The sequence below is a fragment of the Streptomyces vulcanius genome (assembly GCF_042653945.1).
GTDB lineage: Bacteria > Actinomycetota > Actinomycetes > Streptomycetales > Streptomycetaceae > Streptomyces > Streptomyces mangrovi.
In genome coordinates this window covers 1-57671 of record NZ_JBHSFK010000052.1, presented here as the reverse complement: position 1 = coordinate 57671, position 57671 = coordinate 1, and the positions used below count along the sequence as shown (strand labels likewise).

General features: G+C 69.6%; 46 protein-coding genes and 7 pseudogenes (1 of these 53 running past the window's edge). 21 read left to right on the top strand and 32 right to left on the bottom strand.

What is annotated here, in order from left to right; all coding sequences use genetic code 11:
- The 24 genes and pseudogenes from ACFPIH_RS48590 to ACFPIH_RS48475 all read right to left on the bottom strand — a co-directional run.
- Positions 1-189, bottom strand: the beginning of a protein-coding gene (locus ACFPIH_RS48590; protein WP_381185386.1) for a S26 family signal peptidase. The gene continues 312 nt to the left of window position 1, outside the view; the window shows 189 of its 501 coding nt (coding positions 1-189); the start codon lies at positions 187-189; its stop codon lies beyond the left edge, outside the window.
- On the bottom strand, positions 186-2108 hold the full coding sequence (locus ACFPIH_RS48585; RefSeq protein WP_381185383.1) for an ABC transporter ATP-binding protein: 1923 nt from the start codon (positions 2106-2108) through the stop codon (positions 186-188). The genes ACFPIH_RS48590 and ACFPIH_RS48585 overlap by 4 nt, the downstream gene beginning before the upstream one ends.
- Entirely contained in the window at positions 2105-2653 is a 549-nt protein-coding gene (locus tag ACFPIH_RS48580) for a TlpA disulfide reductase family protein (protein ID WP_381185453.1), read from the bottom strand. The genes ACFPIH_RS48585 and ACFPIH_RS48580 overlap by 4 nt, the downstream gene beginning before the upstream one ends.
- Positions 2535-3239 carry a MauE/DoxX family redox-associated membrane protein gene (locus ACFPIH_RS48575; protein WP_381185380.1) on the bottom strand — a complete coding sequence of 235 codons (705 nt, stop codon included), beginning with the start codon at positions 3237-3239 and terminating at the stop codon, positions 2535-2537. The genes ACFPIH_RS48580 and ACFPIH_RS48575 overlap by 119 nt, the downstream gene beginning before the upstream one ends.
- Before the next feature lie 122 nt (positions 3240-3361).
- The gene (locus ACFPIH_RS48570) at positions 3362-3571 is read right to left on the bottom strand and encodes a hypothetical protein (protein WP_381185377.1); all 210 of its coding nucleotides are present in this window, start codon (positions 3569-3571) and stop codon (positions 3362-3364) included.
- Between the two features lie 183 nt (positions 3572-3754).
- Positions 3755-4660 carry a helix-turn-helix domain-containing protein gene (locus tag ACFPIH_RS48565; RefSeq protein ID WP_381185374.1) on the bottom strand — a complete coding sequence of 302 codons (906 nt, stop codon included), beginning with the start codon at positions 4658-4660 and terminating at the stop codon, positions 3755-3757.
- Positions 4661-5419: 759 nt separating this feature from the next.
- Positions 5420-5883, bottom strand: a pseudogene (locus ACFPIH_RS48560) (helix-turn-helix domain-containing protein); the annotation flags it as partial.
- A 90-nt stretch (positions 5884-5973) separates the two neighbouring features.
- A complete protein-coding gene (locus tag ACFPIH_RS48555; RefSeq protein WP_381185372.1) occupies positions 5974-8094 on the bottom strand; it encodes a PQQ-dependent sugar dehydrogenase in 2121 nt (706 codons plus the stop codon).
- 153 nt (positions 8095-8247) lie between these two features.
- Positions 8248-9411, bottom strand: a complete 1164-nt coding sequence (locus ACFPIH_RS48550; RefSeq protein ID WP_381185370.1) for a sugar phosphate isomerase/epimerase family protein — start codon at positions 9409-9411, stop codon at positions 8248-8250.
- Positions 9412-9460: 49 nt separating this feature from the next.
- Entirely contained in the window at positions 9461-10843 is a 1383-nt protein-coding gene (locus tag ACFPIH_RS48545; RefSeq protein WP_381185367.1) for an alkaline phosphatase family protein, read from the bottom strand.
- Positions 10840-12009 (bottom strand): metabolite traffic protein EboE, encoded by a 1170-nt coding sequence (gene eboE, locus ACFPIH_RS48540; RefSeq protein WP_381185365.1) that lies wholly within the window; start codon positions 12007-12009, stop codon positions 10840-10842. The genes ACFPIH_RS48545 and eboE overlap by 4 nt, the downstream gene beginning before the upstream one ends.
- Before the next feature lie 3 nt (positions 12010-12012).
- A complete protein-coding gene (locus tag ACFPIH_RS48535) occupies positions 12013-12861 on the bottom strand; it encodes a TatD family hydrolase (protein WP_381185362.1) in 849 nt (282 codons plus the stop codon).
- Entirely contained in the window at positions 12861-13499 is a 639-nt protein-coding gene (locus ACFPIH_RS48530; RefSeq protein WP_381185361.1) for an EboA domain-containing protein, read from the bottom strand. Before ACFPIH_RS48530 ends, ACFPIH_RS48535 begins: the two co-directional genes overlap by 1 nt.
- Positions 13496-14371 carry a sugar phosphate isomerase/epimerase family protein gene (locus ACFPIH_RS48525; protein ID WP_381185359.1) on the bottom strand — a complete coding sequence of 292 codons (876 nt, stop codon included), beginning with the start codon at positions 14369-14371 and terminating at the stop codon, positions 13496-13498. The genes ACFPIH_RS48530 and ACFPIH_RS48525 overlap by 4 nt, the downstream gene beginning before the upstream one ends.
- Complete coding sequence (locus ACFPIH_RS48520) at positions 14368-15522, bottom strand: UbiA family prenyltransferase (RefSeq protein ID WP_417801386.1); 1155 nt, start codon at positions 15520-15522, stop codon at positions 14368-14370. The genes ACFPIH_RS48525 and ACFPIH_RS48520 overlap by 4 nt, the downstream gene beginning before the upstream one ends.
- An 83-nt stretch (positions 15523-15605) precedes the next feature.
- Positions 15606-16757, bottom strand: coding sequence for an inositol-3-phosphate synthase (locus tag ACFPIH_RS48515; protein ID WP_381185356.1), 1152 nt, complete (start codon positions 16755-16757; stop codon positions 15606-15608).
- Between the two features lie 614 nt (positions 16758-17371).
- The gene (locus ACFPIH_RS48510; RefSeq protein WP_381185354.1) at positions 17372-18379 is read right to left on the bottom strand and encodes a sugar phosphate isomerase/epimerase family protein; all 1008 of its coding nucleotides are present in this window, start codon (positions 18377-18379) and stop codon (positions 17372-17374) included.
- Between the two features lie 31 nt (positions 18380-18410).
- Positions 18411-19622 carry a Gfo/Idh/MocA family protein gene (locus ACFPIH_RS48505; RefSeq protein ID WP_381185352.1) on the bottom strand — a complete coding sequence of 404 codons (1212 nt, stop codon included), beginning with the start codon at positions 19620-19622 and terminating at the stop codon, positions 18411-18413.
- A 68-nt stretch (positions 19623-19690) separates the two neighbouring features.
- Positions 19691-20740, bottom strand: coding sequence for a substrate-binding domain-containing protein (locus tag ACFPIH_RS48500; protein ID WP_381185349.1), 1050 nt, complete (start codon positions 20738-20740; stop codon positions 19691-19693).
- A 95-nt stretch (positions 20741-20835) separates the two neighbouring features.
- Positions 20836-21867, bottom strand: a complete 1032-nt coding sequence (locus ACFPIH_RS48495; RefSeq protein ID WP_381185346.1) for an ABC transporter permease — start codon at positions 21865-21867, stop codon at positions 20836-20838.
- Positions 21864-23387: a sugar ABC transporter ATP-binding protein gene (locus ACFPIH_RS48490; protein WP_381185344.1), complete on the bottom strand. Its 1524-nt coding sequence runs from the start codon at positions 23385-23387 to the stop codon at positions 21864-21866. The genes ACFPIH_RS48495 and ACFPIH_RS48490 overlap by 4 nt, the downstream gene beginning before the upstream one ends.
- A 349-nt stretch (positions 23388-23736) precedes the next feature.
- Positions 23737-24918 (bottom strand): ROK family transcriptional regulator, encoded by a 1182-nt coding sequence (locus ACFPIH_RS48485; RefSeq protein WP_381185448.1) that lies wholly within the window; start codon positions 24916-24918, stop codon positions 23737-23739.
- A gap of 1153 nt (positions 24919-26071) precedes the next feature.
- Positions 26072-26230, bottom strand: a complete 159-nt coding sequence (locus tag ACFPIH_RS48480) for a class I SAM-dependent methyltransferase (RefSeq protein ID WP_381185445.1) — start codon at positions 26228-26230, stop codon at positions 26072-26074.
- A gap of 1042 nt (positions 26231-27272) precedes the next feature.
- Entirely contained in the window at positions 27273-28832 is a 1560-nt protein-coding gene (locus ACFPIH_RS48475; RefSeq protein WP_381185341.1) for a flavin-containing monooxygenase, read from the bottom strand.
- A gap of 624 nt (positions 28833-29456) precedes the next feature.
- Between ACFPIH_RS48475 and ACFPIH_RS48470 the strand changes: the two are divergent.
- From ACFPIH_RS48470 to ACFPIH_RS48460, 3 genes and pseudogenes are all read left to right on the top strand, one after another.
- Positions 29457-30214 (top strand): annotated as a pseudogene (locus ACFPIH_RS48470) (ZIP family metal transporter).
- Between the two features lie 115 nt (positions 30215-30329).
- Positions 30330-31470 (top strand): annotated as a pseudogene (locus ACFPIH_RS48465) (aromatic acid exporter family protein).
- A 32-nt stretch (positions 31471-31502) separates the two neighbouring features.
- Positions 31503-32372, top strand: coding sequence for a phosphotransferase family protein (locus tag ACFPIH_RS48460; protein ID WP_381185338.1), 870 nt, complete (start codon positions 31503-31505; stop codon positions 32370-32372).
- A 39-nt stretch (positions 32373-32411) separates the two neighbouring features.
- On the opposite strand, the gene ACFPIH_RS48455 is transcribed toward ACFPIH_RS48460, so the two are convergent.
- Positions 32412-33368: a nucleoside hydrolase gene (locus ACFPIH_RS48455; protein WP_381185335.1), complete on the bottom strand. Its 957-nt coding sequence runs from the start codon at positions 33366-33368 to the stop codon at positions 32412-32414.
- Positions 33369-33460: 92 nt separating this feature from the next.
- Here ACFPIH_RS48455 and ACFPIH_RS48450 point away from each other — a divergent pair, with 92 nt between their 5' ends.
- The 10 genes from ACFPIH_RS48450 to ACFPIH_RS48405 all read left to right on the top strand — a co-directional run bounded on the left by ACFPIH_RS48450 (position 33461) and on the right by ACFPIH_RS48405 (position 43876).
- Positions 33461-34381: a carbohydrate kinase family protein gene (locus ACFPIH_RS48450; RefSeq protein WP_381185332.1), complete on the top strand. Its 921-nt coding sequence runs from the start codon at positions 33461-33463 to the stop codon at positions 34379-34381.
- Positions 34382-34888: 507 nt separating this feature from the next.
- Complete coding sequence (locus tag ACFPIH_RS48445; protein ID WP_381185330.1) at positions 34889-35116, top strand: hypothetical protein; 228 nt, start codon at positions 34889-34891, stop codon at positions 35114-35116.
- A gap of 115 nt (positions 35117-35231) precedes the next feature.
- The gene (locus ACFPIH_RS48440; protein ID WP_381185327.1) at positions 35232-36590 is read left to right on the top strand and encodes an ABC transporter substrate-binding protein; all 1359 of its coding nucleotides are present in this window, start codon (positions 35232-35234) and stop codon (positions 36588-36590) included.
- A gap of 79 nt (positions 36591-36669) precedes the next feature.
- Positions 36670-37599: a carbohydrate ABC transporter permease gene (locus ACFPIH_RS48435; protein ID WP_381185324.1), complete on the top strand. Its 930-nt coding sequence runs from the start codon at positions 36670-36672 to the stop codon at positions 37597-37599.
- An 11-nt stretch (positions 37600-37610) separates the two neighbouring features.
- Positions 37611-38480, top strand: coding sequence for a carbohydrate ABC transporter permease (locus ACFPIH_RS48430; protein WP_381185321.1), 870 nt, complete (start codon positions 37611-37613; stop codon positions 38478-38480).
- A gap of 1 nt (position 38481) precedes the next feature.
- On the top strand, positions 38482-40632 hold the full coding sequence (locus ACFPIH_RS48425; RefSeq protein WP_381185319.1) for an ADP-ribosylglycohydrolase family protein: 2151 nt from the start codon (positions 38482-38484) through the stop codon (positions 40630-40632).
- 17 nt (positions 40633-40649) lie between these two features.
- Positions 40650-41102: a secondary thiamine-phosphate synthase enzyme YjbQ gene (locus ACFPIH_RS48420; protein WP_381185316.1), complete on the top strand. Its 453-nt coding sequence runs from the start codon at positions 40650-40652 to the stop codon at positions 41100-41102.
- Complete coding sequence (locus ACFPIH_RS48415; protein WP_381185313.1) at positions 41099-41995, top strand: PfkB family carbohydrate kinase; 897 nt, start codon at positions 41099-41101, stop codon at positions 41993-41995. Before ACFPIH_RS48420 ends, ACFPIH_RS48415 begins: the two co-directional genes overlap by 4 nt.
- Before the next feature lie 4 nt (positions 41996-41999).
- Entirely contained in the window at positions 42000-42974 is a 975-nt protein-coding gene (locus ACFPIH_RS48410; RefSeq protein WP_381185311.1) for an SIS domain-containing protein, read from the top strand.
- Between the two features lie 122 nt (positions 42975-43096).
- A complete protein-coding gene (locus ACFPIH_RS48405) occupies positions 43097-43876 on the top strand; it encodes a GntR family transcriptional regulator (protein ID WP_381185307.1) in 780 nt (259 codons plus the stop codon).
- Between the two features lie 13 nt (positions 43877-43889).
- On the opposite strand, the pseudogene ACFPIH_RS48400 reads toward ACFPIH_RS48405, so the two are convergent.
- Positions 43890-44128, bottom strand: a pseudogene (locus ACFPIH_RS48400) (NF041680 family putative transposase); the annotation flags it as partial.
- A gap of 195 nt (positions 44129-44323) precedes the next feature.
- Between ACFPIH_RS48400 and ACFPIH_RS48395 the strand changes: the two are divergent.
- On the top strand, positions 44324-44800 hold the full coding sequence (locus ACFPIH_RS48395) for a hypothetical protein (protein ID WP_381185304.1): 477 nt from the start codon (positions 44324-44326) through the stop codon (positions 44798-44800).
- Complete coding sequence (locus ACFPIH_RS48390; protein WP_381185302.1) at positions 44797-44922, top strand: hypothetical protein; 126 nt, start codon at positions 44797-44799, stop codon at positions 44920-44922. Before ACFPIH_RS48395 ends, ACFPIH_RS48390 begins: the two co-directional genes overlap by 4 nt.
- A gap of 406 nt (positions 44923-45328) precedes the next feature.
- Here the strand turns inward: ACFPIH_RS48390 and ACFPIH_RS48385 are convergent, their stop codons facing one another.
- Positions 45329-46483 carry a substrate-binding domain-containing protein gene (locus ACFPIH_RS48385; protein ID WP_381185299.1) on the bottom strand — a complete coding sequence of 385 codons (1155 nt, stop codon included), beginning with the start codon at positions 46481-46483 and terminating at the stop codon, positions 45329-45331.
- Between the two features lie 525 nt (positions 46484-47008).
- On the opposite strand from ACFPIH_RS48385, the gene ACFPIH_RS48380 reads away from it, so the two are divergent.
- From ACFPIH_RS48380 to ACFPIH_RS48365, 4 genes are read left to right on the top strand one after another with little or no spacing between them, the layout of a single operon-like run.
- Positions 47009-49546, top strand: a complete 2538-nt coding sequence (locus ACFPIH_RS48380) for an ATP-binding protein (RefSeq protein WP_381185296.1) — start codon at positions 47009-47011, stop codon at positions 49544-49546.
- A complete protein-coding gene (locus tag ACFPIH_RS48375) occupies positions 49527-50003 on the top strand; it encodes a roadblock/LC7 domain-containing protein (RefSeq protein ID WP_381185295.1) in 477 nt (158 codons plus the stop codon). The genes ACFPIH_RS48380 and ACFPIH_RS48375 overlap by 20 nt, the downstream gene beginning before the upstream one ends.
- Positions 50004-50052: 49 nt before the next feature.
- Complete coding sequence (locus ACFPIH_RS48370; RefSeq protein ID WP_381185292.1) at positions 50053-50499, top strand: DUF742 domain-containing protein; 447 nt, start codon at positions 50053-50055, stop codon at positions 50497-50499.
- A complete protein-coding gene (locus ACFPIH_RS48365) occupies positions 50447-51097 on the top strand; it encodes a GTP-binding protein (RefSeq protein WP_381185289.1) in 651 nt (216 codons plus the stop codon). Before ACFPIH_RS48370 ends, ACFPIH_RS48365 begins: the two co-directional genes overlap by 53 nt.
- 285 nt (positions 51098-51382) lie before the next feature.
- Here ACFPIH_RS48365 and ACFPIH_RS48360 read toward each other — a convergent pair whose 3' ends face one another.
- The 4 genes and pseudogenes from ACFPIH_RS48360 to ACFPIH_RS48345 all read right to left on the bottom strand — a co-directional run bounded on the left by ACFPIH_RS48360 (position 51383) and on the right by ACFPIH_RS48345 (position 53702).
- The gene (locus ACFPIH_RS48360; protein ID WP_381185286.1) at positions 51383-51724 is read right to left on the bottom strand and encodes a hypothetical protein; all 342 of its coding nucleotides are present in this window, start codon (positions 51722-51724) and stop codon (positions 51383-51385) included.
- A 33-nt stretch (positions 51725-51757) separates the two neighbouring features.
- Positions 51758-51889, bottom strand: a pseudogene (locus ACFPIH_RS48355) (IS5/IS1182 family transposase); the annotation flags it as partial.
- Between the two features lie 27 nt (positions 51890-51916).
- Entirely contained in the window at positions 51917-52648 is a 732-nt protein-coding gene (locus tag ACFPIH_RS48350; RefSeq protein ID WP_381185283.1) for a serine integrase family protein, read from the bottom strand.
- A 400-nt stretch (positions 52649-53048) separates the two neighbouring features.
- Positions 53049-53702 (bottom strand): TetR/AcrR family transcriptional regulator, encoded by a 654-nt coding sequence (locus ACFPIH_RS48345; protein WP_381185280.1) that lies wholly within the window; start codon positions 53700-53702, stop codon positions 53049-53051.
- A 149-nt stretch (positions 53703-53851) separates the two neighbouring features.
- Here ACFPIH_RS48345 and ACFPIH_RS48340 point away from each other — a divergent pair, with 149 nt between their 5' ends.
- Entirely contained in the window at positions 53852-54610 is a 759-nt protein-coding gene (locus tag ACFPIH_RS48340; RefSeq protein WP_381185277.1) for an SDR family NAD(P)-dependent oxidoreductase, read from the top strand.
- Between the two features lie 47 nt (positions 54611-54657).
- Here ACFPIH_RS48340 and ACFPIH_RS48335 read toward each other — a convergent pair.
- Positions 54658-56063, bottom strand: a pseudogene (locus tag ACFPIH_RS48335) (transposase); the annotation flags it as partial.
- Between the two features lie 162 nt (positions 56064-56225).
- On the opposite strand from ACFPIH_RS48335, the pseudogene ACFPIH_RS48330 reads away from it, so the two are divergent.
- A pseudogene (locus ACFPIH_RS48330) lies at positions 56226-57465 on the top strand (IS110 family RNA-guided transposase).
- Positions 57466-57671: the final 206 nt, after the last annotated feature.

The following is a 57671-nucleotide window of genomic DNA, read 5'->3' as shown; positions in this document are numbered from 1 at the left end:
TCTCCAGCCGCTGGTGCCGAACGGGGACTCGACGACCACCACCCTGCCGACCTTGAGCCGCGTGCCCCGGATGGCCAGCACCTGGTCACGGTCCCGGTAGGCCGGTTCCATGCTGACTCCGTCCACGGTGACGGCCACCAGACGGCGGGTGAGCGCGGCGGTGACGACCGCGGCGTGGTCCGCGATCATCGTCCGGCCGCCGCTTCCACTGGGTCCGCCGGGCCGACGGTGCCCGGGCCATGCCGGTCGTCCGTGTACCCGTCGGCCTGGAGGGCGAACAGGCGCGCGTACTCGCCCCCAGACCCGAGCAGTTCGCGGTGGCTGCCTTCCTCCTTCACCTGGCCGTCGCCGAGTACGGCGATCCGGTGCGCGTCGCGCACGGCGCTGAGCCGGTGTGAGATCAACAAGCTGGTGCGGTCTGCCCGGTGGCGGCGGATCGAGAGGTGGATCTCGTGCTCCGCCTCGGCGTCCAGTCCCGCGGAGGGTTCGTCGAGGATCATCAGGTCGCGTCCTTCGCGGATGAAGGCCCGGGCCAGGGCCAGGCGTTGGTGCTGGCCGCCCGAGAGCAGCGTTCCTGGCCGGTGTTCCTCTGCGGGAGCGTCGTGGTGGAAGGTGCGCGAGAGCATCGTGTCGTATCCCTGGGGCAGTTGGGCGAGCTTCTCGTGCATGCCCGCCTTGGCCGCCGCGGCCTCGATCCGGTCGCGTTCCTCCAGCAGCCGCAGGTCACCGAGTCCGATGTTCTCGGCAGCGGTCATGTCGTAGTGCTGGAAGTCCTGGAAGAGCGTGCTCATCCGTGCGCGCAGCTCCACCGGATCGGCGTCGCGCAGGTCGACTCCGTCCCACAGCACGGCGCCGTGCGTGGGATCGTAGAAGCGGCACAGCAGCTTGACGAGCGTGGACTTGCCGGCACCGTTCAGGCCGACCAGGGCCAGGGAACCGCCGTGCGGGATGAACAGGTTCAGGCCGCGCAGCACCCAGTCATGGTCCGGGGCGTAGCGGAACCAGACGTCGCTCAGTTCGATTCCGTGTCGCAGGGGTGTCAGCGGCACCGGCTCAGCGGCCACGGGAAGGTCGGGTTCGGCCTCGACGACCTCCAGGTAGTGGTCGAACATGAGCAGCGCGCGCTGGGACGCCGCGAGCTGGATCAACAGGCTGCCGAGCGAGCCCTGCACACCATCGACCGCCGCCACGAACATCGTGACCCCGCCGACCGTGAGGTCGCCGGTGTGGGCCGCGAACACCGCCCACACCAGACCGGCTCCGGAGACGAGGCAGGACAGCACTTCCAGGACGCTCTGCACTTTGGTCTGGCGTGCGTCCACGGACTGGGTGACGGCGTTGGCCGCCCGCCGCTCGGCCAGCACCCGCGACCGCAGGAAGTCACCGATCGCGAAGAGCCGGATCTCCTTCGCCGCGGTGGGTGCGGCGATCAACCGGGCGTAGAAGTCCTCCCTGCGCTCGATCCTGCCCACTTCGAGCACGGCACGGGCCTGGTGTCGGGACAGGGCGAGCTGGGCCAGGAGCGACGGCACGCCCGCCGCGAGAACGACGAGCGCCATCACCGGGTTGAGCGCCACCAGGGACACCATGAACCCCGTGACGGTCAGCAGGGAGCGGCCCGCGGACAGCGTCGCGTCCGCGAGCTGGCCCGCGACCGTCCTGCCCACGTCCTGGGCCACCCGCAGGCGGTCCAGGAAGGCCGGATCCTCCAGCCGTCCCAGGCCGGGGTGGCGGCCCACCGCGGTGAAGAGCCGGTCCTGGGCCAGCAGCCCCACCTCACGGTCCACCACCCCCCGCAGATAGCGGGCGGCCAGCGGGCCGATGCCCACGATGATGGCCGCCAGCACGTAACCGAGTGCGGGGATGAGCAGCGTCCGCAGATCCGCGTCGTGCGTCAGTCCGTCGATCAGGAGCTTCGTCATCCACGCGATCAGCACCGGTACCAGGCCGGACGTGAGGGTGAGCGTCGCGTAACCGGCCGAGGCCCAGGGCGCCGCAGTGGCACACAGGACGACGGCGGCGGTGACGCGACGGCGCGCGGAGCGTGTATGCCCGGTCCCGGTCCCGATCTCCGAGGAAGCCGGTACGCGTCGGCGGAGCGATCTCACCGGGCCGGCACCGGTACGTCGAGGTCGATGTTGTCGGCGGTGACGATGGGGCGGCCGTGCTCGGGGCTGGGCGAGACGACCAGCACGGCAGGGAATCCCTGGAGGTCGAAGGCCTTGCTCATCTCCCCCTTCTCGGTGGTGGACTCGCGTACCACCCGGGCCACCGGACGCAGCCGCTCCAGCATGTCGGCGGCCTCCTCCGGCTCGCCCACGACGACGGCGAGCACCTTGTCCCGGCCGTCGGGGAACGAAGGGGCGAAGTCGACGAACTTCGGCAGCTTCTCCTGGCACGGGCGGCAGCTCGGCGAGAAGAAGGCGACGAGGGTGTCGCCGTGCCGCAGACTCGCGTCGTCCACCGGCTCGGCGTCCAGGGTGAGGGTGGTGAACTCGCCGATCTCGTCGCCCATGCCGACCGAGACGGGCGGGCTAGAGCTGCCGTCGCGGTTGAGGATCTCGGCCTGGTCCCGCAGGCGCTTGATGATGCCGAGGCTCAGCACGAGGTTGAGGATGCACAACGCCCCGACGAAGACGAGGGCGGCGATCACGAGGGGCACGGTGTTTCTCCTGTCGGATGGTGGTGGGCATGGTGGCGGGCGACGCGGCGGTGCCCGTACCCGGCAAAAAGAGCTCCACGAGTTCGTCGAGCACGGTCACGAGTGCGCCGCACACGAGCCCGATCACGATCGTCAGGGCGACTGCGCCGGTGGTGCCGCCGGAGCCCGGACCGACCAGGGCCGCGACACCGGCCGGGACGGCCAGTGCCAGGTTGCGTACCGCCTGCCAGGCGCTGACGGGTGTCGCGGAAGCCCCGAAGCAGCGGCAGGCCGTGGCCTGACCCCGCCATACGGCGAACGCGATACCGACAGCGAAGGCGAGCAGCAGACCCGTCGCGAGCCAGGCGCCGTACCGGAACGCCCCGGGCAGTGGCGCGATCAGCAGCCCGCATACGGCGAACTCCAGGGCCACCACAGCGGGAGCCAGCAGCCTGCGCGCCCCGGGCACGGGGGCCAGTGCCTCGACCGCCGCGGCGAAGTCGGCGAAGGACTGGCGGCCACGGACCTTGCTCACCGCGGATACCAGGAAGACCAGACCGATCAGACACCTGATCCAGGTCGAGAGATAAGGCTCCACGATCCCCCAGAGTTGCTAGGTCGAGTGGGCTGGCGCATCCGTCCTGCGCAGGGGGCCTTCGCCCCCGCCCGGACGCTGTGGAGCGGGGCCCGGCGCCGACGCCCCGGGCCCCACGAGCACGGTCAGCAGTAGCAGTTCAGGTAACCGCCGTCGGTGCCACAGCACGGAGCGTTGTAGCGGCACCAGGTGTTCACGTTCTGGTAATGGTTGGCCACGTTGCACTGCCAGCACGCGTTCCAGCAGCCCTGCGGCCCGACCTGCGCCGAAGCGGAAATCTTGGGCACAAATCGCTCGAGCAGGGCCTGCCCTGCGGATTCCAGCATGCGAAGCATGTCGCTCTCCTCTCTAGGTCAATCGGCCCGACGTTCGTCGGATGAGCGACCTTGGCATTCGGTCGGTCGGCCGGTATTGAAGGAAATCGACATTGGATATTTTCGACATGCACGGCAGGTACGGGACGCAACGCTGCAGCGGATTCCCGTCCATCCGGGGCGAGTGAGACCGCTGCGCGGGATTCAGCCTTCTTGCAGAATGCTGGTAATGCGACTGGCCATCCGATCGGCACCCCCTCCCCCACTCTGATATTCGGCGAGAAAACGTAGCGGCGGGCGTCCGGTCAGCGTGGTGAACTCCCTTGTCAGATGCGCCTGATCGCAGAACCCGCAGCTGGACGCGGCCTCACCGGGACTGCGGCCGGCCGTGAGCAGCGCCGCCGCGTGCTGCAAACGCAGCACGCGGGCCAGCCGTTTGGGAGTCAGCCCGAGCTGTTCCGCGAACCCGCGCTCGAGCTGGCGCTGGCTCCAGACGAGACTTTCGGCCAAGGCGGTGATCTTCAGGCGGCCGTGGGAACGTTCCAGCCGCTGCCAGGCCTCGACCACCCGAGCGGCCGCACGGGGGCCGTCCTCGCGGCAGCGCAGCAGGAACTGGTCGACCACGGCGAATCGGGAGGACCACCCCGAGGCCCGTGCGAGCTGCTCCGCCAAGTGATCGACCCGGACACCGAGCAGCTCGGAGAGCTCCACCCCGGGCTCGGGCAGGTCCCCGAGGGCCACACCGAACAGCTCGAAGGCCGCCCACGGCGCGAGCATCACCTCGACGCCACGGATCCCTCCGTGGTGCTCGCCCAGCGCTGGGCGCGTAGTGGGCGGGCTCAGCAGGGATACGACCGTGCGGGTCCGATGCGCCGCACCCACCGGTGAGATCCGCAGGGCTTCACCGAAGCCGAGGACCAGGGTCGCCAGCCCGCACGGGATCTCCAGACGTCTGCGGACCGGCCCTGGCGCGAACCGGAATCCCCGGTAGCAGAGCACCCCCGGCCCCAGCGACGCATGCGGCTGCCCCAGGGCCAGCTCCCACTGCTCCTCGGGGCATCGCAGCCGCCGCCCTGCCGGGACGTGCCTGGTCAGCAGGGAGTCGGACACCTGAGCACCCACCGTCGGCATGGACACTGCGCGGTGGCCTGGAGGTATGTGGCCTCGCCGTCGCCCCGCAGCGCCCGCACGGGGTCGTCGGACACAGCGGCGATCGCGGCAGTCGAGGCGGCGAGGGATAAATGGGGTAATGCACGCATGGCAGCTCTCCGATGGGCGTGGGGGATGGTGTGATGCACGAGCGGAGTCGAGTGCCGGCGGTCCGGTCCTCGCACGCGTCCGCTCGCCCTCGACCGAGGCATAACGGCGGGCGATTTTCGGTCAGGTGCCGAATTCGTACGCCTCAAGAACAAGCGGACAGCGCTTTGTTGTGCGGGAAGGCCCGGGTGAAGTGGGCCAGCCCGTCATTCAGTACGCGACGCTCGGCCGGGCCGTAGGGAGGGATGGGCAATCGGCTCAAATTCCCCTGCCAGGGAATCCGTGGCGGTCACCCATAGCCGTGCGCACTTCATGCGGTGTGCCGGGATTCCGTGTGCGGGTCTCGTGGCCGGACGGCATCGCTCGATTCAGCCATGTTCCCTCCCCGTAACGGAGACTGCTCCGCGGGGCCAAGAATCACACAGCGCCTCTAGCCACCGCCAGACCACGTAATGCCATTGGCTTGGTCTGTTCGCTCGGTCCGCCGTCGGCTTTAGCCCGACGGGTTTCACTGACCGGCTCTCCGCCGCCGGACCCTGCCGCGCCGCGGCCCAGATCTCCCTGCGCGGCGACGTACCTCTTCACCCTGAAGGCTCAACTGGGGCCAGACCTAGGCTCCGTAGCCAGCGCGCGCCTGGTCGGCAGTGTCCAGCTCGCCCGGACATGTGACAGCAGGTGCTCATGCGTCTCGCCAGCGGCCCAGATCTTGGTCCCGGTCGGCAGCCGTTGCAGTCTGCGAGCGAGCGCGGCCAGTACCGCGGTACGGCGGGGGTCGCCTTTCGCGATCAGCTTGGGCCGCCGCCACTTGGCCACCTGGCGCACCGGCCGATACAGCATGCGCCGACTCAGGCGTGGCCGCCCCAGGTACTGGTGCAGCCGGGGCGCCGTCCACGGCCCTGGCCTCCGGAGCAGGCCGCGATCCGGGCCTCGAGGCGCGGACCGTCCAGGCGGGGCCGCCCGCTGCGGGGACGATCACCCAAGGCGGACACGCCGTGGGTGTTGAACCGGACGATCCAGCGCCGGACCGCGGCTGGGTCGTACTCCGTGAGTGCAGCGATCTGCGCAGGCGACAGGCCGAACTCCAGGCCGAGTCGCGGGAGTTGGCCACCCGCGACAGCGGGGCGCCACCAGGGGGTGGCGCCCCGTCGCGGTGTCGGCGCCTCCGGTCAGTCGGCCGGTGTCAGCGCGACCTCGGCGCTACCCGAGAGGGAGGGCAAGCCGGCCGGGGGCGAGTCCTGGTAGGTGGCGTTGAAGACCGCCTTCAGGTTGTCCGAACCGGAGTGACCGCCGTCCACGAACGTCTCGAACGATCCGGAGCAGCCGTTGCTCGACGACAGCGGGTGGCCGTGCGAGTCGTGGCCGAGGATGAACGAGACGGTGACCCTCGAGCAGTCCACCGGCTGGTCGTCGGTGACGGTGACCTGCCAGGTGACCGTGTCACCCCAGTGGAACGCCGTGCCGCCGTGCGGAGCCGGGTCGGTGGTGAGCGAGACGACCGGCGCCCTGTTGCCGACGACGACGGGAACGGACGCGGAGGCCGACCGGCCGGTGCTGTCGGTCACCTTCAGCGTGGCGTCGTAGACGCCGTTCTTGGTGAACGTGTGCTTCGGGTTCGCCTCCCTGGAGTCCACGGTGCCGTCGGCGTCGAAGTCCCAGGCGTAGCGGAGGGCGTCATCGTCGGCGTCCATCGTGCCGGCGCTGGAGAACCGGACCGTCAGCGGGCTGGTGCCGTTGACCACGTCCGCGGCGACCTTGGGCTCCGGGGTGCGGTTGCCCCGCGTGAAGTCGATGCGGGAGAGCTGGGCCTCGGGCAGTTCCGCGAAGTAGCCGGTACCGTACTCCAGGACGTACAGCGCGCCGTCGGGGCCGAATTCGGCGTCGATCGGGCCGTCCGTCGTGATCGAGGGGATCGCGTCCTCGATCTTCTGGACCTCGTTCTTCTTGCCGAGGGTGATGGCCTTCATCTGGTCGCGGGTCCACTCGTAGAAGAGCGGCTTGCCGTCGAAGTACTGGGGCCAGCGGTTCTGGGCCTTGTTGTGCTTGTCGTAGCGGTAGGCCGGGCCGCCCATGGGGCCGATGCCGCCCGTGCCGAGCTCGGGGAACTCCGCGGAGGCTCCGTAGCCGTAGACGATCTCCGCGTCGGTGACCGGGGGCAGCACGCTCCGGCCGGTGTTGTGGCGCGAGTCGTTGACGGGCTTGGCGCAGTTGAAGGCGCCGCTGGAGGTCTGGGTGGCGAAGTCGTAGTCCTGGTAGGGCAAGTCCTGGGTCACGCAGAACGGCCAGCCGTAGTTGGCGGGGCGGTCGATGACCATCCAGCGTCCCTGGCCGGCGGGGCCGCGGCCGGGGTTGGCGTTCTGGGCGTCGGGCGAGTAGTCGCCGACGTAGACCTCGCCGGTCTTGTCGTCCACTCCGAAGCGGAAGGGGTTGCGCAGGCCCATGGCGTAGATCTCGGGGCGGGTCTTCCCGGTGCCCGGCGCGAAGAGGTTGCCCTTCGGTATGGAATAGCCGCCGTCGCGCTTGGCCTTGATGCGCAGGACCTTGCCGCGCAGGTCGTTGGTGTTGCCCGCGGTGCGCCGCGCGTCGTAGGCCGGGTTGCGGTCGGGTCGGTCGTCGAGCGGGGCGTAGCCGTCGGAGGAGAACGGATTGGAGTCGTCGCCGGTCGACAGGAACAGGTTGCCCTTGCGGTCGAAGTCGATCTTGCCGCCGACGTGGCAGCACAGTCCACGGTCGGCCGGCACGTCGAGGATCTTCTGCTCGGTGGTGTAGTCGAGCCTGTCGCCCACGAGCCTGAACCGCGACAGCCGTGTGACGCCCTTGTACTTGGCGAAGTCCTCGGCCGTACCGAACTGCGGTGCGTCCCCTTCGTTGACGCCCGCGGTGGCCGGGTCGTCCATGGGGGTGTCGAGGCGGGGCGAGTAGTAGAGGTAGACCCAGTGGTTCTTGGCGAAGCCCGGATCGACGGCGATGCCCTGCACGCCTTCCTCGTCGTGCTGGTAGAGCCCGGCGGGGCTCTTCTTCATGTCGGCGGCGAGGAAGTTCACGCCGCTCTTGGGGTCGTGGATCCGGACCTCTCCGGTGCGCGCCGTGTGCAGCACCCGCCGGTCGGGCAGGACGGCGAGGGCCATGGGCTCGCCCGGACGGTCGTTGAGGGTGACCTTCTGAAAGTTCGACGAAGTCGGCGGTACGGGATCTGACTTGGCGGCTTGGGCTGCGGAGAGAGGCAGGAGCCCGACGGCTCCGGCCAACGCGGCCGCCCCCACGAGGGTGACGATCCGTCTGTTGCGCATTCAGAACTCCTTTGGTCTGGCCGGCGGGTGAAAAGCCAGGCGAAATGCGTGAGTGGGAAGCTAGGGTTCGTCCTGGTATCTCATGTCTTTTCGGGCACACTCGGTGCCCGCCCGGCGTCAAAGCGCCGGGCGGGTACCGCGGATGACGTTTCGTCAGTCGCAGGCGCGCAGGGCCGCGAGGTTGCCGTAGCCGACCCGGGCGAACTCCAGGGACTGACCGGGAACACTCGCGCTCGGTGCGTTGTCCTGCTCGACCATCGGGTTGTGGTAGTTCTTCGCACCCACCCGGGTGAAGAACTTCGGGTAGTCGATGTCACCCGTGCCGAACGGCACCATGTCGTAGCCCAGGCCGCTCTGGGGATTGACCACGCCGTCCTTCGCGTGGAAGAGCGGGAAGCGGTTGGTGTTGCGGACCACGAGCGCAGCCGGGTCGAAGACGCGCTCACGCTGCGAGCCGTCGTGGGCGGTGTACGTGTGGAACTTGTACTGGGCCACGTGCGCCCAGAAGACGTCAAGCTCCAGATAGACGCTCTTGCGGTCCGTCGCCTTCAGGAAGTACTCCAGCTTCCGGATACCGGAGCTGCGGGTCGGCCGGCCCTGGGCGTCGAGCGGGCCGCCGTCCAGCAGGAAGTCGTAGGCGCTGTCGTGGTTGTGGGTGTAGAGCTTGATGCCCGCCCTACGGGCCACGGCGCCCAGGGTGTTCCACTTCTCCGCGGCGACGTCCCAGTCGGCCCGATAGGGGGTGTTGGTGGGGTCGGCGCCGGTACCCATGTGCTCCATGCCCAGGACGTTGGCGATCTCCAACCACCGCTTGAAGGTGTCCAGGTCGGACGGGGTCAGCGGCCAGGACGGCGGGATGAAGCCGTGGCTGCCCTGCGCCCGCAGACCGTACGCGTCGAGCCAGGAGCGCAGCAGCTTCGCGCCCTGGACGGTGCCCAGATCGGCGCCGCCGGGGGCGTTGGCGTGCTGGGCGTACCCGGCGAACTCCACCTGGCGGTAGCCGAAGCGCGACAGCTGCTTGAATACCCCGCGGAAGCCGGAGGGCAGGTCGGAGGCCAGCGGGTCGCGGCCGATCGCGTCACGGACGGTGTAGAGGATGATGCCGCGCTTGTGCGGCGGGACCAGAGCGGAACGACCCCGGTCGTGGCCGGCGGCCTCGGGTCTGTTCTGCGCCAGGGCGGGTGTGGCGCCGAAGACCGGGGCGGCGATCGCCGCGGCGGTGGCGGCGGTGCAGGTGCTGAGGAAGCGGCGGCGGCTGACGCCGAGGGTGCGGCGCAGGGCGTCGCCGGTGACGGCTTCGTCGTTGAACGCGGTCACAGTGGTTCTCTCTTTCGTTGTCACGGTGATGCGGGTGCCTGACGGCTGCTCAGGAGAGGCCGGCGAGCCGCAGGAGAAGGGACTTCACTTCGGTGGCCGCTACGCGGCCGGATACTGCGCGGGGGGTGGAGACCAGGACGAGCGGACCTTCTTCGTCGCTCGCGGGGCGGCGGCCGTGGCTGCCGCGTATGGGCGAGGGGTCAAGGGGTACGACGGCGAGCCGGTAGCGCATGCCGAGCTTCTTGCGGGCCACCGCCTTGACCGCCTTCAACCGCACGTAGGGATCCTCGGGATCCATGAACAGCTCGGCGGGGTCGTAGCCGGGTTTGCGGTGGATCTCGACGAGCCGGGCGAAGTCGGGGGCGCGGGCGTCGTCGAGCCAGTAGTAGTACGTGAACCAGGCGTCCGGTGCGGCTACCGCGACCAGTTCCCCGGAACGCGGGTGATCGAGTCCGTTCGCCTTCTTGCCGTCGTCGTCGAGGATCTCGTCGATACCCGGCAGGTCCTTCAGTGCCTCGCGGGTGGCTGCCAGGTCCTCGGTCCGGCGGACGTAGACGTGCGCGAGCTGGTGGTCGGCGACGGCGAAGGCGCGGGACGCCATCGGGTCGAGGTACTCCATGCCGTCCTGGGCGTGGACTTCGAGAAGCCCGGCCCGCCGCAGGGCGCGGTTGATGTCGACGGGACGGCTGACGCGGGTGATGCCGTACTCGGACAGGGCGACGACCGTACGGCCCTCGACTCGGGCGTCGTCGAGCAACGGGCCGACGACGGCGTCGAGTTCGGCGGCGGCGCGACGGGAGCGGGCATCGTCGGGGCCGAAGCGCTGCAGGTCATAGTCGAGGTGAGGAAGGTAGCAGAGCGTCAGGTCGGGGTGGCGGGTGCTCATGATGTGGCGGGTCGCGTCGATGATCCACTGGCTGGAGACGATGTCCGCGCCGGGGCCCCAGAAGTGGAAGAGGGGGAAGGTGCCGAGTTTGTCGGTGAGTTCGTCGTGCAGGGCCGGGGGCCGGGTGTAGCAGTCGGGTTCCTTGCGGCCGTCGGCGTAGTAGACCGGACGGGGGGTGACGGTGATGTCGGTGTCGGCACCCATGGCGTACCACCAGCAGATGTTGGCCACGGTGTAGCCGGGATACACGCGGCGGGCGGCGTCCCAGAGCTTGTCGCCGGCGACGAGACCGTTGTGCTGACGCCACAGGAGTACGTCACCGAGCTCGCGGAAGTACCAGCCGTTGCCGACGATGCCGTGCTCGGCCGGGTGGGTTCCGGTGAGGAACGTGGACTGCGCGGTGCAGGTGACCGCCGGGAGCACGGTGGACAGGTTCGCCCGCGAGCCGGAGACCGCCAGCGCCTTGAGGCGGGGCATGTGGTCCAGGAGACGGGGGGTGAGACCGACCACGTCGAGGACCAGGAGCGGAGTGGGGCGGATGCTCATGGCAACTCCTTCAGGCCGAGATCCGTCAACAGGGCACGGGCCAGGGCGAGTTCGGCGGCGATGCCGTCGACGAGCTGGTTCCTGGTGCGGGGGCGCAGCTCCGGCGGGAGGGCCTGCCAGGTGTAGGTCTCGACTTCGAGGTGACGGGTGCGCGGCTTAACGCCTCCCACCAGCAGGGTCAGGGCCTCCTGGAGCACGTCCAGCGTGGAGGTGAGCGGAGCGGCGGGCGGGGCGTGCAGGGGGACGTGGAAGTGAGCGCGCCAAGGTGCGTCGTCGGGCAGGGCATCACGGGCCAGTGCCTCCCCGAGGTCGTCGGTGCCCCGCAGTCCGCCCGGCGTGAGGGTGCGGGTCTGGTGCAGGAAGCGCGGTTCGGCGAAGGCCGCGAGGGCTTCGCGGACCTCCGGCCGACCGGGCTCCTCGGCGTGCAGAGCCGCCGACAGCTGCGCCTTGGGAATGCCGACGCCGGCCGCCTCCAGCGCGGTCATCGCCATCGCCGGGTCCTCGAAGGAAGTGGCGAGGTGGCAGGTGTCGACGCACACACCGATACGGTCGCCGCCCAGGGCGGTGAGCGGACCGATCGCGTCCCCGGTTGTCTCCACCGTGCAGCCGGGCTCGGGTTCGAGGGCGATACGGATCGACTTGCCGGTCAGCTCCTCCAGCGCATCGAGCCGCCCCGACAAAGTGGCCAGCGCCGCACCGGCGGTGACGGCGGCGCGCTCGTCGAAGTCGGTGCGCCAGGCAAGCGGAAGGGTGGAGATCGTTCCCTCGACGACGTCGTCCGGCAGGAGCACCGCCAGGAGCCGGGCCAGGTCGGTGGTGTGCGCAAGACGCTCGGCGTCGGCCCAGTCAGGCTGATAGACGCGGTACTTGACCTCCTCAGCACCGAACCCTTCGTAGGGAAACCCGTTCAGAGTCACGACTTCGAGACCGCGCCGGTCCAGCTCGCTCCGTAGTCCCCGCAGCGCCACCGGGTCGGTGATCAGCGCGCGTGCGGCGTCCTTGGCAAGCCACAGGCCGATGCCGAGGCGGTCGCGTCCCAGGCTTCTGCGGACCGGCTCGCAGTGGTCACGGAGCTGGGCGAGAATTCCGTCGAGGGTTTCGGCGGGGTGGACGTTGGTGCAGTAGGCGAGGTGGACGGTGGAGCCGTCGGGATGGCGGAAGCGCATGCCCTACTCGCCCCCGCGCAGGATGGAGTTGCCCTCGTGCAGGCCCTCCGCCTCGGGGACTTCGAGCCGAAGACGGCCGCTGAGGCCATAGAAGGCGACCGGGTTGCGCCACAGCACCTGGTCGACATCGTCCTCGCCGAAGCCGGCCGCGAGCATGGCGTCGGCGACCTTGCGGGTTTTCAGCGGGTCGCTCTTTCCCCAGTCGGCCGCCGAGTTGACGAGGACCTTCTCCGTTCCGTACGTCCTCAGAATCCCGACCATGCGGTCCTCGTCCATCTTGGTGTCCGGGTAGACGGAGAAGCCGAGCCAGCAGCCGCTGTCCTTCGCGCGTTTGACGGTCATCTCGTTGAGGTGGTCGAACAGCACCCGCTCCATCGGCAGGCTCGACTCGTGGACGACGTCCACGGTGCGGTGCAGACCGGCGAGCTTGTCGCGGTGGGGCGTGTGGACCAGGGCGGGCAGGCCATGGTCGGCGGCGAGCTGGAGCTGGGCGGCCAGCGTGATGTCCTCGGCCGGTGTCATGGAGTCGTAGCCGATCTCGCCGACGGCGACGACGCCGTCCTTGACGAGGTAGCGGGGCAGGGCGTCCAGAACCGGCGTGCAGCGTGGGTCGTTGGCCTCTTTGGGGTTGAGCGCGATGGTGCAGTGATGGGCGATGCCGTACTGGGCGGCGCGGAAGGGCTCCCAGCCGAGGAGGGCGTCGAAGTAGTCGAAGAAGCTGGCGGGACAGGTGCGGGGCTGCCCCAGCCAGAAGGACGGTTCGACGACGGCGCGCACACCGGCGGCGTACATCGCCTCGTAGTCGTCGGTGGTGCGGGACGTCATATGGATGTGCGGGTCGAAGATACGCATCAAAGCTCCTTGGGCGCTTCGCCCGTCAGGGTCAGCACGCGACCGAGGTCGTCGGGGACGTCGCGGCCGGCGGCTGTTCGCTCGGCGGCGTAGTCGGTGAGCATGCGTGCCAGTTCGCCGTCGCCGGCCGCCCGCTGCGCCAGGCTCGCGACCGCGTCGAGGGAGACGCCGGCGAAAAGGCACTTCAGGACGGCGTGACGCCAGGCGTGCGGATCGAGGTGGGCGGCGGCGTACGGGCCGACGGCGGCGGCGACGAGCCTGGTGTCGTTGCTGCGCAGAGCGTCCTCGACGAGGTGGACGGCGTGCGGTCCTGCGACCAGGGCCGGCAGTGCAGGGAGCACGGCGCGGCGTTCGGCGGCACTGCCGTGCTGGTAGAGCCGGGTCAGCGTGTCGAGTCCTGCCCGGGCCTCGACCAGCAGCAGCGTACGGACGGCGTCCGCGTTGCCGTGGCCGCAATGCCGCCCGGCGGTGGCGAACCGCAGCTCCCAGGTGTGGGCGAGGTACGGGGAGGTGACCGCCGGCGGTGTCTGTGCCGCGGACGCGGCGTCGGTCAGCGCTTCGTCGAACCAGGCGCGCGCGGTGTCGTCGGACAGCGCCGCGGTGATGTTGTCGCGGGTCCAGGGAGGCGTTTGCGTCATGCTGCCGACGCTCCCTTCGTAGTGGCTGCCACGGTCCGGAGGAACTCGACGGAGGACCGGGCCAGTTCGGGCCCTGCGTGGGAGTGGCGGGGCAGCTCGACGACGGTGAGGCCCTGGTAGCCGGTGGCGGCGAGCGCGTCCAGTACGGGCGGGAAGTCGATCTCGCCGTCGCCGAACGGCAGATGCTCGTGCACCCCGCGGCGCATGTCCTCGATCTGCACATGCCGCAGCCAGGGCGCGGCTGCACGGACGCACTCGGCGGGCGGATCCGGCTCCAGGCACTGGCAGTGGCCGATGTCGAGGGTGAGGCCGAGCGGAGGAGGGCTGCCGAGCGACGTGCGCAGGTGATGGAAGTCGGCGAGGGTGGCGAGGAGGTGGCCCGGTTCGGGTTCGATCGCCAGCGGCACGCCGGCTGTGGCCGCGGCGTCAAGCACGGGCTCGAGCGCTTCGTGCAGGCGCTGCCACGCGGTGTCGTCGTCGGTGCCGGGCGGCGTGCTGCCGCTGAAGCAGTGCACGGCGTGCGCTCCGAGGTCCGCCGCGACCCTGACCGCCGTGATCAGCAGCCGGCTGCGGACGGCACGCCCCTCGGGGTCCGGGTCGAGCAGCGACGGACCGTGCTTGCGGTACGGGTCGAGCACGTAGCGAGCGCCGGTCTCGACGGTCGCGGTGAGACCGAGCGCGCCGAGCCGACGCGCGATTCCGGCGGTACGGGCGGCGAGATCGGGGGCGAGCGGGTCGAGGTGCATGTGGTCGAGCGTGAGCCCGACGCCGTCGTACCCCAGGTCGGCGAGCAGGCCGAGGGCGTCGTCGAGACGGAGGTCGGTGAGACCGTTGGTGCCGTAACCGAGGCGGAGTCCCTGTCGGCGGCTCAAGTGAGACTCACCTTCCGTGCGAGCGTGCGGGCCACGGGTACGAGCCCCAGCACGGCGAGAGCGGTGACGTTCGCCCCGGACCGGGCGGCGAGCGCGGCCTGGAGCGGAATCATGGCGCGGATCCCGCCGCCGACGGCGCGCTGCGTGAGGGGCGGCGACGGGTTGAGGGCGGCGTGCAGGCAGGGAATGGCAGCGGTACGGACGTACGCGGCGGCCGCACATGCCGGGATGGGCCCTGCCGTCGCGTGTGTCCGTGCCGACAGCAGGCCGAGGGCGGTTGTCGTGCCGAGGGCGGCGATGGGGGTGAGTGTGGAACCGCCGTGCGCCTCGTGCCGCGAGACGGCGGTGACGGCGTAGGTGTGGGCGGCCAGCGCGACGGCCGAGGCGGCGGTGCGAAGGGCGGTGCCGGGCGTGGCGGAATGTCCCCCGCCCCGTCCCTGTCCTTTGTCCCGCCCCTGACGGGACATCAGGGGCTGTGGTTCCCCGCTCACGGCCACAGCCCCGCCCCGCGGTGTGCGAGCGCCCGGACCTGAGAGCGCCGGTCCGGCAGCGGGAGCGCCTGAGACAGGACCGGACGGCGCTGTGGCACCGCCTCGTCGCGGCAGCGGGCCGGGAGCGGACGCGGGCGGTGCCGTGTCGGCGGCTCTTCGGCGGGACCGCGTCGCGCTGGGCTCTGACATGGTGGCCGTGGCGCCGAGCAGGAGGTCCAGCGCGCGGGCCGCGGCCATCGCCGCCGGGGCCGCGGGGGTGTGCTTCAACCGGAGGTCGTACGCCCAGACCGTGGCGGTCAGTGCCGACGCCACCGCGAGTGTGGGGCGGCCGGCGCGGGCGGCGAACGTCAGGCCCGCCGCGGTGAGGACTCCGGCTGCGCCCAGCGCCGCCGTCGGAGAGATACGGCCGGAGGGGACGGGGCGATGGGGGCGGTCTTCGGCGTCCTCGTCACGGTCGGCCCAGTCGTTGAGCGCCATGCCCGCCTCGTAGAGGCAGAGCGACGCGCCCACGGCGTACGCGGTGCCCCGGTTGGGCCGCAGCCCGGTGGCCGCGGCACCGGCGAGGGCGTCACCGGGCACGGTGAACACCGCGGAGACGCGGAGCAGTTCGGCCCAGTCCCGCAGCCGCGCCCGCCGCCCGTACCGCAGTGCGGGGCTCACGGGGCCCTGATCGTTCCCCGGTCGTGTGCGTCTCAGGGCGTGCGTCGGTGCGGGTGGGGCGAGGCGGGACAGAAGGAAGCAGATCACTGCGCCTCCCGCAGGCGGTCGGCGAACGAAAGCAGCGCGGTGAACTGCTCCGAGAGGCCCGACGGGCCCGCGTCCGGGTCCTTGAAGTAGAAGCCCAGTTCCGGGAGCGGGCCGGACAGGCCCGCCTCGTGGGCGCGGGCGACCAGACGGGCCAGGTCCAGGACGAGCGGTGCGGCCAGGGCCGAGTCGCAGCCCTGCCAGATGGTCTGGAGGATCATGCGCGAGCCGAGGAAGCCTTCGAAGGCGACGTGGTCCCAGGCGGTCTTCCAGTCACCGAGCACCGGTACGTCGTCGATGTGCACCTCACCCTCCGGCGTGTGCCCGAGGGTCTCGGTCAGGACGCGTTCCTTGCCGGCGTTCTTCGCTGCAGCCGCGCCCGGGTCGGCCAGTGCCGCCCCGTCACCTCCGCCCAGCAGATTGGTGCCGGACCAGGCCCTTACCTCCAGGGCGCGCTGGACGAACATCGGGGCGAGCACGGCCCGCAGCAGCGTCTGGCCGGTCTTGCCGTCACGGCCCGCGTGGGGAAGTCCGCCGGCCGCGGCGGCGTCCGTGAGAGCCGGGGTGCGCAGCCCGGTGGACGGCGTGAAGTTGACGTAGGGGCAGCCGGCTCGCAGGGCGGCGGCCGCGTAGAGGGAGCTGGGCGGCAGGCGTTCGGCGTCGGGGGCGGGCAGGGGCTCTGTGGAGGAGACGTTGACGACGACCACCCGTGCCAGTGCGTTGCGCACGCGGAACGAGGTGAGGTCGGCGGTGAAGTCAACGATGAGTTCCCCGTCGCCGCGACTGTCATCCGGGAGCGGGCCGCCGAGCCGTATCTCCTCGTCCGCGGCCTGGAGTTCGGTGCGCACGGCGGAGGCGAGCCCGTGCGGCAGGACGCCCGCTTCGGTGAGGTGTTCGGCCCGCTTGGGCAGCGGGCAGTGGGCGGTGTCGTGGCCGCCGAAGACGAGTGAGGGCAGGGGCGGCAGACCGGTGCCGTCGAACGGTGGAGTCTCGGTGACCATGCCGGTCGGCGGATGCAGTCCGGCGGTGACGGCCGCGCATCCGGCGACGGCGGTGGTGGCCACCGATCCTCGGGCTCCGACGAACCAGACACCGGTGCGTGCGGTCCGCCCGCCGATCTGGGGCTCCGATGCGTTCCCGTCGTTGTTCACGGGCGGCCTCCCTGCCATGTCGATGTTCCGATGTGGTGTGGACGGTGGGTGGGCGCTCGGGGCTTCCCGCCCACCGCCCACATTTGGGCGGCTTTGGCCGCGACCCAGGAGGGCTGCTCCGTGGCTGCGCGGTTACGGCGTGCGAGTGGGCGGCAAAGTGCCACCGTGAGAGATGCGGGGTACCTGAGGGTTCCTGGCCCTGCGCTGTGCAGGGCCGTCCTCCGTGGGCCGGTCGAACGAGCGGTGCGCCATGCGACCTGAATGGGCCGTCAGTCTCGAACCACTGTGTGGTGCCTGTATACGAAGGGACCGTAGCCTCGTTCGTCCTTGACCGGAACCCCTTGCGCAATGAATACGGCGGACTTCTTCCTTGATCAGGACAAAGCCGTGTCCGGGCAGCCCTGATCAGCCCGGCGGCTCTCCCGCCGCCGGGCACTGACCTGGTCGGCTCCCAGCAGGTCGGGGGTAGGCAGACACGGTTCGCCGGCGCCCCGACCGGGCGTGAGCTGTGCCGATTTGCTGCTTCGCCGCGAGGCGCGGCCTGCCACCACGGCGCCGCTCGAAACCGGCGGCATGCACCTCTTACCGCGGAGCGCCTAGCCTTCCAGAACGGCCTAGTTGTCGCGGCCTCCGAAGGCGGCGTCGAAGGACGCCGAAGGCGGGTCGAAGTCGAATCGCTTCAGATGGGCGAGTGCTTGCGGCGCACCTACGAGACGGTCCATGCCGGCGTCCTCCCACTCCACGGAGACCGGCCCTTCGTAGCCGATCGAACGCAGCATCCGGAACACGTCCTCCCAGGGAACGTCGCCGTGCCCGGCGGAGACGAAGTCCCAACCGCGCCGCGGGTCACCCCAGGGCAGATGGGAGCCGAGCCGCCCGTTGCGCCCGTCCAGACGCTTGCGGGCCTCCTTGCAGTCGACGTGGTAGATCCGGTCTCGGAAGTCGTAGAGGAAGCCGACCGGGTCCAGGTCCTGCCAGACGAAGTGGCTGGGGTCGAAGTTGAGCCCGAAGGCAGGTCGGTCGTCCACCGCTTCCAAGGCGCGTTTGGTGGTCCAGTAGTCGTAGGCGATCTCGCTCGGATGGACCTCGTGGGCGAAGCGGACGCCCTCGGCGTCGAACACGTCCAGGATCGGGTTCCAGCGCTCCGCGAAGTCCTCGTAACCGCGCTCGATCATCCGCTCCGGAACCGGCGGGAACATCGCCACCAGATGCCAGATCGACGATCCGGTGAAACCGACGACCGTGTCGACGCCGAAGGCGGCCGCGGCACGCGCCGTGTCCTTGATCTCGGCCGCGGCACGCCTGCGTACGCCCTCCGGATCTCCGTCGCCCCAGATGCGGGCGGGCAGGATGCCCTGGTGCCGTTCGTCGATGGGATTGTCACAGACGGCCTGGCCGACAAGGTGGTTGGAGATCGCCCAGCACTTCAGGCCGTACTTCTCCAGCAGGGCGTGCCGACCGGCCAGGTAGGACGGATCGGCCAGGGCCTTGTCGACCTCGAAGTGGTCGCCCCAGCAGGCAAGTTCGAGGCCGTCGTAGCCGAAGTCGGCGGCCCGTCGGCAGACTTCCTCCAACGGCAGATCGGCCCACTGACCGGTGAACAGGGTGAACGGGCGTGGCATGGTGCCTCCGAGCGGGGTTCCTGCCGGATCTCTACCGGACTTCGGCCTCGACGGCCTGGACAGGGGTGTAGACGGCGTTCTTCTGCGCGCTCTCCTCCACCGCGGCGAGTACCCGTTGCACCTGCAGACCGTCGGCGAACGAAGGCATCGGGTCGGTGCCGGAGGCGATGGCCTCGACCAGGTCGCGGGCCTGGTGGGCGAAGGTGTGCTCGTAGCCGAGCACGTGGCCCGGCGGCCACCAGCCCTCCAGGTAGGGATGTTCGGCCTCGGTGACGACGATCCTGCGGAACCCCGCCGTGGCGGCGGGTTCCCGGTGGTCGTGGAAGGACAGCTCGTTGAGCCGCTCGAGGTCGAAGGCGAGCGAACCGAACTCGCCGTTGATCTCCAGCCGCAGGGCGTTCTTGCGCCCGGACGCCATCCGGGTCGCCTCGAACGTGGCGAGTGCTCCCGAGGCGAGCCGGCCGGTGAAGACGGCCGCGTCGTCGACCGTCACCGGCCCACGCTGGGTGCCGCCGGAGGCGGTCAGGCCCAAGGAGGCACCGTCGAGGCGGGGGCGTTCCCTGACGAAGGTCTCCATCTGGGCGGAGACCCCGACCAGCACCTCGCCCGCCAGGTACTGAGCGAGGTCGACGATATGCGCGCCGAGGTCGCCGAGCGCCCCCGATCCCGCGTGCTCCCGTTGCAACCGCCACGTCAGCGGGAAGTCGGGGTCGACCAGCCAGTCCTGGAGATAGCTGACCCGCACGTGGCGCAACGTGCCGAGCCTGCCCTCGGCGATGAGGCGGCGGGCGTAGGTGAGGGCGGGCACGCGCCGGTAGTTGAAGCCCACCATGGCCAACTGCCCGCGCGAGCGGGCCGCTTCGGCGGCCGCGGCCATCGCCTCCGCCTCGGCGACCGAATTGGCCAGCGGCTTCTCGCACAGCACGTGCTTGCCCGCCTCCAGTGCCGCGATTGCGATTTCCGCATGGCTGTCGCCCGGTGTGCAGATGTCGACGAGTTGCACGTCGTCGCGGGCTATGAGGGCGCGCCAGTCGGTCTCCGCCGAGGCCCAGCCATGCTTGTCGGCCGCCGCCCGCACGGCGTGCGCGTCGCGGCCGGCGATCGCGGCCAGGACCGGCCGCAGCGGCAGGTCGAACACGTGCCCTACGGTGCGCCACCCTTGCGAGTGTGCGGCGCCCATGAACGCGTAGCCGACCATGCCCACGCCGAGTGCCGGTGCGGTTGGACTGTCCCTCTGTTCCATACGGATTCCTCCTCGTCGGAGTGTCACTGACTCGTCGCTGTGTTCATGGGGCACGCGGCCCGGACCGGTCAGATGAAGCCGGTCGGCAGGTACTGGTCGACGTTGTCCTTGGTGACCACGGCGGAGTAGAGGGTCAGCGAGGACGGGATCTCGAACTCGGCGAGGCCGCCGACGCCCTTGCCCTGGCCGAGCGCCCGGGCGAGATCGATGGCGGAGGCGGCCATCGTCGGCGGGTACAGGACGGTCGCCTTGAGCACGCTGTTGCCGGCCTTGATGGCCTCCATCGCGGACTTGGCACCCGCGCCGCCGACCATCAGGAAGTCGTCGCGGCCGGCCTGGTCGATGGCGCGCAGCGCGCCCACGCCCTGGTCGTCGTCGTGGTTCCACAGCGCGTCGAACTGCGACTGGGCCTGCAGCAGTTGCGCCATCTTGGCCTGGCCGGACTCGACCGTGAAGTCGGCCGCCTGGCGGGCCACCTTCTTGATGTTCGGGTAGTTCTTCAAAGCGTCGTCGAAGCCCCTGGTGCGCTGCTGCGTCAGTTCGAGGTTGTCGAGGCCGGCGAGTTCGACGACCTTGGCGTTCTTCTTGTCCTTGAGCTGTTCGCCGATGTAGTGGCCGGCGTTGAGTCCCATGCCGTAGTTGTCTCCGCCGATCCAGCAGCGGTACGCCTGCGGGGAGGCGAACACACGGTCCAGGTTGACGACGGGGATACCCGCCCTCATGGCCTGCAGGCCGACCTGGGTGAGTGCCTTGCCGTCGGCCGGCAGGACCACCAGGACGTCGACCTTCTTGTTGATCAGCGTCTGGATCTGGCCGATCTGCTGGGCGGTGTCGTTGGACCCCTCGGTGATTTCCAGCGTGACGTCGGAGTATTTCTTCGCACGCGACTTGGCGTTGTCGTTGATGGCGTTGAGCCAGCCGTGGTCGGCCTGGGGGCCGGCGAAGCCGATGGTGACGGCCTTGCCCGGCTTGTCGTCCGCGACCGGGGCAGCGTTGTCCGCGGCCTTTTCCTGGTTCTTGGGCTCATTGCTGGTGCAGGCCGTCAGCAGCGCGCCGGCGGAAACGGCTGCGGTGCCGAACAGCAGTGCTCTGCGGCTGGTGGCGGGGGTTCTTGCCATGGCGGATCGACCCTTCGACTGGGCGGTGTGCGGGGAGGAAGTGGGGGTGCCGGACGACGGTGTCGGGGGCCGCCGTCCAGCGGTGCTGCACGGCGTCAGGCGTCGCCGCCACGCAGCGAGCGACGCTGGACCAGGACGGCGGCGACGATGATGGCGCCCTTCGCGATCTGCTGGACAGCGGTCTCGAGGTTGTTCAGAGCGAAGATGTTGGTGATCGTGGTGAAGACCAGAACACCGAGGACGGAGCCGACGATGGTGCCGCGACCGCCGCTGAGCAGGGTGCCGCCGATGATCGCCGCTGCGATGGCGTCCAGCTCGTAGAGGTTGCCGTTGGTGTTCTGACCCGACCCGGCGAGCACGATCAGCATGAACGCGGCGATACCGCAGCACAGTCCGGACAGCAGGTACAGATACAGGCGCTGGCGACGCACGTCGATGCCTGCTAGTCGTGCCGCTTCCGCGTTGCCGCCGACGGCGACGGTGCGGCGGCCGAAGGTGGTGCGGTTGAGCAGCAGCCAGCCGATGACGGTGACCGCGGCGAAGATCAGGGCAAGGGGCGGGATGCCGAGGATGTAGGCGTCCCTGGCACCGAGATCGAGCACCGATTCGACGCTCACGATCTGGGTGCTGCCGTCCGTGATCTGCAACGCCAGGCCCCGGGCGGAGGCGAGCATGGCCAACGTCGCGATGAACGGCACCATCCTCCCGTAGGCGACCAGCACACCGTTCACGAGACCACAGCCCACACCAACGATCACAGCGGTGAAGAGAATGCCCGCGAAGCCGAACTCCTGCGTGGCCACGGTCGTCGCCCACACCGAGGAGAGCGCCACGATCGCGCCGACCGACAGGTCGATCCCGCCGCTGGTGATGACGAACGTCATGCCGACGGTGACGACGCCGATCACGGACGCCTGGGTGAGGACGAGCTGGAGATTGCTGGTCGCAAGGAACTCGTCCGGTGCGGTGATGCCACCGACCGCGACGAGGACGGCGAGGACTCCGAGCAATGACAGACTGCGTACGTCCCACCGCAGACCGAGTCGGCGTGAACTCTCCTGGCCCCCCGCGGACTTGGCGGCGGACGTCGGCGCTTCCTTCTGCGCCGCAGTGGCCGGCTGCGTCATGGCGTCAGGCTCCCTTCCATCACAAGATCAAGTACACGGTGCTCGTCGAGCTCCCGGGCGTCCGCCGTGTGCACGACGCTGCCTTCACGGAGCACCAGCACCCGGTCGGCGAGACCCAGGACTTCGGGCACCTCGCTGGACACGAGAAGTACGGCAAGGCCCTCGTCGGCCAGTCGGCGAATCACTGCGTAGAGCTCCGCCCTGGCGCCGATGTCGACCCCCCTGGTCGGCTCGTCCAGCAGCAGCACCTTGCAGCCTCGCAACAGCCAGCGTGCGAGCACCGCCTTCTGCTGGTTGCCGCCGGACAGGGTCCTGATCGCGGCATCGGGATTGTCCGGCCGCAGGGACAGTTCCCGAACCGCCTGATGCGCCGCGGCTCGCTCGCTACGCCGGTCGAGCCAGCCCGCGCGGGAGAACCGGGACAGGGTGGAGACCGAGACGTTGCTGCTGACCGACTCCAGCATCAGCAGGCCCTGCGCCTTGCGTTCCTCGGGCGCGAGGCCGATGCCGGCGCGAACGGCGGCGCGGACACTTCCCGGGCGCAGGGGTGTGCCGTCGACGAGGACACGGCCGCCGTCGGGCTTGCGAGCCCCGTAGATCGTCTCCAGGATCTCGCTGCGCCCGGACCCGACGAGCCCGGCAAGACCGACGATCTCACCGGGCCGCAACTCCAGATCGACGGGCGTGAACTCCCCTCGCCGGGTCAGCCCTTCGACCTTCAGCACCGGCTCCCGCCCCGTGGCAAACCCGGCCTTGGGGCGCTCGGGGAAGACGTACTCCACATTCCGCCCGGTCATCAGCGCCACGACCTCATGGGTCGGCGTCGACTTGGCGGGCAGACCGCCCGCAACCGACCGGCCCTCCTTCAGGACCGTGACCCGGTCGCCGATGCGCCGGATCTCCTCAAGACGGTGGGAGATGTAGATGACGGCGACACCATCGGCCGTCAGATCGCCCACGATCCTGAAAAGGTTGTCCACTTCTTCGGGGTCGAGCGCAGCCGACGGCTCGTCCATCACGATCAACCGGACCTCGTGGGACAGCGCGCGGGCCATCGAGACGATCTGCTGCTGCGCCGCGGACAGGTCACCGACGAGCCTCGTCGGATCGATCTCCGAGTGCCCCAGACGCCTCAGCAACTCCGCGGTCGACGTACGGGCGGCAGAGCCGCGCACGACGAACCCGGCTGACGTGGGTTCGTGCCCGAGGAAGACGTTCTCGGCGACGGACAGCCCCTCGATCAGATCGAGTTCCTGGTAGATGGTGGCGATGCCGAGTCGCATGGCGGCGATCGGTGATCCCAAGGTCACGGGCTCATCCCGCCAGGTGATCTCACCGCTGTCCGGCTGGTGAGCTCCGGCGAGCACTTTGATCAAAGTGGACTTGCCGGCCCCGTTCTGGCCGAGGAGGCAGTGGACCTCACCGGCCAGGACCTCGAGATCCACACCGTCCAGGGCGCGAACACCCGGGAACGACTTGGTGATACCGGACATGGTGAGCAGGGGTGGTTGTGGTGCCATGAGGAATCCCCTCGGCGGATGCGGGCCGTGAGCGGGCAGGGCTGGACAGGGTGGTTCGGGTACATGGGCGGCACTGGAGGGCCCTGACGTGGTGTGCGCTGGGACGTACAGGTTGGGCGGCAGGGCAGGCCCAATGGCCCGGCAACCATGCCCCGGCGGGAACTGGCCGCCGACGATTCATGCGGTGGTTACGGCGGTACTGCGGAAGTTCCGATGGCGCCATGGGGTTGCCGAGGCGCCGTGGGCGGGTGGTGACGTGAGCTCAGTTGCGGTGACGCTTCGTCGCGGTGACGCCACGGGGTTGTAGTGGCGCGAGTGGTGGTCTCCCGCCTGCGGGGTCGGGCAGCCGTCAGGCCGGTGAGAAGACGTGGTCGCTGATGAGCCGGGCCGCGCCGATGGCTCCGGCCGCCGGCCCCAACTCACCCAGCACGATCGGCAGGTTGCGCGTGGCCAGTGGCAACGACTGCCGGTACACCTCGGTCCGGACACTGGCCAGCAACGTGTGCCCGAGCCCGGTCACACCGCCACCGATTACCACCAGCCCAGGATTGAAGAAACTGACAAGCCCGGCGATGACCTGACCCAGACGCTTGCCGCCCTCCCGAATCAGCTCCCGTGCCACCGCGTCCCCTGCCGCCGCGGCAGCCGACACGTCCTCGGCCGTCAAACGCCCGGCCGTCTCCAGCCGGGCAGCGAGCTGTGCCGACCGGCCCTCACACGCGGCCCTCTCCGCGTCATCGGCCAACGCGGCGCCGCTGAAGTGAGCCTCCAGGCAGCCCCGGTTGCCACACGCGCACGCGCGACCTCCCGGTTCCACCTGGATATGACCGATGTCGCCGGCACTGCCTGTCGTACCGCGGTAGACCTCGCCACCGACGACGATGCCGCAGCCGATGCCGGTGCCGATCTTGACGCAGAGGAAGTCGGCCGCGGAGCGTGCGACGCCCGCGTGCTGCTCCCCCATCGCCATCAGGTTCACGTCGTTGTCGACCATGACCGGGCAGGCGAGTTCCTGGCTGAGCGCCTCCCGCACCGGGAAGCCGTCCCAGCCCGGCATGATCGGCGGAGCCACCGGTACGCCTTCGGGGAAGCGAACCGGCCCCGGGACGCCGATGCCTGCGCCGTCGAAGCCCTCCGCGAGCCCGGAGGCCCTCAACTTGGCAGCCATGGACAGCACTTGCTCGAAGACCGCCACCGGGCCCTCCCGGACATCCATGGGTTGATTCAGATGCCCCAGGACCTCCAACTCCGCGTTCGTCACGGCGACGTCGATCGACGTGGCACCGATATCGACACCGAGGAAACGCAGCGTCGGCGCGAGCCGGATGTTGTGCGACCGGCGACCGCCCCGGGAGGGGGCAAGCCCGTCCGCGACAACCAGCCCCGTCTCCAGCAGCCGGTCCACCTCGACTGCCAGCTTCGAACGGGACAGGTCCACCAGATCACCCAGCTGGGCACGGGAGTTGGACCCGTTGTCCCGCAGTAGACGAAGCAGCCGGGCCTGATGCGCGTTCTCCGGTCGAGCAGTCATCCGTCTCACGATCCCTCCTCTCCCCTCACCCGCGGCTGGGGACCCGAACACCTGTCTCCCGCCGGCCGACCGCCAGGCTGTCGGAGAGGAACGTAACAACGATTTTCCAGACTGGGAAGTACTTACGCAACAACAGGGTGCCTCTTTTCCCACACGCAGGACAAAGCTCGGGTGACCTCCGAGAGTCATACGACAGGGCCGTCCGCGTCACCGGCGGGAGCGCGTCGCAGGCGATCATCCCGGTGCCAGAGCAGGACATCTCGGGCCCGCTCAAGGAGTCGACTCTCGTGCCGGTGCCGCACCCGCTTGCCGGCGGCGGTGCGCCGTCCGAACCGGGGTGAACTGGTCGCTGAGACGCCGCGCCGTGCTCTGCAGGACCCCGCACGGCAGGGCGAGGAATTGCCGACCGCTCCCGTGACCGCCGACCGGGCAGACCGGTATTGCCGGCCAAAACGCCATGACCGGCTTCCCCGCGGCGGCGACGCACTGAACTCCCGGGTGCCGCGGGGGGGGTGAGGACGGGCTGCACATCCTGCACGCCACCTATCACGACGACGCCCCGCCCGGCCTGCGAGAGCTGAGGTCAGCGCGGGTCCTGCGGCAGACCTGGGCCCAGCAGTACCGGCACGACGAAGCGGGCCGATTCCGCCGAAGAACACCGGCAAAGCCTCAGCAGACGGCCTGCCGGATCCCGCTTCAGCACGGGTGTCGTGGCCCACGATGGAGATCGCCACCCCGTACGACCCCGAGGCACGCTACAGCCAGAAGGCCGCCGCGACCGGCCAGCGCGCCTGGATCGGCCACCACGATCACCAGACCCGAGACCTACGACGAAACAAGCCCCGACGTCATCGTTCAGGCGGTCGCCTGCCAGGGCTTTCAACCCCTCGAGCAACGTCGTGGACGGCGGCCATGTCACCCCGGACAGCAATCCACCAAGCAGCCCTGACATGGGACATTCCGCCGCTCGGTCCGACCGCGCGGCGACCCGCAAGCAACCGGTAGCGGTACTGTGCCATCCGCGCAGGCTGCGAGGCCACTTGAAGTTCAGGTGTATGGAGGTGGCCCCGGAGGGCGGCTTGATTTGGGACCACGTCCTGCCGGGCTGCAACGTGGGCCGACGCGGTGGCGCCGGGCCTGCCCACGGCTGTTGTCAGCGGGAGCAGATCACGCTCTGGCCCGGTCCACTGTGCCGGGCTCGACGGGGAGGGCAGGCATGGGCGTCTCCCTCACGTATCTGCACCGCGGGCATGCCGCTCGTGCGTCGGCGGGCCTCGGCGAACATCGCCGGGTCATGGTCCACGCCGATCACTGTGCCGTTCACTCCGACGCGCTCCGCCAGCGCGGGCAGGTCAATACCAGGGCCGCGACTACCCCACTGCGGGACCGCGCATAGGCCCCGTCGCCTGCCGAGCCTCCGGCATGCCGGTGTGCACCAACGCCCATCCGGCCTCGGGGACCGTATTGCGTCCCACCCCCAACTACTCCATCAGCACAGGCTCCGATGGGAATCCGGGCCTGTATGACGCCCCGCGGGTGACCGCCCCGGCCGACGGCGAGGCGCTGCTGCTGGCTTCGCGACTTCCGCCCGGCATCCAGGTCACGCCAGCCTCACATCCCAGACACTCCCCACACGAAGACCACGACCAGCGGCCCCGGTGCGTCGATCGATGCCCCAGCGGCCCCTTCCCGGGCGCGAATTCGTGGATTCCCGCGTCACGGAGCGTCTGTGCCTCCGCTTCGGGGGCACATGGCAGTGGATCGGGTGTGAATGCCACCCGGCCGAAGACCGCCGCGAGCCGCAGACCCGTGGGAGCCCCGATGCCGACCGCCGTGCCGGAAAGAGCCGCCGGAGGGACTGGAGAAGGACCCGTAGCGGTGTGGCCGGGCCGCTCGTCCGTCCTGCCCCGCGGTACTGGCAGGACCGTCGCGCGCATCGGCGTACTGACCGTCTGCCAGGCCGCCCTGATAGTGGGCTTCGGGCTCCTGATCACGGGCCCCGCCCGGAACGTGTGGCCGCTGCTCGCCGGTGCCCACCCCAAAGAGCAGACAACCGCGGTCGTGGCGCCGGCCGGCCGACGGATGATGCGGCTGCCTGAAACGCTTCGAACACACCCGCAGTCCGCTTCCGGAGGAGCCCGTGTCCCGGTCGGCCGGCCACAGCGCGGTCCAGCACGAAGGCCTGCCGAAGTTTCGTGACCTTCCCGACGACGGCTACGACATCGAGGACGACAACGGCGACGGTCGGCCCCTCCTGCGACACGCCGTCGATGTCGAAATCGACGGCCACATACAAGGTGGCGAACCCCGCACGACCAGCCGCACCACTACCCTCGCGGCCTGTGTCTTCCGCGTCATGGCTGCTCGGTGTTCGCGGCCGTCGTACGGTCTCCAGGCTGCGGCCTCGCCTGAACGGGGAGGGGAAGAGGGCGGGCCGGTGTGTCGAAGGTGTAGGCGTCGGCGTCGAAATGGCGCAAGCGGCGCACGAGCCGTCCGGTGGACCACGGCCAGGCGAAGGCGTTGTGCCCGCTGGGAGTGAAGTAGTAGCTGGTGCAGCCGCCCGTGTTGTAGACCGTGGTCGCGAGCGCCTCCTGGACGGCGGTGTGGTGCGCCGCCTGTGCGTCCGGCCGTACGTGCAGAGCGCGGTGGCCGCTTTGGTCGAGATGGGCCAGGGCAGCGGTGAGGTACGTCAGCTGGGCTTCCAGGACAGTGATCGCGGAGGTGGAGCCCCCGAGCAGGTTGGGTCCCAGGAGCAGGAAGAGGTTGGGGAAGCCGCTCACGGTGGTGCCGAGGTACGCCTGCGGTTCACCGCCCCAGACTTCGTCGAGCGTCTGGCCGTCCGTGCCGTACAGGGTCGTGGCCAGCGGCAGCTCACCGACGCGGAAGCCGGTGGCTTCGATGAGCACGTCGGTGGGGACGGTGGTGCCGTCGGCGCCGACGACCTCGTTGCCGCGTACGGCGGTCACGGCGGTGGGACGCAGGCGCACGTGCGGCTGGGACAGGGCCCGGTAGAAGGTGCTCGACGTCAGAAGGCGTTTGCAGCCCAACCGGTAATCCGGTGTCAGGTGCCGGCGCAGCTGCCGGTCGCGGACCGCGAGGCGCAGGTGGGCGCGGGCGCCCGCCTCGAGGAGGCGGCCGGCCTGCGGGTGGCGGAAGGCGTAGCCGAAGCCCTCCTGCAGGACGTACTGGCCGGCGCGCAGGGCACCGCGCGCGCCGGGGACGCGGTCCACAAGCCGGTTGAGCGCTGCGGGGACCGGCAGATCGGGCTTGGGCAGTACCCAGGGGGCGGTGCGCTGGAAGAGGTCCACGGTCGCGGCCTGGGCTTCGATGGCCGGGACGATCTGGACGGCGGAGGCGCCGGTGCCCACCACCGTCACCCGTCGCCCGCTCAGGTCGACACTGTGGTCCCACTGGGCGGTGTGGAACACGGGCCCGTCGAAGTCCTCGAGGCCGGGGGTCTCCAGGCGGCGCGGGATGTGCCACGGGCCAGTGGCCAGGACCAGTACCGCCGCGCTGTAGGTTCCGTCGCTGGTCTCCAGCAGCCAGCGGCCGGCCGTCCCGTCCCACCGGGCCCCCAGCACCTGCACACCGCAGCGCAGCACGTCATCAAGCCGGTACCGCTCGGCCGTCGCCCGCAGATAGGCGAGGATCTCCCTCTGTCCGGCGAAGACCCTGCTCCATGCGGCATCCGGTGTGAAGGAGTAGCTGTAGAGCGTCGAGGGCACATCGCAGGCACAGCCCGGGTAGGTGTTCTCCCTCCAGGTTCCGCCGAGTTGCCTCTCCTTCTCCAGAACCAGCACGTCGTCAAACCCCGCCTCGCGAAGCCGGACGGCGGCACCGACCCCGGAGAACCCCGCCCCGACGACCACGGCCCGCACGTCCCTGACAGCCCGCGCCCTCTGCTCCGGGATCACAGCAACGCTCCAGCCAGGCGGCCTGCGAACAGGCCACAGTTCGCACACAGCTCCCGCGGAGCCGTTCCGCGGGCAGACCCCGATAATGGGGTTTGAGGCGAGGCGGTTTCGGCGGCGGCGTGGGCCGACAGGGCGATCGGGGCCAAGCCCCGCTTGAGTGGTGTGATCACGCACCGCCAACGATCCCGACGCCGTGGCGTCACCCCGCCCGAGCAGACCCAAGCGCAATCGACCGCGACGTCGTGGTGAACCTCAGTGGCATTACTTCAACCCGCCCTGCACGTCCTGCACGTCCTGCAACTGGTGGGCATCGACGCCCTCATCACCTGCCGCCCCGCCCTCAAGCAGGCCTTCGAGCCCTGACCGCCCTACTGGGGCTGGTCCGGAGCTTCGTCCTGGCGCGAGCGGCGCTGCGCGGCGTCGCCCAGTTCCTGGCTCACCGCCTGGGGCAGTGGCTGCTGCCCCGGCGCCCGGTCGATCACCGGCTCGGCGACCGTGTGCGCTTTGATGCATCGGAGGCCAGGTCCGGCAGGCCGTGTCCTTGGCCGCCAGTGGCCTGCCGACGGCGTATGCCGCGCCGGTCGGCCCGTTGATCCCACATCCGGAGCGAGTAGGCGTGTCGGCATGGCTGAAGTGGTGGAGGCTGGACTGTGGGGGCTGGTGGCGGGCTCGGCGCTGCTGCTCGGTGCCGCGTTGGGGTACGGGCTACGGGTGCCGCAGAAGGTGATCGCGACCGTGATGGCCTTCGGGGCCGGGGTGCTGATCTCAGCGGTGTCCTTCGACTGGTCGAGGAGGCGGGGCTTGCTCCCGCGGCCGTGGGCACTCTCATCGGCGCCTTGGCCTACACCGGGGGAAACGTGTGGCTGGCCCGCCGAGGTGCCCGCCACCGCAAACTCTCCGGCCACGCCCGAGCGCAGGCGCAGCCCTCGGAGGCCGAGCAGGGCGGGTCCGGGACGGCGCTCGCGCTCGGCGCCCTGCTCGACGGGGTGCCGGAGTCCGCGGTGATCGGCGTCAGCCTGCTCGACGGCGGCGCGGTGAGTCTGGTGACGGTGGCCGCGGTGTTCATCAGCAACGTTCCCGAGGGGCTGTCCAGTTCGGTGGGGATGAAGAAGGCCAGCCGCACCAAGGGGTACGTCTTCGGTGTCTGGGCGGCTATCGCCGCCGCGAGCACGGTGTCGGCCGTCCTCGGTTACACGGTGGTCGGTTCCTTCTCCCCCGCCATGATCGCCGCGGTGACCGCGGTGACCGCGGTGGCGGCCGGGGCGATGCTCGCCATGGTCGCCGACACGATGATCCCCGAAGCGTTCGACGACGCGCACCTGGCCATCGGGCTGATCACCGTCAGCGGCTTCCTGGTCTCCTTCGCCCTCTCCCACACCTGACCGCTGACGTGAGGTGGAGCCCGTCGTGTGCGTCCGGTGCCGTTGGCCCTCGTCGCTTGCCGTGAAACTGCCCACAGGGGCGCATCTGCCGTTGATGGTGGGCACTTGCTGTGCCATGAAATGGACGCGTCGGGCAGCAGGGGCGGTTCGGCGTCATGGCCGGGCTGTTGTAGGGGCGGTGCGGCGGGCGTGGACGGAACCGGGCCGTGAACGCGATTTGCTGGTGCAGGCCGGCAAGGCGGCGCTGGCCGCATGGGTGGCGTGGGCGGTGGCGGGGTGGTGGTTGCAGGCTCCGATGGCGTTCGTCGCTCCGTGGATGGCGGTCGTGCTGGTGGAGTCGACGGTCTACCGGTCGCTCGCGCACGGTCTGCAGCAGTTGGCGGCGCTCGCGGCCGGTACGGTGGCGGCGACCGCCGTCGCGTTGGCAGTGCACAGCACGATGGCCACGATGGTTGTCGTGCTTCCCGGTACTCCTGCTGGCGCAGTGGCAGCGCCTGGGCAGCCAGGGCATCTACGCCGCCACCGGCGCACTGTTCGTCCTGACCAACGGACAGGTCACCCTCACGATCTCGGGCGCGCGCATCGCGGAGGCGACCTTCGGAGCGGTGGTCGGCATCACGGTCAACGCACTGATCCGGCCCCCGGTGTACCTGCGTGACACCCGGGCCGCCCTCCAGGACGCCGCCATCCTGGACGCGGTGGCCGAGGGGCTGGACGACGGTGAGTGGGACGATCACGCGGCCGGCGAGTGGCACGAGCGCGCGCTGCGGCTGGGACGCCTGGTCGATCAGGCCCGCTCCGCGATCGGCTGGAGCCGCGAAAGCATGCGGGGCAATCACCGACGCCGCGATACGGGTGCCGTCTCCCCGCCCGGCAAGGCCTACGACGATGCGCTGGCGGTACTGGACCATGTCGCCGTGTACACCGTAGGCGTGACACGCACCGTGCTGGAGACCGTGAGCCACAACGACAAGGCAGCCCGCCCCGGCCCGCAGATCACCGGCCCTTACGCCGACTTCCTGCGCCAGACCGCACGCGTCATCGGGCTGTACGGCCAGACCCAATTCGCAGGAACCGGCACAGCGCAGTCCGCCGACGGGGCCCTGCGCGAGGCGGTCGATGAACTGCGCCGCAGCCTCGACGAACTCCACCTGAGGCTGCCCGACACTGTGCACGACGAACCCGATGCACTGGCAACCCACGGCGCGCTGCTGTCCCAGGCCCGCCATCTGGCCGACCAGTTCGTCCAGGACTGAGAAGAAGGCATGCTGGGCGTACTCCGTCGGCGATGGCCGAGGTACTCCTGCGTACTGGCGGGGAGCTGTGCACGGTATTCGAGATCCGGTTCGTCGGGACGGCCGAGCCGGTCGTCATCAAGATCTATGACGATCAGTGGCGCTGGAAACAGGAGAAGGAGATCTGGGTCTACCAGCTGCTTCAGCAGCACGGTGTCGGGCCGGTGCCTGCCGTGCTGCACCATGGGGACGCCGACAACGCGCTCGGGCGCTGCTACACGGTGATGACGATGCTCAGGGGCCAGCCGTTGTCCGCCGTCCGCCACGCCCTCGACAGGGCATCGCTGCGGGAGATCTACCGTCAGATCGGGGGCTGCATGGCTGCAATCCACCAGATCCCGCAGGGCGCCTACGGATACCTCACCACGCGGGTTCTGGATCCCGAGCCGACGAACACCGCCTACATGACACGGCAGTTCGACAAGAAGCTCAGGGAGTACGCCGATCACGGGGGCGATGCGGAGCTGGCGACGGCCATCGAAGCGAGGGTCGCTCGGCAGGCTGACCTGCTCGGCGCGTGCCGGCATGCCGTGTTGTGCCACAACGACCTGCACGAGGGCAACGTCCTGGTCGCCGAGGAAGGCGGCGGATGGCAGGTCAGCGGCTTCATCGACGTGGAGAACGCGATTGCCGCGGATCCGCTGATGGACGTGGCCAAGACCGACTACTACTCCGTCCACGACGACCAGGACAAGCGCGAAGCGCTCTGCGACGGCTACGGAACGCTGCCCGCCGACTGGCGCGAGCGGGTCGGCCTCTACCGCCTCTACCACGCTCTGGAACTGTGGGACTGGTTCGCCTCCATCGGCAACACGGCGCCGTTGGAGGACATCACCGGCGACATCCGGCGGATGACGGCCTGATCTGTACCCTGCCGGCGGCCCGTACTGGCGTCGTATCTGTCAGGTGCGTGGATCGCTGAGCACGGTGGTCACCAGGTCGAGGAAGCGGTCGAAGTCGAGTCCGGACACCGTCCGGATGACGGGCAGATCGTCCCGTCCGTGGTGCGCGCGCCGTTCGACGACCGTCATGCCACGAGTCAGTTCGCCGCGGCGTTCGACGTCGCAGCGGACCTCGACACATTCGATGAGCGTGGGGTCGATGAGGGCGGCGACGGCGACGCTGTCGATGAGCGAGCAGTACGACTGGTATCCCCGTCCCTTGACATAGTCCACAACCCGGGTGGCGAGAGCGGCTTCGGGGGTCTGCGCGCGGCGCAGCCGGTCGAGGTCGCCGTCGCGGAAGTTGATGCGGGGGTGGGTGGCGATGTCGAGTCCGACGGCCACGAGATTGAACCCGGCGCGGAAGACCCGGTGGGCCGCTTCGGGGTCGACGAAGATGTTCCATTCGCTCACCGCGTTGTCGCCGGTGGCCTGGGACCAGGCGTAGGGGGTGAGCCCGTAGGAGCCCCCGATGATGACCAGGTCGGTCACCTTCTCGGGCAGGTGCGGGTCGATGTCCAGGGCGAGGGCGATGTTGGTCAGCGGCGCGAGTGCCGCGATGCAGATGTCACCGGCGTGGGCGTTGACGGTGTCCACGATCAGCTGCGGGGCCGGGCGAGGGTCGACGGTGCGAGTCGAGACGGGGAAGTGGGATTCGGCGAGGCCGTCGCTGCCGTGCGAGAAGGGGTCCACCGGGTAGTCGCCGTCCAGCGGAAGCAGGGGGCCCTGGCCGACCGGGATGTCGCCGCGGTCGAGCAGGTCGAGGACGCGCAGTGCGTTCGCGGCGGTCCTGTCCGAGGTCAGGTTGCCGGTCGCGGCGGTGACCGCGCGGGTCCGCAGTTCGCGCGACTTCAGCGCGAGGATGATCGCGAGAGCGTCGTCCATGCCTGGGTCGGTGTCGATCAGAAGGTTCTTCATGCGTGCCTTTCTTGCACCGGTACAGCAAAAGGTATGGTAGGTATAACAACCAGAAGAATCAACGGGTGGTGTCAGCACGCGGAGGAACGAGGGTGTCCCAAGGGCTGGTTGCGGTCTTCTCCCACGTGGTGACCGACGAGGTGTACACGGCGGACGGCAGGCAGGCGGCCCGTGAGGTCGGCGGGGCCGGGGCCTACGCCGCGGCCGGGGCGAGCCTGGTGTCGGCGCCGTGGGGCACGGCCATCGTGTCGGGTGTCGGCGCGGCGGACCGGGGGCGGCTGAGCGCATGGTTCCGACGGCGCCAGGTCGACCCCGTCGGACTGTTCGAGGTCGGCGAGCACAGCCCGGTCACCCGCGTGCGCTACCTCGACGACGGGGAACGCATCGAGGAGTCCGTACTCGGGGACGCCCACTTCGCGGCACACACTCCCTTCCCCAGCCGGTCGCCGGTCGCGCCGGAGCAGCTGGCGGGGGCGTATCTCTTCCACGATGCCGACGACCGGTACTGGCACGAGGTCGCCGCGCTGCGCCCGCGGTGGGGCGGCCCGGTCCTGTGGGAGATCGCCGTCGATGCCTGCACCCCTGCGGGCCGGGCCCGGGTGACGGAGCTGGCCGGGCTCGTCGACGTACTGTCGCTCAACGTCGCGGAGGCGGCGGCCCTGACCGGTGAGCCGGACGCGCGCGACGCGCTGGCCGCGCTGCCCGGGGGCGGGCTCGTGGTGGTCCTGCGGTGCGGCGCCGCCGGGTCGCTGGTCCGGCACGGCCGAAGGACCTGGCGGATCGGGGTGGCTCCCGGACCGGTGGTCGACCCGACCGGCGGCGGAAACGCCTACTCGGGCGCCTTCCTGGCCGCCTACGCGTCGACCGGCGACGCCCCGGGCTCGGCGCGGGCGGCCGCGGCCGCCGCCTCCCGGGTCATCGCCCAGTACGGCGCTCCGGTCGTCGGCCCCCGGGAGCGCGACGAGACCCGGCGCGCCGCCGACCAAGTGACGGTGACCGCGATCACCACGTGACGAAGGAACAGGCAGGGCCGACGGTGCAGGTGCGTCCAATGAGCCGGGCGCGACCAAGGGCGCAGGCACCGGCCGGTATGGCCGACGCCGGCGGTCCGGGCTGGGACCCCGCCCGGATCTACGACGACTACCGCTTCGCAGGTCCGGGCTGGGACCCCGCCCGGATCTACGACGACTACCGCTTCGCCGGTCATCTGCCGCCGGGGGCTGCTCCAGGACGGCAGGCCGACGCTGTCCGGCATCGACCCGCGGCGCGTGGCCCGCTATGTCCTGGTGACCGTGCGCGATCCGCTCTGCGCCTACGCCGAGAATCCGGCCGAGCAGATCGCGCGGCGACTCGACGAGCCCGTACCGATCGGTGACTCGGGGATGTCCACGACGCGGCATCCGCCCTCGCGATGTTGCGGGCGGCCCGGAGTGGGTGGCTACTTTCAGCCATGACATCTGGACATCCTCGAAACCTGGGCCCGGGCCGGCGTACTCAACGGGGACCGGGAGTCCGCAGCCGTGGTGACGTCCGCCGGGCTGTTCGGCAGGCGCGGCGGCTCGGTGTGCTCCGTCGCCGACAACGCCATTGCCAACCGGCCCTTTGTCGCCGGGGCCGGTCATGTGGCAGCCATCGAGGTCGCATTGCGGGGAGTGGTCCAACTCGCCCGTCTCGACGCCGCCAAGGCCGCGTCCGGTAGCGCCCACCGGGTGCCGGCGTCCTTCGAAACCGTGGCCGAGAATCGTTGACACCATCCACCAATGGTCCTATGGTCCTGAGATCAGTACCAATGACGATGAGGTTTGCGGTGCTCCTGGCGGCCCTCGCAAGGGTCGGGTGGGCGGTAGCAAAAGGAGCTGGTACATGAGCAGATCAGGGATCCGAGTGCTCGGCGCGGGCCTGGCGGCGATGGCGGTCGTGCTTTCCGCGTGTTCCGGCGGCGGCTCCTCGGCCTCCGGTGGTCGTCAGACCCTCCAGCTGTGGTTCTGGGGCTCGTCGCCGCAGCAGCAGAAGACCATGCAGCAGGTGCTCGTCGACGGGTTCGACAAGTCGCAGAGCAAGTACAACCTCAAGGTCACCTTCAACAACGCCGTCGACAAGAACGTCCAGGTGGCGCTGTCCGCCAACGAGGGTCCCGACATCGTCTACGGGTCGGGGCCCGCCTTCTCGGCGGCCTACGCCGTCCAGGACAAGCTGGCCGACATGACCCCGTACGCGAAGAAGTACGGGTGGAAGGACCGGATCCTGGCGCCGATGTACGAGTCGGGGACCGTGCACGGCAAGCTCTACTCGCTGCCCAACTCGATCAACAACCTCGGGGTCTTCTACAACAAGAAGGTCCTCGCCGAGCTGGGCGTCGGGGTGCCGGCCACCTACGCCGAACTGACCGCCGTCATGGACAAGGCCGCCAAGGCGGGCATGTATCCCTCGGTCACCGGCAACAAGGGCTGGAAGCCGGTCAACCAGAACTACATATCGATGTTCCTGACCCATGTGGCGGGCGGCAAGGCCGTCTACGACGCGCTGCAGGGCAAGATCAAGTGGACCGACCCGAAGATCGTCAAGGCCGTCGACGACTCCGCCGCCTTCTACAAGAAGGGCTACCTCGGCGGGAAGGACTACGCGAACCTGAACTTCGCGGAGTCCATGCAGCTCCTTGCGAAGGGCAAGTCGCCCTTCTTCTTCGGTCCCACCCTGGCCTTCCAGTTCGCCAGTGACTCCTTCAACGACGCCACCGGGAACACCTCGGACCTCGGGTTCGCGCCCTTCCCCAACATCACCCCGGGCCTGCCCTCACCCAGCGGGACCCTGGGCACCACCGCCTCGCTGTCGATCAACGCCCACTCCGCGAACAAGGACGGGGCCGCCGAGGTGATCGACTACATGATGAGCGAGAAGTTCGCCCAGCAGATGAACAGGTCCTGGCCCGGATACTGGGGCGTCCCGCTGAAGAACTTCGACCTCGACCCCGCCTCCTACACCGGTCTGTCCAAGGCGTACGTCCAGTCGGTCAAGGACACGGTCGCCACGGTCGGCAAGGGCAACTACGGCTTCTTCGCCGGCACCTTCTTCCCGCCCGCCACCGCCACCGCCTTCACCGACATCGACGGGGTCTGGCTCGGCACCGAGAGCGCGACCGATTTCCTGGACAAGATCCAGACGACGTTCGCCGCCGAGAAGGCCAAGGGTCTGGTGCCCCCGGTGCCCGAGCCCGCCGGGTGACGGTACGGCCCCACCGACCCCAGACCCGTCGGATGCCGCGGCCGCACAGCGCGGCGTCCGACGCTCGGAGGATGCGAGCATGACAGCTTCGGCAACACTGGCGCCCCGCCGGGAAGGCCGGCCCACCGCGCCGGACCACCGGGCCCGGCGCGCCCACCAGCGGCGCCGGTCCCTGGTCAACCATCTGCTCGTCGCGCCGGCCCTGCTCCTGTCAGTGCTGGTCGTCGTCGTACCCGGCGTCCTGACCGCGATGGCCGCCTTCACCGACTGGACCGGCGTCGGCTTCCACGCGAACTACGTCGGCCTGCACAACTTCAGCGACATCCTGGCCGATCCCGTCTTCGCCACCGCCCTGGGCAACAACGTCAAATGGCTCGCCCTCTTCCTCACCGTCCCCGCCGCCATCGGCCTGCTCACCGCGGGGCTCCTGCTCCACAGACGCCGGACTCGCACCTTCTACCAGGTCGTCTTCCTCATGCCGTACGTCCTGGCACCCGCGGTCAACGCGATGGTGTGGCTGAACATCGTCTACAACCCCAACGGCGGGGTCATCGGGGCCCTGCACATCAGCTCACCGCTCTCCAGCGTGCACGGCGCGCTCTACGCGGCCGCCGCCGTCGACATGTGGCACTACTGGGGCTTCCTCACCGTCGTCTACCTCGGTGCCATGAGACAGACACCGCTCGAGCAGGTGGAGGCGGCGGTCGTCGACGGAGCCGGCTCCTGGCAGGTCTTCCGGCACGTCTACCTCCCGAGCATCCGCCCCACGCTGCTGCTCATGGGCGTGATGACGGTCATCTTCTCCTTCCTCGCCTTCGACTACGTCTACCTGCTCACGCAGGGTGGCCCCGCGCACGGCAGCGAGGTGATGGGCACCTACGCCTACGCCTTCGCGTTCTCGGCGTTCCAGTTCGGCAAGGCGGCCGCCGTGGGGATCATCATGAGCTTCTTCGGACTGATCGCCTCGTGCGTCTACACGTGGATGAGCCGGAGGCAACTCACCTCATGAAGCCACACAGCATGAAGCCACACAGCATGAAGAAGCACGGCATGAAGAAGCACGGCATGGACAACCGTTCCAGGGGCGTCCTGGCGCACGTCGTGCTCCTGGTGTTCGCCGCCACCGCCCTCGCCCCCCTCCTGCTGGTCCTGCTCAACAGCTTCAAGTCCAACGCCGGCGTCACCGGCAGCCCCTTCGCGCTCCCGAAGTCGCTCAGCCCCTCGAACTTCACGACCGCCTGGGAGTACGGCGCGTTCGGCAGCGGATTCCTCAACAGCGTGCTGCTCACCGGGACCACGGTCGTCGTCGTACTGCTCTGCTCGTCCCTGGCCGGGTACGTCCTGGCCGGACAGAGGATCCGCATGTGGCCCGCCGTGATGGTCTACCTGACCATGGCCATGACGGTGCCGATCCAGCTGTTCATCTTCCCCCTGTACGCCGGGGTCGCAGCCCTGGGCCTGCTCGACAACGTCTTCGTGGTCGGCGTGATCCTCGCCGCGATCAACATGCCGTTCGCGACCTTCCTGATGCGTACCTTCTTCCTCAACGTCCCCAAGGAACTCGAGGAGGCCGCACGGATCGACGGCGCCAACGTCCTCCAGCTGATCCATCGGGTCCTGCTGCCTGTCGTACGGCCCGGCCTGATCACCGTGGGAGTCATCGTCGGCCTCAGCGCATGGAACGACTTCCTCATCTCCTCGACCTTCCTGCACGACCCGTCCGAGCAGACCGTCACCCTGGGCTTCCTGTCGATGAACGGCACCTTCTCCACCCAGCTGGGCGCCATGATGGCAGGCGCCCTCATCCTCATCCTCCCGGTCCTCGGCGTCTTCATCGCCCTCCAGCGCTACGTCGTGGACGGCATGGCCGGCGGCGCGGTCAAAGGCTGACATGACGACACATCCCGTACCGCACACCCCTGTTGCCCAGCACAAGCGGTACGCCGAGCAGGTGTACGCAGGAGTCCTCGGCAAGGTCATCGGCGTCTATCTCGGACGGCCCGTCGAGGGCTGGCCCTACGAGGACATCACCGACCGGTTCGGAGAGGTGAGCCGGTACGTCAACGACGACCTCGGCGTCCCGCTGATCGTCGCCGACGACGACATCTCCGGCACCCTCGCCTTCGCCCGCGTCGTCCTCGACAACCCGGGCCGGCTGATCGAACCGGCCGACGTCGGTGACACCTGGCTCAACTACATCATCGAGGACCGCACCATCCTGTGGTGGGGCGGCATGGGACGGTCCACCGAGCACACCGCCTACCTCAACCTGCGCCGCGGCATACCGGCACCGCGCAGCGGATCCATCGACGTCAACGGCCGCACCCTCGCCGAGCAGATCGGCGCGCAGATCTTCAGCGACGCCTTCGGCCTGATGTGCCCGGGCGACCCCGACCGCGCCGTCGGCCTCACCAGGGCCGCGGCGGCCGTCAGCCACGACGGCGATGCCCTGGAGTCGGCCGGACTGCTCGCCGCCATGCGCGCCCTCGCCTTCGACGAACCCGACCTGGACCGCCTCCTCGACGCAGGAACCGCCTACGTACGCTCCCCGGCCGTCCGCACCCTGCTGGACGATGTCCGCGCCCACTGCTCCGCCGACCGCGACTGGCGCGACATCCGCGGCTGGGTCGACCGGCACTACGGCTACGCCCGCTACCCCGGACCCTGCCATGCGCTGTCCAACCTGGCGATGTCGCTCGGCGCGCTCCTCGGCGCCGCCGACAGTTTCCCGGCCTCGGTGATGATCGCGTCGTCCGTCGGCTTCGACACCGACAGCAACGCCGGGACCGTAGGCTGTCTCAACGGTGTACGCCTCGGCCTCGACGCCCTCGGCGAAGGCCCCGACCTCAGAACCCCGGTGGCCGACCGGCTGCTCGTCGTCACCGCCGACGGAGGGGAGTGCGTCAGCGACGCCACCCGCGAGGCCGACCGGATCGTCGCCTCCGCCGCCGCCCTCGCCGGGAGCGAACCACCGCCGCCCCTGCCTCGCTTCACCTTCGCCCACCGCGGCTCGGTCCAGGGTTTCACCGGCTGCCCGTACCACCCGGGCGCCGAGGTCCACGGGACCGGCAACGGTCTGCGCGTCAGGCTCGGCGGTTCCGCCTCCGCCGAAGCGGTGACACGGCACGTGTCCACACCCACTTTCCTCGATCCCGCCGAGACCAGCGGCAACTTCTCCACCCTCGCCAGCCCCACGCTCTACCCCGGCCAGACGCTGACCGCCCGGCTGTCCGCCACCCACGAGGGCACGAGCGTCCGCCCCTACGTCCTGTACGCCGACGCGGGAGGGGCCGCGACGGTTCTCGGCGAGGCACACCTCCTCGGCCCCGCCCCTCGAATGCTCCGCTGGCAGGTTCCGCCCCTCGGCGGCCCGGTCCCCTTCCGGGTCGGGTTCGCGTTCACCACCGATGCCGCCGTCGCAGACATCGAGACGGGGGCGACCCTGCACGAACTGGACTGGCGCGGCGCGCCGGAGCACTTCGAGCAGAGCGGCGTCCTGCTCTCCTCCATCTGGGACACCAGGCCCCCGGCCCTCGCGCCCTGGGTGAGCTCGGCGAAGAACTTCGAGGCCGACTTCGCCGTCACCTACTCCGTCTCCCACCCGGACGCCCTCGGCGTGGTCACCACCGGTACCCGGGAGTGGACCGACTACGCCGTCGCGAGCCGGCTCACCCTCTCCCTGCACGAGACCGCCGGCCTGGTGGCCCGCAGCAGGGGCCACCGCCGCTTCTACGCGGGGGTGTTCACCGGCGGAGACCGTCTGCGCCTGCTCCACCAGCACGACGGCGAACGTCACATCCTGGCGGAGACCCCGTTCCCGTACGAGCGCGACCGCCCGTACGCGGTGGAACTGCGCTGTCGTGGCAGGGACCTCGCGCTGTCCGTCGACGGCAGAACCCGGCTCACCGGTACTGCCGCCGACACCCTCGGCGGCGGCAGCGGCTTCATCGTCGAGCGCGGCGCCGTCGCGGCCGACGGCGTACGCATTTCACGACTCGCCGTGCCCCGGGCGGCACGGCAGGGCGCACACCCCAGCACCTGAACACGAAAGGCACACCCATGAGTACTCCCCCCACGATCGGCAAGTGGCTGCGCTTCAGCGTCAACACCAAGCCCGCCGACGGCTTCGCCGCTCCCGTCGGTTTCACCGATCTCACTCCGCGGCTCAGGGACGCCGTCCCGCCGCAGCTGGGCGACGGGACACTCACGGTCTATCTCCCGCACACCACCTGCACACTGATCCTCAACTCAGGGGTGGACGGCACCACGCTTCACGACATCCGGCTGTTCATCGAGGGGCAGATACCCGTGAACCGCCCCTTCGTCCATCTGCACGACGGACCGCAGGACGCGGCGGCGCACGTACGGTGTGTGTTCGGAGCCCAGTCACTGACCCTGCCGGTCGTCGACGGGGAGCTGGGCATCGGCCACAGCCAGGGCGTCTACCTCCTGGAGATGGACGGGCCGCGCGACCGCACGATCCAGTACGCCTTCTCGCGGTTCTCCCAGTGACGCTGGTCGGCGTCCACGCGGGCCTGTCGGTCGATCACCTGGTCAGCGAGCCGGCCGGGGCGCACTTCTCGTGTCCCGGCGGGCCGGCGTTGTTCGCGGCACTCGGCGCACGGCTCGTCACCGGCACGGAGGTCCGCGTGAGCTGCCCGCTGCCCGAGGACGACCCCAGGTTCGCGCGGATCTTCGACGAGTCCGGCGTCGACCGGCGGCACTGCCGTCAGGTGGCCACCGTGCCGAGGCTGTGGATCCTGAACTCGGCCCGCGGACGCCGCATCGTCAGCCAGGACACGACAGCGGGTACTGAACTCGAACGGGAAGGTCACCGGCCCGAGTTGAAGGAGGACGCGATTCCCGCCCCGGCGGCCGGGTTCCCGGACGGACTCGACGGGCTGGTGGCGTCGTCCCCCACCGAGCGGCCCGCCGCGGCCCCGGGTACCCGGGTCGGCCTCGACCCGCACCAGACGCTGGTCGCCGAGCAAGGCCTGCGGTATCTGCGCCGGGTGGTCTCGGCGGCGACCGTACTGCTCCCGAGCCGGGTCCAGCTGAACCTGCTGGACGGCGACCCGCGCCGCGCCGCCCGGTCGCTGGCGTACGGTCTCGGCCTGCCGGTGATCGCTCGCCTCGACGCCGAGGGCAGCTACGTCGTCACGGCCGACGGCATCTGGTCGGTACGCGACCGCGCGGTCACCGTCGTCGAGACAACCGGGGCGGGAGACGCCAGTGCGGCCGCTGTCGTGGCCGCCCTCGCCGCCGGCGCCGACCCGGTCGAGGCCGCCATGTTCGGCACGAGCGTCGCCCGCACCGCCCTCGCAGGCTGGGGCCACGCGGCGCTCGCCGCGGGAACCCCCATCTCACGTCCCTTCCCGGACATCACCACCCGCAAGGAGAACTAGATCCATGTCCGCCGCACCCGCCCCCGCACCCGCCCCCGACTCGGCAGTCCGAGCGTTGCGCGCAGCGCTGCTCGCCACGTCCCCGGTGACTGCCGTCGGCGTCCCGGACCTGGGACGCGCGGTTTTCGTCGGCTCGGGGGACTCCCTGGCTTCCGGCCTGATCGCCACCGGCTTCGGCCACCGTGCCCTGTCGGCGGGCGACGTCGCCTGGAGCGAGACCCTGCCCGCTGCCTGCGACACCCTTGTGGGTATCTCGCACTCCGGAACCTCCGGTGCCACCGTCAGAGCCCTGCGTATGGCGCGGACCGCCGGACTGAAGACCGTCGCCATCACCTCACAGGCCGCCTCACCGCTGGCGGACAGCGCCGACGAGGTCCAGTCGGTGCCCACGCTGCGGGTGGCGGAACTCGTCCCCTGCGCCGGACACGTCATGCTCGCCCAGGGGGTGGCCGCCGTATGCGGAGTCGACACCTCGCCCTTCAACCGTGCCCTCGCGAAGAGCCTGGACCGCGTCCGCGCGACGGTCGACGCACAGCTGCGCGCTCTGCCCGAGACCGCGCCGAACGCCGTGTCGGTCCTGTCCCTTCCGGAACTGTGCAGCGGAGCCGACTTCTGGGTCCTGAAGCTGATCGAGGCCTGCGGACTCGCCGTGCGCAACGTGCCCCTGGAGGAGAGTGGGCACGTCGACTACTTCATCGGCCCCGAACAGCACCTCACCCTCCAGCTCATGGGCCCGCACGGCCGAGCGCGATTCGACCGGCTGGCCGAGGCTCTGCGTACCACCGGCCAGACCGTCCGCCAGATCGATGCTCGCGATCTGACCGACCCTGATGTACGGGACGCCGGCATTCTGCGTGACATCGCCACGGCGGTGGCTGGTGCCTGGTTCGCTCACGGCACGGCGCTGCGGTGGGGCCGTCCGCCGTTCCGGGGCGGAGCGGTCAACATGGACGCGCGGCACATCAAGCTCGACTCCTGACACGCGCGCCGATACCTTCACGCGACCTGCCGCTTCCGTGAGCCGCACACGATAGGTGATAAGATTAAGACCAATTGTGCGGCGTGGATCGGCGGCGCGCGAAAGGTGAGGGGAGTTTGTCCGTGTCCGTCGTCGATGGCGCGAGGACCGGCCGGGGCCGCATGTCCGTGCACCCGGTGGATCGCAGGTCACCCATGCCCGCATGGGCGCAGGTGCAGCGCGATCTGCGCCGGCAGATCGACCAGGAACTCCCGACGGGCTACCAACTGCCGACCGAGCGTGAGCTTTCCGATCTCTACGGTGTCAGCCGCATCACCATCCGTCAGGCGCTCGGCGCCCTGTCCGCGGACGGTTACGTCGAGCGCAGGCAGGGCGCCGGAACCTTCGTCGCCGACATTCCCGAACCGGTCCAGCACGACTTCGCGCTCACCACGCCGTGGCGGGACCGCTTTCACGCCGCGGGCCAGAGCGCGAAGTCCATCCACCTCACCGACGAGCCCGCCGAGCCCGAACCCCATGAGCTGATCAAGCTCATCACCCCGGAGGAAGCCTCCGCCAAGCGGCTCCACCTCAAACGGCTGCATGTGGTCAACGACCGCGCCATCGGCCTCACGGACTCATGGGTCCCCCAGTCCGTCGCACCCGGGTTGTCCGATCAGGTCCTCATCGACGGCTCCCTGTCCCAGACCCTTCGCGAGACCTTTGAACTCGTTCCCTCCGACACCAACCACTACCTCGAAGTCGGCGCGGCCAATTCCCACGAGGCCCGCCTGCTGAACACCACTCTCGACGCGCCGCTGTTCGTGGTGTGGTCGGTGGCCCGTCTCGACGACGGCCGTCTGCTGGACACGACCCGGACCGTGTGGATCGGGAGCAGAGTGCGCTTCCACTACACCGTCTGAGCTGATTCTTTCTCTACCAGGACCTGCCAGGTCTACCGATGGCCTTGAGGGTCTCGGGGCGTTTGACGGTCTTGCCGACGTCGTAGCGGGGTGCCCGGCGTTTGTTCTTGGAGCCAGGTGGCCGTCCGGAACATGGGTCGGGCAGGCGGGGCGAGCGCGGATGTACCTGAACCCCCGGCGGACCCGGGCTGGGGTGAGTCGGTCGGAGGCGGTGGATTTCTCCCACGGCCGACGGAGGTCCACGGCGAGGGGGCAGGACGTCGACAATGCATTGCCAGACGATCCTGCTGACGCAGCCGACCGCGTCCGCAACCTACTCATTGCCTCCGGCCTCCCTCCCAGCCCGAGCGGCCACACGGGCAAGAGCAGTACTGGGAGAATTTCACAGCCCAGCTCCTGCCCCATCTCGTCTCGTCTCGTCTCGTCTCGTCTCGTCTCGTCGGCAAGGTGGAGGCTGCTCTCGCCGACATCGTCAACACGGCCGGCATCCCCGCCGTGGCAGTCCGCGCGAAGGGAGACCTCGACGAGCGCACCCGTCTGGCCGGAGAACAGATCCTGACCAAACGGCCGTGCGCTTCCATCTCGCCCACTGGTGACCTGCGCCGCATCTACCGTCACGAAGGACTCGGCGCTGCTGGCGAGCCACTCCCTGGCCCACCGACTTACCAAGAGATGGCCGGTGTCCCCGCAGTGCCCGACGCGAGACCCGGCAGTGTTCTCCTGCCCGACACCCTTGATCACCTTGAAGGGCTTCTGCGCAGCGCCGGATACAGGGACATCGACTTCGTTCCTGCGACCCGGATGACCCCGGCCGTTATCGCGGCTGTGCTCGAGCACGCCGTCCCCGCAGCCATCCACTGTTCCGGGCATGTGCTGGACAGCGCAATCGCCCTGGTGGCGAGCAGGCACGGCATGACGAGATGATCTGTGAGGCGATCACCAACGGTCAGCCCCGCCTCGACGGGCTCGTCATCGCCCGCGACTCACTGGCGGCTCTACGTATCGGGCGCATCCTCACCGAGGCCCTCGGCAGCGAAGAGCCGTGACACGTCATGTGGTGGCCACCGGCCACCACATGACGTCACCTGCGGAGCATTCGGCAGTCAGAGCGCATACCACTCAAGGACTTCACGTGGACGATCGTCCCCAACTCACAGCCGTGAACGGAACCCTGACCACACCACAGGGAAACGGCCACAGACAAGCCCCGTGAAACGGCAGTACGACCGGCTCAACGCACCGCAAGTCACTGAAGCGCGAGTCCGGACAGGCCAGACTGCCAGCCGGGTGCGGGCCCTGGTCGGCGGAGAGCCGGCTGCGGCAACACTGGCCGCGTCCCTTGGCTGACCCACGCGTGTCCGTCACGTGGCATACGCGACACTCTGACCGTATTTTCGCCGCGGCGGGGCACAGCGGTGAGCGGGCCCAGCCGATTGAGGGTCCGCTGCGTGGCTACTTGTTCCAGATCTTGCGGTAGGCCTCGCGGTAGCCCTCGGAGTCCCAGGACAGCGCGCCGCCACTGTTGGCCGCGGTGGTGATGTGGACGGGGGCGACATATCCGCTGGACGGCTTGCCCGCGAAGGCGCGGTTGAACTCGTCGATGATCTGCCAGCCCTGTTCGGACAGCGGTTCGGGCACGGTGGCGGCCTGGAACTCCTTGGCGTTGATGCGCTGGAAGGCCGACGGGTCGCCGTCGCCGGCCCCGATGTTGAACGGGGCGCCCGCGCCCGGCTTACCGGCCGCGCGCAGGGCGGATCCGGCGTAGTCGAAGTAGAGGTCGTTGATGGCGGCGGAGTAGGTCCACTTGTCGCCGAAGCGGGCGGCCAGGGCGGAGACCCTGCCGACGGTGCGGCTGTTGGCCTGGGGAATCGGTATGTTCTCGTAGCTCAGCAGCCTGACGTCGGAGCAGGTGGCGAGTTCCCTCTTGATCAGATCGGACTTGTGCTTGGCGAAGGGGATCGAGGCGTCCGTGAACAGCACAACGCCCGCGCGGCCGCCCGAGCGCGCGATGATCCAGTCGGCGCTGAGCTTCGCCACGTCCTCGACCCTTGTGGTGATGTTGCTGAACATTTTCGGGTTCTCGCTGGGGCCGGGGGTGGCGACGGCGTGCCAGCCGATCAGCGGGATGCCGGCCGCGTCCGCCTGCTCGACCTGTTCGGCGGTGGACGTGGGATCGAAGCCGCCGACGACTATGCCGTCGGGTCTGAGGGCGAGGGCCTCGTCGAAGGCGGCCTTGAGTCCGGAGGGCGTGCCCTGGCCGTTGATGGTGCGGACGCGCCAGCCGATGACGTCGGCTGCTTCCTGGACGCCCTTGGCGACGCCCTCGACGCCGGGATTGGTCAGTGTCTGGGCGATGTAGGCGATGGTCCGGTCCGGAACTGCCCCGGGTCCGCCGGCCGGTCCGGACCACGGGGCATTGATGTCCTCCGCCGCCTTGACAGCCCTCTCGGCCTTGGCGAAGACGGTGGGACAGCCCGGTCTGGAAGAGCCACCAGGGGACGCAGCGACGGAGTCGGTGCTTGTGGAACCACTCTCGCAGCCGGTGACGAGGGTGATGGTGGCCAGGAAGGCGGTGGCCGTCAGGGCCGCCTTGCGGGTGGGGTGCACGGGGTCTCCAACGAGGCAAGAGGGCAGGCAGGACTGGGTGGGCAGGAGGAGCTTCACGGTTCGGCGGCTGCGGCGCGCGGTCACCACCGGGAGGACCCGCTTCACCTCGGGAGGAGAGGCCCACGGGCACAACGGGCAGGCGGGGATGCCCCGAGCGGTGGTTCGCACGGTGGGGCGTCAGCACGCTCGATGCCTAGGATCATGCGGAACCGGTCGGTTCGCGTCAATTCCCCCGCCGCGCACAGTACATCGGCCGACCGTGTGCGGCACCCCGGGTGCCTCAACGGACGAAGCACCACGCTGCGTATATCTGTCGTAAGGGTTTCGTAATCATCTTTTGATGATCCGTAACCTGTCAGGCCGCTGTGCACGCAGTAGGCTCACGCAGCCAGTTCCAGCCACTTGGCGTGATCGCATCGCTCCTCTCAGCGGCGAACGCCGCGAAAGTGTCACGCCCGCAGCCAGCCACCGGCGATCCCCACGCCGCTGCCACCACCGCTCAGCAACATGTCGAAGGAGGCCCGGGTGTCCGCGAACAGAGGGAACCCGCAGCTCGCCCCCGAGCCCCGGGGGGATGCCGGCCGCAGTCCAGGGTTCCGTCGGACGGCAGCGACCGTCCTCGACCGGTGGCCGTTCCGACGCAAACTCAACGTCCTGGTGATCGCGCCCATCGCGGTCGTCGGCGTGCTCCTCGGCGTCGGCGTCTACGGCCAGGCCCAGCACGCTCGCGACGCGGGCCGGGCGGCGGACCTGGTGCGCGACAGCGAACAGGTCGCGAACCTCATCAACGAGGTACAGGCCGAACACCGGCAGGCGCTCCTGCTCTCCGTGCAGTACGACGCGGCCCGCCCCGGCACCCCGATGCCACCGACCCTCGGCTACCGCCAGGCACAGCGCAGCACCGACGCACAGGTCGTCACCGTGCGTTCGGCGTTCTCCCGGAGCCTGCCGTACGAGGAGACCCAGGCACTGGACTACATCCGCCGCCTCGGTGTCCTACGGGAGAAGCTCGAGCGGGGCTACGTTCCCGCCGCCGACATCGACCCCGCGTACGCCTCCGCCGTCGACTACCTGATCGACGGCATCGGTCTGGAGCGCTACTCCGGTACCTCGTCGTCCTCGGTCACGACCCTTCTCGACACGGTGCTGCGGGCCGACGCCGCCCACGCGGCCTTCGAGAGCGCGGTGTTCTCCGCACAGACCCGTGACGCCAACGCCCTCACCGAGTACAGCCGCGCGGTCGACGCCCACGCGATCTACGACAACCAGGCCACCCGGTTCCAGCGGATCGCCACACCTGCGCAGGTGCTGCGCATGGACGGCATCGAGCGCGGAGCCGAACAGTACGGCATCGAGGCCCAGTTCGCGCAGCTGCAGATCGATCCCGGCGCCCTGCAGGACAAGACTCCGGCCCAGCTGCGCAAGGCGATCACCGACGGAACCCGGCAGTCCGAGACCCGGCTCGGCATCACCCGGTCACTGATCGAGCAGACCGCCGCCCAGGCCGACACCGACTCCGCAGGCGCCCTGCGGAACGCGCTGTACCTGCTCGGCCTGGCCCTTCTGGGCTTTGTCGCCTGGCTGGCCTTCTGCGTCCTGGTCCGCCGCTCGGTCGTCCGTCCTTTGGTGGCCCTGACCGGCGCCGCCCAGGAGGTGGTCGACGTGGCGGGCGAGGAACTCGCCCGGGTCGCGGACGACGATTCCGACGACACCACAACCCTGCGGCCGCGGCCGATTCCCGTGCCGGTGCGTGACGAGATCGGCGAACTGGCCGAGGTGTTCAACCAGGTGCAGGTCACCGCCGTGCAGTTGCTGGAACGGCAGGTGCACAGCCGCCGCAACGTGGCCGAGATGTTCGGCAACGTCGGCCGCAGAGTCAGCAACTTGACGACACGTCAGCTCTATCTGATCGACTCGATGGAACGCGAGGAGACCGACCTCGAACTCCTCGAACAGCTGTACCGCATCGACCACATCGCCGTACGCCTCCAGCGCAACGCCGACAGCCTGATGCTGCTCGCCGGGATCCGCGAGAGCGGCGCCGAGTCCCGTCCGATGCCGCTGGCCAACGTCATCCGGGCGTCACTCGCCCAGATCGAGGGGTACGAACGGATCTCCCTGCGCTCCGAGACGGAGGTCGGCGTCGCGCCCGACTTCATCGGCGATCTGACCCTGATGTTCGCCGAACTGCTGGAGAACGCGGTCGTATTCTCCCCCTCCCACACCTCGGTCGAGGTGGTGGCCCGCCCCGGCACCGATGTCGCCGAGGACGGCGGGACGCTGATCGAGATAATCGACCACGGGCTCGGCATGAACGCCGAGCGCCTCGCCGAGGAGAACGCCCGGCTGATCCGCCGGGAGCGGCTCGACCTCGTACCCACCGCGGTGCTCGGCCTCTTCGTCGTCGGCAGCATCGCCCGCCGCTGGGATGTACGGGTGGCACTGAGCCGCACACCGGGCGGAGGGGTCACCGCCACCGTCTGGATCCCCGCCGCGCTCCTGCCGACCACGCATCCCGCAGGCCTCCCGCAGCCCGTGCCCACGGTACCGACGGCGAACGTGACCCCGTTGCCTGCGAGGACCGGGAAGGAGACCGCCGCACCGGCACCGTCCCCCCTGCCGACCCCTGCCTCCGCCGTCCCCCCACAGCGCCCCGGGGCTCCGACACCACACGGTGCGCTCCCCCGGCGTGTCCCGGCCCCCGGCGCCGAACCGGCCACCGCGGACCGGACCGTCGCGCAGAACGGCGCGGAGCGAACCGTCGCCCCGCACGAACCGTCATCCCCACGTACCCCCCGGCCGCTGCGCCGGCGGGTGCGCGGAGAGGCACTCGCCCGGACCGCTTCGGCGCCCGACCGCAGCCCCTCGGGTGAACGCCACCTCGACGCCGACGCCCGCGTGCGCCGGCCCGTGGACGCCGAGGCCGTCCGCTCGGAACTCGACGAGTTCGAAGCCGCCGTACGCCGGGCGGAGTGGGACAGCGACCACACTCCGACCGAGCCGTCGTCATCTCAGTACCAGGAACCCCAGAAGGAGTCGGGCAGTGGCCACGTCGACAGCTGACAGCACCTCCGAGCAGCCGGAACCGACCGACCTGCGCGCCGCCGCAGCCGATTTCACCTGGCTGCTCGAGCGGTTCGCCACAGACACCGCCGGCGTGGTCGACGCCATCGCGGTGTCGTCCGACGGCCTGCTGATCGCCGTCTCCCAGTTGCGCGACCAATCCGACTCCGAACGGCTCGCCGCGATCGTGGCCGGTCTGACAAGTCTCGCCGCCGGCGCCTCCGGCAACTACGGTCTCGGCGTCCTCAACAAGGTCATCGTCGACCTGGAACACGGCCATGTGCTGGTGTCGGCCATCGGCTCCGGCGCCGTCCTCGGAGTGGTGACCTCCGCGGACGCGAAGCTGGGCAACATCGCCTACGAGATGACCCTCTTCGCCAGACGCGCCGGGGCAGCGCTCACCCCACAACTGGTGCTGGAGCTGAAGAACAGTGTCGGCACCGCGCCGGCCCACTGACCGCCCAGGGACCGGCGCACGGGTACAGGAACATCGTGAAGGGATCGTGATGGCCGTCGTAGGACCACCCCACGAGGCGGCGGGCGACGCCGAGGGCTCACCGGAACCGGAGCCGGTCCGTCGTGCCCCCGCGATCCGGCCGTTCCTGCTGACCACCGGCCGCGTGTCGGCGGGCAGCACCGTGCCACCGATGCCGGTGGAGACGCAGATCGTGTCGACCTCGGCCGGGCTGCTGTCCCTTCACTCACTCACCTTCGAACACCAGGACATCGTCGCGGCCTGCCGACAGCCGCAGTCGGTCGCGGAACTGGCCGCCAGGCTGCGACTGCACCTCAACGTGGTGCGTGTGCTGGCCGAGGACCTGCGCGCCGCCGGGCATCTGACGATCCACCGGCCGAGCGTCGGCATCGCCCAGGATCTCTCCATACTGCGAAGGGTTATCGATGGTCTCCGTGCCGTCCCTGACTCACGGAACAGACTCCGTGACACCAGCTGAACGTCCCCCGACACCCGCCAAGATGATCGTCGCGGGCGGATTCGGCGTGGGCAAGACCACGACCGTGGGCTCGATATCCGAGATACGCCCGCTGACCACGGAGGCCGCGATCACCGAGGTCGCGGCAGGAGTGGACGACCTCACCCACACTCCGGACAAGACCACCACCACGGTCGCCATGGACTTCGGCTGCGTCACCATCGACCCGACACTGAAGCTGTACCTGTTCGGCACCCCGGGCCAGGACCGCTTCGGCTTCATGTGGGACGACCTGGTGGAGGGCGCCCTCGGCAGCCTGGTGATCGTGGACACCCGCCGACTGGACGACTGCTACGCGGCGGTGGACTACTTCGAGAGCAGGAACGTCCCCTTCGTAGTCGCCGTCAACGCTTTCGACGGAGCAGTCGAGCACGACCTCGAGGAGGTGCGCTGGGCACTGGACATCGCCGAGGACGTACCGCTGATCGTCTTCGACGCACGCAAGACCGGCTCGGTCCGCGACGCCCTACTCGTCGCACTGGAAGTCGCCGTGCTGCGCGCGGAATCCGCCAGGGTGAGTCCCTTCCAACCTGGCTGTGAGATCGAGGGGTTGCGGTGACGGAACAACGAAGCCCAGGTAGATGGGTTGTCGGCTAACAGCAGCCTTCTCCGCCCAGAGCCCCGAGTCATCGCCCCCCATCCCGGCTGCATCTGTCCACTTCCGCGCCGCGGATGCTGCGGCGGGGGTTGGCCGCTCCGCGACGACAGATCGGCACCCCGCGGCGGCTGACCTGCAGCCGCCAGGCGCTGACGACCCTGGCCCACCTGGGCTGCAACCACACCTTCGCCGAGCTCGCAGCCAGATTCCGCGTGGGCCTGCCCCCAGCCGTACCTCCGCGCGAAGTCAAAAACCAAGCTGCGGAGGAACGTCTGATCGCACGAGGCGGACTCGCGCGGCTGGTATGCGGCCGGGCAGGTAGACGAATCCGTTGCCGTTGGCGAGGAGCAACCCCTCATCGATGCCGTCCACGGACCAGAGATCAACCGGCCCACCGGTGTTGTTGATCTGAAGGAAGAACTCTGCTGTCTCCTCGCCCCGACAGACGAAGATCCCCTCCACCTCAGGGCGGCGGCTGCCGGCGATTCCCCGTGCGGCGCCCATCCGGGTCCAATCCAGGCCGTGCTGTGCGATCGACTGCCGATTGAGCACGGACGAAACGTGGAAGAGGTTCGAGGTATCAAACACGCCAGGAGTATAGGAGGCAGTGAGGCTTCCTCCTCAGGTTGAGGCGGTCAGCTCCAGGGTGAGGACGGCCTTGACGAGGTCTGTGATGCCGGTGGTGCCACAGCGGAGCTTCCGCAGCAGGCGCCAGGACTTGAGGGTGGCCACGGCCTGTTCGCCGAGTGCGCGGAACAGCCGACGGCGGAAGCCACCGCGTCAGCACGCTCGCGCCGATCGGACCATGATCGTTCTCAGCGCCAACGGCTGTACCGATAGGGCCGGAACAGCCGGGACACCCTGGCCGCCGTCGAGCGGCTGGCAGCGGTCGAGGAGCTGACGGTGCACGGCGGGGATGGCGGTGACGCGCAGGGTGTAGCCCTGGCCTCGCCGTACGGTCGCCCCCTCGTCGAGCGCGGCCCGCTCGGCAGGCTCCAGGTCGGCCGAGCGAAGGAAGTCGGCGACCTTGCCCGGCGTGTCGAGGGTGACCAGCAACTCCGGGGCGGGGATGTCCTCCTCGACGTCGGTGTGATTGGGCAGAAGGTCGGCGACGGCCGTGCGGATCGCGCCGCGGCTGACGCCGTGGTCGCGGGCGAGGGCGGCGATGGAGCAGCCTTCCAGGTAGGCGGTGCGCACGACGCCGGTCTGGTCGGCCGCCACGGCAGGGCGGCGTCCGCCCTTGCTGCCCTTGGCCTCGGTGGCGCGCAGTCCGTCGTAGGTCAGTTCCCGCTGGAGGTCGCGCTGGAGTTCGCCGGCGGCGGCGAGAGTCTGCACCATGAACTTCACGGTGGACAGCAGCTCGCCGGTGCGCGGGTGGCGGGCGGTGAGGTCCATCGCGGAGAACGCGCCGTCGTGGATGCGCAGGGCCACCAGCTCGCGGTGGAGGACGTCGAGCACGTCGAGGATGTGCCCTGTGCCTCGTACGAGGCGGAACATCTCGGAGATGTGCACGGTGTCGCCCGGCCTCGCGTAGGTGAGCAGTTCGCGGAACTTCGGCCGCTGGAGCGGGTGGAGGCGGCTGGAGTGCCCGGGTCCTCCTCGAAGACGACCGGGTCCTCGATCCCGGCCTCGTCCAGGACGAGGTTCTGCCGGGCGGTCGACTGCTGGTCGGTCGAGACCGGCTTGTAGACCAGGTTCGCCACTGCGGGAGCTTTCCATACGGAGGATCGGACCTTGCCTGTCGTCAAACCCTGTCAGCAATCACCATCGGATCTGATTGGATTCGAGCCGCCGCGAACCCCCGGATTGCACGGGTTCATTGGACGCGTCGGCCACCTGTCGGCAAACGATCGCTTACCGACACGCGCCGCCGAGTGGAGGCGTCGCGAATGTTGGGCATTGCGCGCCAGTGTCAACGTTCCGGCTTCGGGTCAGGCCGGCGGGTCGGGGTGTATCTGGCGAGCATGGTCTGGACTGCCTGTTCGACGGCGTCGTGGATGTCGGAGGCCGCGGGGTTCCAGTCGGTCAGCAGCATGCGGGGCCACAGGACGTAGTTGGCGATCATGCCGAGGAACTGGTTCGCGGCGCTCGCCGCGTCCGGGACATCAGCGTTGCCCGCCTCGTGCTCGGATTCCAAGTAGCGCTGAACGGAGGTGAAGTAGGGCAGTTTGCCGAGCTGGAACTGCATCCGTCCCAGTTCGGGGAAACGAGGCAGTTCGGCGATGACGATCCGGAACAGGGCTGTCATGCCGGGCTGGCCGACCAGGTCGGCGTAGCGGTGGCCGACGGTTGTCAGTCCGGAGCGCAGATCTCCGGTCTGTGGCCGCGCGGCAGCGTCGCCGGCGTCACGCTGCCAGGACTCGGTGACGATGGCCTCGAAGAGGGCCGCCTTGGTGGGGAACCGCTTGAACAGGGTGGACTTCGAGACCCCGGCCGCTTCGGCGATCCGGGCTAGTGAGGTGCCGTCGTAGCCACGATCCAAAAACAGTTCTGTGGCTGCGGTGGTGATCGCCTCGCGTTTCTGCTGAGCGAGTCTGCGGTGGTGCGCGGAGAGTTCTGCTGCCATGCGGACAGTATGCCTCAGACCCGAGGCGAGTCACTTGACTCGCATCGGCAGTCCTGCTTACGGTTACGAGAGCAAGGCGAGTCGAGTGACTCGCCTCCTATCTGTGGCGCCGGGTGAATTCCGGTAGCCGCGCGGTGGAGGAACAGTTCATGACGATCGATAAGATCGCTTTGGTGACCGGTGCGAATCGCGGCCTCGGACGTGGCGTGGCCATCGCTCTGGCCACACGCGGGGTGCGGGTCCTGGTCACCCACCGCGGTGATGCGGCCGGGGCCGAGAAGACGGTGGAACAGGTGCAGGCGGTGGGTGGGACTGCCGCTGTTCTCCGGCTCGACATCAGCGACGTCTCCTCCTTCGCGTCCTTCACCTCCGAACTGAGCGAGCAGCTGGAGCGCTGGGGTACTTCGCGGCTCGACATCCTGGTCAACAACGCGGGAGTGGGGATCTTCGGACCGCTGGAGGACGTCACGATCGACGACTTCGACACGGTGATGGGCACCAACGTCCGGGGCACGTTCTTCCTCATCCAGTCACTTGTGCCGCTGCTGGCCCGAGGCGGCCGCGTCATCAACGTCTCGACGTCACTGACCCGCCACACCAGCCCCGCCACCTCGGTCTACTCCGCCTCGAAGGCCGCCGTCGAAGCCTTGAGCCGCACCCTCGCCGCAGAACTCGGCCCGCGCGGAATCCGGGTCAACTCCATCGCTCCGGGACCGACCGCCACCGATTTCAACGGTGGAGCGATGCGGGACGATGCCGAGATGCGCCAGGTTCTGGCCGGACAGACCGCGCTCGGCCGCGTCGGCGAACCTGAGGAGATCGGCGACGCCATCGCCACGCTGGCCTCCGAGGGCCTGCGCTGGGTCACCGCCCAGCGCATTGAGGTCTCCGGCGGCGCCCTCCTGTGAGCGACCGGGCGACGCCCTGTAGAGACGCAGGCAGCGACGGCCCCGACTCACTCCCAGCCGGTCTCGTCCTCGTCCAGCTCCGGCGCATCAGGGTCCCGAAGCGGGCGCAGGACGCCGGCGGCGGGGGTCGAGGCGGTGAAGCTGTAGCGGCCGAGCAGGTTCAGGTTGCGGTGCTTGAGCGGGGAGAGCCGGGCGATGTCCTCCTCGCGGAGTTCGTGGCCCTCGGCCTGGAGCTGGGCGACGGCGGCGTCGATGTAGCGCGTCGTCCAGAGCACGATGGCGTTGAGGACCAGACCGAGCGCGCCGAGCTGGTCCCCCATGCCGTCGCGGTACGCCTGGTGGATGGTGCCGCGCTTGCCGTGGCACACATCGCGGGCGAGCTTGTGGCGGGACTCCTGCACGGTGAGCCGGCGGTTCATTTGCCGACGGTAGGTGTCGTCGACCGGGTCGGCCACGCGGAGCAGGTGTTCGGTCTTGGCGATGCGCCCGTATTCGGCGAACGCCTGCCCCAGCGGGGTGGGGCGTCCCTCGCGGCCGAACATCCGCAGCAGGTCGTAGGCACGGAGTCGCAGGCACGGACCTGGTTGGTGACCAGGGAGCCGGCGACCTTCAGCATGTCCGGCCAGTGCGTGATCACCTTGTTCAGGTTGACCCGGTTACGGGCCAGGTCCTCCAGCGCTCCGTACATTCCGGTCTCCACCCCGGGCATGGTCGCGCACCAGAACCTCTGGTCGTCCAGGTCACGGAACCGCGGGCTGAAGTTGTAGCCGAGGATCTTGAACAGGCCGAACACCAGCTCGGAGCAGGAGGCGTTGTCGGTCGCCACCACCTCGGGCTTGACTCCGCCGTTGAGGTTCAGCAGCGCGTCCAGGATGTGCAGGGAGTCGCGCGGGGTGCCGGGCACGACCATCTGCCCGATGCCCGCGACCTGGTCGTTGACGGCATTGAGCCAGGTGATACCGCGCTTGAAGCCGAAGTACTTCGGTGACGGCGCCGAGCTGATCGTGCGCACGGGGACGACGAACCGCAGTCCGTCGAACGAGGCGAGTAGTCCGTTGCCCCAGAACTGCACGATGGGCACCTGGGCTTGGGCCTCGATCAGCTTCGCGTTTGCCGCGGTGATGTCGGCGCGCAGGTAGTACTGGTCGACGTGGACGAGTCGGGCCCGGGTGAGGGCCTCGTGCGCCGGGTTCACCACCGGGGTCAGGCCGATGTTGCACGCCTCCGACACGAGCAGGGCGACGAGGGAGGTGGCCAGGTCCTTCATGCGGGTGGTGCCGTCGCCGAGGTGGACGAAGGCGTCGAGGAAGCCGGTCCAGGAGTGCACCTCGAACAGCAGGTCCGGCAGGTCGATCTTCGGGAGCATCTTCTCGACCCGCTTGCGCAGCGAGGCCAGGGACTTCGGTTCACCCAGGGCGCCGAGCTTGTCGACGTTCAGCTTCGCCCGCCCGTTGTCCTGCACCTCGACTAGACCGAGGCCCGTGGGATGAGCTGGTGCCACGAACAGCTACTGCGGTGGCGGACTGGCCAACATGGCCGAGTCCTGGGATTTGGTCGCTGCGTGACTCCGCATGAGCTCGTGACCAGCGCAAACAGCAACAAGGGGAGGATCATCTTGATCTACTGCGGCATTGACTGGGCGGAACGCACACACGACGTCGCCCTGGCCGACGACAGCGGCCAGTTACTGGCCAAGCGTCACATCACCGATGATGCGGCCGGCTACAAGGTCCTGCTCGACCTGCTTGCCGAGGACGGCGACACCGAGGAAGACCCGATCCCGGTCGTAGTCGAGACGTCCCGCGGCCTGCTGGTGGCGGTGCTTCGGACCGGCAGGCGGCGGGTATTCGCGATCAACCCGATGGCCGCCGCCCGTTACCGCGACCGGACCTCCGTCTCACGCAAGAAGTCCGACCCGGGCGACGCCCTGGTCCTCGCCAACGTGCTGCGGACCGACGTGCACGCCCACCGGGCGTTGCCCAACGACTCCCATCTGGCCCGCGCCGTCGCCGTCCTGGCCCGGGCGCCCAGCAGGACGCGACCTGGAACCGGCAGCAGATCTCCAACCAGCTCCGATCCCTGTTGCGCGAGTACTACCCAGCTGCTCTGGCGGCCTTCGAGCGCTGGAAGAATGGTCTCTGCCGCCCCGAGGCCCACGAACTGCCCAAGCTCGCGCCCACACCGGCCCGGGCCACGCGGCTGACCCGCACCCAGCTGCAGGCCGCCCTGAAACGGGCTGGCCGCAAGCGCGGCATCGAAGCTGAAGCCGAGCGGCTCCGGGACGTCTTCCGTGCCGACTGGGCCCACCAGCCACCGCTGGTGGAGGATGCGCTCGGCAAGCAGACGCTCGCCCTCCTGGTCCAGCTGGAGGCCGCCTGCACCGCTGCCGACGACTTGTCCGAGGCGGTCGAAGAGGCTTTCCCTCAGCACCCGGACGCTGAGATCATCCTCAGCTACCCCGGACTCGGCATCCAGCTCGGCGCCCGGGTGCTCGCCGAGATCGGAGACGACCGAACCCGCTTCACCGACGCCCGCGGCCTCAAGGCGTACGCCGGTGTCTCGCCTATCACCAGGGCCTCCGGGAAGAAGTCGTGCATCACCCGCCGGTGGGTGAAGAACGACCGGCTCAATCACGCCGGCTACCTCTGGGCTTCTCCGCCATCACCGCCTCACCCGGTGCCAAAACCCACTACCGGCGCCGCCGTGACGATCACGGCGACTGGCACGCCGCAGCCCAGCGCAACCTCTTCAACCGCATGATCGGCCAGCTCTACCACTGCCTCCAGCACGGACAGCTCTTCGACGAGGCCGTCGCCTTCCCTGCATCACCACCCACGGTCGCGGAAGCGGCCTGAACACGGGAACTCACACGAGTCCGGCAGCCTGCCGAAGCCTCGCTCGAGCGTCAGGACGGGGCAGTTCCTCCGCCAACATTGAAGTTTCCCCGTGATCTTGGACACGTGAGGGTTATGCCGCAAGGGTGTGTTGATGCCGCTGCCTGGTCTCGGCTGGGGTGAGGTAGCCGAAGATCTTGTGCTTGCGGAGGCGGCGGCGGTTATAG

Excerpts from the sequence above, each read along its gene's own strand:
- ACFPIH_RS48510 (WP_381185354.1), bottom strand. The coding sequence starts at position 18,379 with ATGCCACGCCCGTTCACCCTGTTCACCGGTCAGTGGGCCGATCTGCCG.
- ACFPIH_RS48455 (WP_381185335.1), bottom strand. The coding sequence starts at position 33,368 with ATGAAGAACCTTCTGATCGACACCGACCCAGGCATGGACGACGCTCTC.
- ACFPIH_RS48460 (WP_381185338.1), top strand. The coding sequence starts at position 31,503 with ATGGCCGAGGTACTCCTGCGTACTGGCGGGGAGCTGTGCACGGTATTC.
- ACFPIH_RS48505 (WP_381185352.1), bottom strand. The coding sequence starts at position 19,622 with ATGGAACAGAGGGACAGTCCAACCGCACCGGCACTCGGCGTGGGCATG.
- ACFPIH_RS48435 (WP_381185324.1), top strand. The coding sequence starts at position 36,670 with ATGACAGCTTCGGCAACACTGGCGCCCCGCCGGGAAGGCCGGCCCACC.
- ACFPIH_RS48340 (WP_381185277.1), top strand. The coding sequence starts at position 53,852 with ATGACGATCGATAAGATCGCTTTGGTGACCGGTGCGAATCGCGGCCTC.
- ACFPIH_RS48345 (WP_381185280.1), bottom strand. The coding sequence starts at position 53,702 with ATGGCAGCAGAACTCTCCGCGCACCACCGCAGACTCGCTCAGCAGAAA.
- ACFPIH_RS48485 (WP_381185448.1), bottom strand. The coding sequence starts at position 24,918 with ATGACTGCTCGACCGGAGAACGCGCATCAGGCCCGGCTGCTTCGTCTA.
- ACFPIH_RS48440 (WP_381185327.1), top strand. The coding sequence starts at position 35,232 with ATGAGCAGATCAGGGATCCGAGTGCTCGGCGCGGGCCTGGCGGCGATG.
- ACFPIH_RS48365 (WP_381185289.1), top strand. The coding sequence starts at position 50,447 with ATGGTCTCCGTGCCGTCCCTGACTCACGGAACAGACTCCGTGACACCA.
- ACFPIH_RS48535 (WP_381185362.1), bottom strand. The coding sequence starts at position 12,861 with ATGCGTATCTTCGACCCGCACATCCATATGACGTCCCGCACCACCGAC.
- ACFPIH_RS48370 (WP_381185292.1), top strand. The coding sequence starts at position 50,053 with ATGGCCGTCGTAGGACCACCCCACGAGGCGGCGGGCGACGCCGAGGGC.
- ACFPIH_RS48545 (WP_381185367.1), bottom strand. The coding sequence starts at position 10,843 with ATGAGCATCCGCCCCACTCCGCTCCTGGTCCTCGACGTGGTCGGTCTC.
- ACFPIH_RS48420 (WP_381185316.1), top strand. The coding sequence starts at position 40,650 with ATGAGTACTCCCCCCACGATCGGCAAGTGGCTGCGCTTCAGCGTCAAC.
- ACFPIH_RS48490 (WP_381185344.1), bottom strand. The coding sequence starts at position 23,387 with ATGGCACCACAACCACCCCTGCTCACCATGTCCGGTATCACCAAGTCG.
- ACFPIH_RS48410 (WP_381185311.1), top strand. The coding sequence starts at position 42,000 with ATGTCCGCCGCACCCGCCCCCGCACCCGCCCCCGACTCGGCAGTCCGA.
- ACFPIH_RS48500 (WP_381185349.1), bottom strand. The coding sequence starts at position 20,740 with ATGGCAAGAACCCCCGCCACCAGCCGCAGAGCACTGCTGTTCGGCACC.
- ACFPIH_RS48570 (WP_381185377.1), bottom strand. The coding sequence starts at position 3,571 with ATGCTTCGCATGCTGGAATCCGCAGGGCAGGCCCTGCTCGAGCGATTT.
- ACFPIH_RS48425 (WP_381185319.1), top strand. The coding sequence starts at position 38,482 with ATGACGACACATCCCGTACCGCACACCCCTGTTGCCCAGCACAAGCGG.
- ACFPIH_RS48555 (WP_381185372.1), bottom strand. The coding sequence starts at position 8,094 with ATGCGCAACAGACGGATCGTCACCCTCGTGGGGGCGGCCGCGTTGGCC.
- eboE (WP_381185365.1), bottom strand. The coding sequence starts at position 12,009 with ATGCGCTTCCGCCATCCCGACGGCTCCACCGTCCACCTCGCCTACTGC.
- ACFPIH_RS48495 (WP_381185346.1), bottom strand. The coding sequence starts at position 21,867 with ATGACGCAGCCGGCCACTGCGGCGCAGAAGGAAGCGCCGACGTCCGCC.
- ACFPIH_RS48390 (WP_381185302.1), top strand. The coding sequence starts at position 44,797 with ATGATCTGTGAGGCGATCACCAACGGTCAGCCCCGCCTCGACGGGCTC.
- ACFPIH_RS48530 (WP_381185361.1), bottom strand. The coding sequence starts at position 13,499 with ATGACGCAAACGCCTCCCTGGACCCGCGACAACATCACCGCGGCGCTG.
- ACFPIH_RS48430 (WP_381185321.1), top strand. The coding sequence starts at position 37,611 with ATGAAGCCACACAGCATGAAGAAGCACGGCATGAAGAAGCACGGCATG.